Annotated in this window: 49 protein-coding genes and 2 rRNA genes (2 of these 51 only partly in view); 33 read left to right on the top strand and 18 right to left on the bottom strand. The window is 69.4% G+C overall.

The genetic code is table 11. The annotated features are described in order from the left end of the window. Positions 1–877 carry the 3' portion of an NADH-quinone oxidoreductase subunit D gene (locus tag OG266_RS19470; protein WP_371547309.1) on the top strand. Its footprint begins 275 nt before the window's first position, so the window shows 877 of its 1,152 coding nt (coding positions 276–1,152); the start codon falls outside the window, past its left edge; it ends in the stop codon at positions 875–877. Here the strand turns inward: OG266_RS19470 and OG266_RS19465 are convergent. Then, positions 842–1,867 (bottom strand): SAM-dependent methyltransferase, encoded by a 1,026-nt coding sequence (locus OG266_RS19465; RefSeq protein WP_371547308.1) that lies wholly within the window; start codon positions 1,865–1,867, stop codon positions 842–844. The genes OG266_RS19470 and OG266_RS19465 overlap by 36 nt on opposite strands. Before the next feature lie 118 nt (positions 1,868–1,985). Between OG266_RS19465 and OG266_RS19460 the strand changes: the two genes are divergently transcribed. The 3 genes from OG266_RS19460 (at position 1,986) to OG266_RS19450 (ending at position 4,619) form a co-directional block, all read left to right on the top strand. Next, on the top strand, positions 1,986–3,191 hold the full coding sequence (locus tag OG266_RS19460; protein WP_266457027.1) for a sensor histidine kinase: 1,206 nt from the start codon (positions 1,986–1,988) through the stop codon (positions 3,189–3,191). Positions 3,192–3,256: 65 nt separating this feature from the next. Continuing rightward, entirely contained in the window at positions 3,257–3,928 is a 672-nt protein-coding gene (locus OG266_RS19455) for a response regulator transcription factor (RefSeq protein ID WP_266457024.1), read from the top strand. A gap of 58 nt (positions 3,929–3,986) precedes the next feature. Continuing rightward, the gene (locus OG266_RS19450; protein WP_371547306.1) at positions 3,987–4,619 is read left to right on the top strand and encodes an AAA family ATPase; all 633 of its coding nucleotides are present in this window, start codon (positions 3,987–3,989) and stop codon (positions 4,617–4,619) included. A gap of 180 nt (positions 4,620–4,799) precedes the next feature. Here OG266_RS19450 and OG266_RS19445 read toward each other — a convergent pair whose 3' ends face one another. Then, entirely contained in the window at positions 4,800–5,906 is a 1,107-nt protein-coding gene (locus OG266_RS19445; protein ID WP_371547304.1) for a DUF5937 family protein, read from the bottom strand. Positions 5,907–6,064: 158 nt separating this feature from the next. Between OG266_RS19445 and OG266_RS19440 the strand changes: the two genes are divergently transcribed. Then, positions 6,065–6,268, top strand: coding sequence for a hypothetical protein (locus OG266_RS19440; RefSeq protein WP_266457016.1), 204 nt, complete (start codon positions 6,065–6,067; stop codon positions 6,266–6,268). Between the two features lie 19 nt (positions 6,269–6,287). Here OG266_RS19440 and OG266_RS19435 read toward each other — a convergent pair whose 3' ends face one another. After that, entirely contained in the window at positions 6,288–7,463 is a 1,176-nt protein-coding gene (locus OG266_RS19435) for a low specificity L-threonine aldolase (RefSeq protein WP_371547302.1), read from the bottom strand. 184 nt (positions 7,464–7,647) lie between these two features. On the opposite strand from OG266_RS19435, the gene OG266_RS19430 reads away from it, so the two are divergent. The 10 genes from OG266_RS19430 to OG266_RS19385 all read left to right on the top strand — a co-directional run bounded on the left by OG266_RS19430 (position 7,648) and on the right by OG266_RS19385 (position 15,943). Beyond that, complete coding sequence (locus tag OG266_RS19430; protein ID WP_326721509.1) at positions 7,648–8,577, top strand: DUF2520 domain-containing protein; 930 nt, start codon at positions 7,648–7,650, stop codon at positions 8,575–8,577. After that, positions 8,574–9,566: a pantoate--beta-alanine ligase gene (gene panC, locus OG266_RS19425; protein ID WP_371547299.1), complete on the top strand. Its 993-nt coding sequence runs from the start codon at positions 8,574–8,576 to the stop codon at positions 9,564–9,566. Before OG266_RS19430 ends, panC begins: the two co-directional genes overlap by 4 nt. Beyond that, complete coding sequence (locus tag OG266_RS19420; RefSeq protein ID WP_266457002.1) at positions 9,563–11,341, top strand: L-aspartate oxidase; 1,779 nt, start codon at positions 9,563–9,565, stop codon at positions 11,339–11,341. The genes panC and OG266_RS19420 overlap by 4 nt, the downstream gene beginning before the upstream one ends. A gap of 5 nt (positions 11,342–11,346) precedes the next feature. After that, positions 11,347–12,339, top strand: coding sequence for a carboxylating nicotinate-nucleotide diphosphorylase (nadC, locus tag OG266_RS19415; RefSeq protein WP_266463908.1), 993 nt, complete (start codon positions 11,347–11,349; stop codon positions 12,337–12,339). Between the two features lie 5 nt (positions 12,340–12,344). After that, a complete protein-coding gene (locus tag OG266_RS19410; RefSeq protein WP_266456992.1) occupies positions 12,345–13,142 on the top strand; it encodes a type III pantothenate kinase in 798 nt (265 codons plus the stop codon). Between the two features lie 335 nt (positions 13,143–13,477). Then, entirely contained in the window at positions 13,478–14,077 is a 600-nt protein-coding gene (locus OG266_RS19405; protein ID WP_371552869.1) for a hypothetical protein, read from the top strand. A gap of 14 nt (positions 14,078–14,091) precedes the next feature. Beyond that, the gene (locus tag OG266_RS19400; RefSeq protein WP_266456989.1) at positions 14,092–14,271 is read left to right on the top strand and encodes a hypothetical protein; all 180 of its coding nucleotides are present in this window, start codon (positions 14,092–14,094) and stop codon (positions 14,269–14,271) included. Positions 14,272–14,407: 136 nt separating this feature from the next. Then, positions 14,408–14,800, top strand: a complete 393-nt coding sequence (locus tag OG266_RS19395) for a BlaI/MecI/CopY family transcriptional regulator (protein ID WP_266456986.1) — start codon at positions 14,408–14,410, stop codon at positions 14,798–14,800. Between the two features lie 9 nt (positions 14,801–14,809). Beyond that, the gene (locus OG266_RS19390) at positions 14,810–15,379 is read left to right on the top strand and encodes an amino-acid N-acetyltransferase (protein ID WP_266456983.1); all 570 of its coding nucleotides are present in this window, start codon (positions 14,810–14,812) and stop codon (positions 15,377–15,379) included. Positions 15,380–15,607: 228 nt separating this feature from the next. Then, positions 15,608–15,943, top strand: coding sequence for an Lsr2 family protein (locus tag OG266_RS19385; protein ID WP_266456980.1), 336 nt, complete (start codon positions 15,608–15,610; stop codon positions 15,941–15,943). Here OG266_RS19385 and OG266_RS19380 read toward each other — a convergent pair. Beyond that, positions 15,922–16,650, bottom strand: coding sequence for an SCO3374 family protein (locus tag OG266_RS19380; protein WP_371547296.1), 729 nt, complete (start codon positions 16,648–16,650; stop codon positions 15,922–15,924). The two genes, OG266_RS19385 and OG266_RS19380, sit on opposite strands and share 22 nt — an antisense overlap. Before the next feature lie 430 nt (positions 16,651–17,080). Between OG266_RS19380 and OG266_RS19375 the strand changes: the two genes are divergently transcribed. Next, positions 17,081–19,609 carry an ATP-dependent Clp protease ATP-binding subunit gene (locus tag OG266_RS19375; RefSeq protein ID WP_266456974.1) on the top strand — a complete coding sequence of 843 codons (2,529 nt, stop codon included), beginning with the start codon at positions 17,081–17,083 and terminating at the stop codon, positions 19,607–19,609. A 74-nt stretch (positions 19,610–19,683) separates the two neighbouring features. Here the strand turns inward: OG266_RS19375 and OG266_RS19370 are convergent, their stop codons facing one another. Continuing rightward, positions 19,684–22,965 (bottom strand): NACHT domain-containing protein, encoded by a 3,282-nt coding sequence (locus OG266_RS19370; RefSeq protein WP_371547293.1) that lies wholly within the window; start codon positions 22,963–22,965, stop codon positions 19,684–19,686. Next, the gene (locus OG266_RS19365; RefSeq protein WP_371547292.1) at positions 22,962–23,336 is read right to left on the bottom strand and encodes a trypco2 family protein; all 375 of its coding nucleotides are present in this window, start codon (positions 23,334–23,336) and stop codon (positions 22,962–22,964) included. The genes OG266_RS19370 and OG266_RS19365 overlap by 4 nt, the downstream gene beginning before the upstream one ends. A gap of 553 nt (positions 23,337–23,889) precedes the next feature. Between OG266_RS19365 and OG266_RS19360 the strand changes: the two genes are divergently transcribed. Then, positions 23,890–24,495: a M23 family metallopeptidase gene (locus OG266_RS19360; RefSeq protein WP_371547290.1), complete on the top strand. Its 606-nt coding sequence runs from the start codon at positions 23,890–23,892 to the stop codon at positions 24,493–24,495. Between the two features lie 7 nt (positions 24,496–24,502). On the opposite strand, the gene OG266_RS19355 is transcribed toward OG266_RS19360, so the two are convergent. Continuing rightward, entirely contained in the window at positions 24,503–25,099 is a 597-nt protein-coding gene (locus OG266_RS19355) for a helix-turn-helix domain-containing protein (RefSeq protein WP_326721499.1), read from the bottom strand. A gap of 184 nt (positions 25,100–25,283) precedes the next feature. Between OG266_RS19355 and OG266_RS19350 the strand changes: the two genes are divergently transcribed. Next, positions 25,284–26,873, top strand: coding sequence for an MDR family MFS transporter (locus OG266_RS19350; protein WP_371547287.1), 1,590 nt, complete (start codon positions 25,284–25,286; stop codon positions 26,871–26,873). Between the two features lie 407 nt (positions 26,874–27,280). On the opposite strand, the gene cseC is transcribed toward OG266_RS19350, so the two are convergent. The 5 genes from cseC to OG266_RS19325 form a co-directional block, all read right to left on the bottom strand. Next, the gene (gene cseC / locus OG266_RS19345; RefSeq protein ID WP_371547284.1) at positions 27,281–28,708 is read right to left on the bottom strand and encodes a two-component system sensor histidine kinase CseC; all 1,428 of its coding nucleotides are present in this window, start codon (positions 28,706–28,708) and stop codon (positions 27,281–27,283) included. An 8-nt stretch (positions 28,709–28,716) separates the two neighbouring features. Further along, positions 28,717–29,433, bottom strand: coding sequence for a two-component system response regulator CseB (cseB, locus tag OG266_RS19340; RefSeq protein WP_329546256.1), 717 nt, complete (start codon positions 29,431–29,433; stop codon positions 28,717–28,719). A gap of 24 nt (positions 29,434–29,457) precedes the next feature. After that, positions 29,458–30,096 (bottom strand): hypothetical protein, encoded by a 639-nt coding sequence (locus OG266_RS19335; protein ID WP_371552867.1) that lies wholly within the window; start codon positions 30,094–30,096, stop codon positions 29,458–29,460. Between the two features lie 92 nt (positions 30,097–30,188). After that, positions 30,189–30,740, bottom strand: coding sequence for a SigE family RNA polymerase sigma factor (locus tag OG266_RS19330; protein WP_266456951.1), 552 nt, complete (start codon positions 30,738–30,740; stop codon positions 30,189–30,191). A 288-nt stretch (positions 30,741–31,028) separates the two neighbouring features. Next, positions 31,029–31,943, bottom strand: a complete 915-nt coding sequence (locus OG266_RS19325; RefSeq protein ID WP_371547281.1) for an A/G-specific adenine glycosylase — start codon at positions 31,941–31,943, stop codon at positions 31,029–31,031. 401 nt (positions 31,944–32,344) lie between these two features. Between OG266_RS19325 and OG266_RS19320 the strand changes: the two genes are divergently transcribed. After that, positions 32,345–33,172 (top strand): hypothetical protein, encoded by an 828-nt coding sequence (locus tag OG266_RS19320; protein ID WP_329546254.1) that lies wholly within the window; start codon positions 32,345–32,347, stop codon positions 33,170–33,172. 95 nt (positions 33,173–33,267) lie between these two features. Here the strand turns inward: OG266_RS19320 and disA are convergent, their stop codons facing one another. Together disA and radA are read right to left on the bottom strand one after the other, a co-directional pair. Beyond that, a complete protein-coding gene (gene disA, locus OG266_RS19315; RefSeq protein ID WP_266830670.1) occupies positions 33,268–34,392 on the bottom strand; it encodes a DNA integrity scanning diadenylate cyclase DisA in 1,125 nt (374 codons plus the stop codon). 71 nt (positions 34,393–34,463) lie between these two features. Next, positions 34,464–35,873, bottom strand: a complete 1,410-nt coding sequence (radA, locus tag OG266_RS19310; protein WP_371547279.1) for a DNA repair protein RadA — start codon at positions 35,871–35,873, stop codon at positions 34,464–34,466. Between the two features lie 207 nt (positions 35,874–36,080). Here radA and OG266_RS19305 point away from each other — a divergent pair, with 207 nt between their 5' ends. Beyond that, entirely contained in the window at positions 36,081–37,952 is a 1,872-nt protein-coding gene (locus tag OG266_RS19305) for a hypothetical protein (RefSeq protein ID WP_371547276.1), read from the top strand. Positions 37,953–37,985: 33 nt separating this feature from the next. On the opposite strand, the gene OG266_RS19300 is transcribed toward OG266_RS19305, so the two are convergent. After that, positions 37,986–38,825 (bottom strand): hypothetical protein, encoded by an 840-nt coding sequence (locus OG266_RS19300; RefSeq protein WP_371547273.1) that lies wholly within the window; start codon positions 38,823–38,825, stop codon positions 37,986–37,988. Positions 38,826–38,896: 71 nt separating this feature from the next. Between OG266_RS19300 and OG266_RS19295 the strand changes: the two genes are divergently transcribed. The 4 genes from OG266_RS19295 to ilvD all read left to right on the top strand — a co-directional run bounded on the left by OG266_RS19295 (position 38,897) and on the right by ilvD (position 43,580). Then, on the top strand, positions 38,897–39,829 hold the full coding sequence (locus tag OG266_RS19295; protein WP_266456935.1) for a Ppx/GppA phosphatase family protein: 933 nt from the start codon (positions 38,897–38,899) through the stop codon (positions 39,827–39,829). A gap of 197 nt (positions 39,830–40,026) precedes the next feature. Further along, positions 40,027–40,851, top strand: a complete 825-nt coding sequence (locus OG266_RS19290; protein WP_266456932.1) for a sugar phosphate isomerase/epimerase — start codon at positions 40,027–40,029, stop codon at positions 40,849–40,851. Further along, entirely contained in the window at positions 40,848–41,480 is a 633-nt protein-coding gene (locus OG266_RS19285; protein WP_371547268.1) for a TetR family transcriptional regulator, read from the top strand. The genes OG266_RS19290 and OG266_RS19285 overlap by 4 nt, the downstream gene beginning before the upstream one ends. A 246-nt stretch (positions 41,481–41,726) precedes the next feature. After that, a complete protein-coding gene (ilvD, locus tag OG266_RS19280; RefSeq protein ID WP_266456925.1) occupies positions 41,727–43,580 on the top strand; it encodes a dihydroxy-acid dehydratase in 1,854 nt (617 codons plus the stop codon). A 46-nt stretch (positions 43,581–43,626) separates the two neighbouring features. Here the strand turns inward: ilvD and OG266_RS19275 are convergent, their stop codons facing one another. Continuing rightward, positions 43,627–45,729 carry a PQQ-binding-like beta-propeller repeat protein gene (locus OG266_RS19275; protein ID WP_371547265.1) on the bottom strand — a complete coding sequence of 701 codons (2,103 nt, stop codon included), beginning with the start codon at positions 45,727–45,729 and terminating at the stop codon, positions 43,627–43,629. Positions 45,730–45,909: 180 nt separating this feature from the next. Here OG266_RS19275 and OG266_RS19270 point away from each other — a divergent pair, with 180 nt between their 5' ends. The 4 genes from OG266_RS19270 to OG266_RS19255 all read left to right on the top strand — a co-directional run bounded on the left by OG266_RS19270 (position 45,910) and on the right by OG266_RS19255 (position 48,132). Beyond that, positions 45,910–46,248, top strand: coding sequence for an SH3 domain-containing protein (locus OG266_RS19270; RefSeq protein ID WP_266456920.1), 339 nt, complete (start codon positions 45,910–45,912; stop codon positions 46,246–46,248). A 90-nt stretch (positions 46,249–46,338) separates the two neighbouring features. Further along, the gene (locus OG266_RS19265; protein WP_266463893.1) at positions 46,339–46,620 is read left to right on the top strand and encodes a peptidase; all 282 of its coding nucleotides are present in this window, start codon (positions 46,339–46,341) and stop codon (positions 46,618–46,620) included. A gap of 48 nt (positions 46,621–46,668) precedes the next feature. Then, complete coding sequence (locus tag OG266_RS19260; protein ID WP_371547263.1) at positions 46,669–47,157, top strand: EamA/RhaT family transporter; 489 nt, start codon at positions 46,669–46,671, stop codon at positions 47,155–47,157. 192 nt (positions 47,158–47,349) lie between these two features. After that, a complete protein-coding gene (locus OG266_RS19255) occupies positions 47,350–48,132 on the top strand; it encodes a class I SAM-dependent methyltransferase (protein ID WP_371547260.1) in 783 nt (260 codons plus the stop codon). Here OG266_RS19255 and OG266_RS19250 read toward each other — a convergent pair. Then, entirely contained in the window at positions 48,096–49,517 is a 1,422-nt protein-coding gene (locus tag OG266_RS19250) for a SulP family inorganic anion transporter (protein WP_371547258.1), read from the bottom strand. The two genes, OG266_RS19255 and OG266_RS19250, sit on opposite strands and share 37 nt — an antisense overlap. Positions 49,518–49,785: 268 nt before the next feature. On the opposite strand from OG266_RS19250, the gene OG266_RS19245 reads away from it, so the two are divergent. From OG266_RS19245 to proC, 3 genes are all read left to right on the top strand, one after another. Further along, positions 49,786–50,676, top strand: coding sequence for an ABC transporter ATP-binding protein (locus tag OG266_RS19245; RefSeq protein ID WP_371547255.1), 891 nt, complete (start codon positions 49,786–49,788; stop codon positions 50,674–50,676). Then, positions 50,673–51,482, top strand: coding sequence for an ABC transporter permease (locus OG266_RS19240; RefSeq protein ID WP_371547252.1), 810 nt, complete (start codon positions 50,673–50,675; stop codon positions 51,480–51,482). Before OG266_RS19245 ends, OG266_RS19240 begins: the two co-directional genes overlap by 4 nt. Positions 51,483–51,592: 110 nt before the next feature. Continuing rightward, the gene (gene proC, locus OG266_RS19235; protein ID WP_266456901.1) at positions 51,593–52,402 is read left to right on the top strand and encodes a pyrroline-5-carboxylate reductase; all 810 of its coding nucleotides are present in this window, start codon (positions 51,593–51,595) and stop codon (positions 52,400–52,402) included. A gap of 92 nt (positions 52,403–52,494) precedes the next feature. Here the strand turns inward: proC and trpS are convergent, their stop codons facing one another. Further along, the gene (gene trpS, locus OG266_RS19230) at positions 52,495–53,493 is read right to left on the bottom strand and encodes a tryptophan--tRNA ligase (protein ID WP_371547249.1); all 999 of its coding nucleotides are present in this window, start codon (positions 53,491–53,493) and stop codon (positions 52,495–52,497) included. Between the two features lie 829 nt (positions 53,494–54,322). Between trpS and OG266_RS19225 the strand changes: the two genes are divergently transcribed. Together OG266_RS19225 and OG266_RS19220 are read left to right on the top strand one after the other, a co-directional pair. Next, positions 54,323–55,850, top strand: a 16S ribosomal RNA gene (locus tag OG266_RS19225). A gap of 314 nt (positions 55,851–56,164) precedes the next feature. After that, positions 56,165–57,671, top strand: a 23S ribosomal RNA gene (locus OG266_RS19220) (it continues 1,619 nt past the right edge of the window). Together the 16S and 23S rRNA genes form the textbook arrangement of a ribosomal RNA operon.

Raw genomic sequence — 57,671 nt, 5'->3', positions numbered from 1 at the left:
CCTCGCCGTGGAGCGGATGCTCGGCATGGAGGTCCCCGAGCGCGCGGTCTGGACGCGCACGCTGCTCGCTGAGCTGAACCGGGTCCTGAACCACCTGATGTTCCTGGGTTCCTACCCCCTGGAGCTGGGCGGGATCACCCCGATCTTCTACGCCTTCACGGAGCGCGAGGAGCTCCAGCACGTCATGGAGGAGGTCTCCGGCGGGCGCATGCACTACATGTTCAACCGGGTCGGCGGCCTCAAGGAGGACCTTCCGGCCGGATGGACCACACGCGCGCGTGCCTCCGTCGCGGCCCTGCGCTCCCGTATGGACCGGTTCGACGACCTGGTGCTCGGCAACGAGATCTTCAGGGGGCGCACGCGGGGTGTGGGGGCGCTCGCGCCGGAGGCCGTGCACGCGTACGGCGTGAGCGGGCCGATCGCGCGCGCCTCCGGGGTCGACTTCGACCTGCGCCGGGACGAGCCGTATCTCGCGTACGGGGAGCTCCAGGACACCCTGAAGGTCGTCACCCGCCAGGAGGGCGACTGCCTGGCCCGCTTCGAGTGCCTCCTCGGGCAGACCCACAACGCGCTCGACCTCGCGGACGCCTGCCTCGACAGGCTCGCGGACCTTCCGCCCGGCCCGATCAACCAGCGGCTGCCCAAGGTCCTGAAGGCGCCCGAGGGCCACACGTACGCCTGGACCGAGAACCCCCTCGGCATCAACGGCTACTACCTGGTCAGCAAGGGCGAGAAGACCCCGTACCGGCTGAAGCTGCGCTCGGCCTCGTTCAACAACATCCAGGCGCTCACCGAACTGCTGCCGGGCACGCTGGTCGCGGACATGGTGGCGATCCTGGGGTCACTGTTCTTCGTGGTCGGGGACATCGACAAGTAGGTCGCCGGCCAGACCGTCCGGAATTCCAACCGGCTGGAGCAGCCAGCCGAAGTCGCCCAGGCCGCCGGGCGCGGTCAGTTCGGCCGCCGCGCCGGCGCTCGCAAGGGCGCGCACGTAGGCCGTGGGGTCTGTGGACGCGAGGGCGAGCGCCGGGCGTGCGCCGCTCACGCCCAGCGCGCGCAGCGCGTTCCGCTGGGTCTCCACGCGCCCCCCGGGCAGCGCGCACGCGTCGAGCGCCACGTGCGCGGTGATGTCGCACGAGCCGTCCGGGACGGGCACCGTCTCCCGGCCCTCCCGGAAGCCGGTGAGCGTCCCGAACGGGGGCCGCGCACCGGCGACGTGCGCGTAGTCGACGGCCACGGCGAGACCGCGTCCGAGCGAGGCGACCGCGGAGGCCCAGGCGGCATCCCTGGGGAGCCCGATTTCCGCACGGTCCCCTTCGGAGGACAGCGGCCACCACTTCCGCAGCCACTCCGCTTCCGCACCCGCGACGGGCTCCCCGAGGCGTTCGGTGCCGTCCCGTCGTACGAGAACTACGCGCGCCACACCCGCCGAGTCCACCTCGGCGACCTCCAGCGGCACGTTGTCCAGCCACTCGTTGGCGAACAGCAGCCCGGTGACGCCCTTCGGGGGCTCCGCGAGCCACTCGATCCGGTGATCAAGACCGGCGGGGCGGGTGGCACGCTCGACGGCGTACCCGCGCGCGCGGGAGGCCACTTCGGCGGGGAGTGCGGCGAGGACCGCGGTCACCAGTTCGCCGCGGCCCGCCGCCATGTCGACGAAGGCGAGCGGGGCCGGGCGGTCGAGGGCCGCGTCGACGCGGCACAGCAGCCGGGCCACGGCATGCGCGAAGAGCGGGGAGGCGTGCACCGAGGTACGGAAGTGACCCGCGGGCCCCTCGGGCCTGCGATAGAAGCCGCGGGGCCCGTACAGCGACTCCTCCGTCGCCTCGCGCCAACCCCGGAACCCGTCCGTTTCCTCGTCTCTCACCGGGCCAGGCTAAGCGGCGCGGAGAAGCGGGCCTCCACCTTGGGGAGTACGCGCGGCGGCCAGGGATCGATCCTCCGGTTGACCCCTGCACACTGCACGCTTCCCTACGCTGGGTTACGTGCAGCGCCTCTATGACTTTCTCCGCAGGCACCCGACATGGGTCGACAGCTTCTGGGCCGTCGTCCTGCTCGGGATCACCGGCGTGAGTCTCAGCAGTGTCACCGGGGGCCAGGAGAACCACGGGTCGTCCGCCGTGGCTCTCCCGATCGCCGTCGTCCTGTGCCTGGTCGTCGCGCTGCGCCGCCGGATGCCCGAGAAGATGCTGCTGCTGGCCGGCCTGATGGGCGTCGTGCAGCTGATCGTCGACGTCGAGGTGATTCCCGCCGACTTCGCGATGATGGTGATCATCTACACCGTCGCCGCGGACGGCGCCCGCTGGGCCTCCCGCCTGGGGCTGATCGGCGGCCTGTGCGCGGGAACCCTCTCGCAGATCCGCTGGCCCCAGACGGAGACGAGCGCACTGGGCGTCGTCCTGATAGCCGTCTTCCAGACGGTGCCTTTCGCGCTCGCCTGGGTGCTCGGCGACTCCATCCGCACCCGTCGCGCCTACCTCGCCCAGCTCGAGGAGCGCGCCGCCCGGCTGGAGAAGGAGCGCGAGGCGCAGTCCAAGGTCGCCGTCGCCGCCGAGCGCGCCCGGATCGCCCGCGAACTGCACGACGTCGTCGCGCACAACGTCTCGGTGATGGTGGTCCAGGCCGACGGCGCCGCCTACGTCATGGACACCGCCCCCGAGCAGGCCAGGAAGGCCCTGGAGACCATCTCGGGAACCGGCCGCCAGGCCCTCGCCGAGATGCGCCGCCTGCTCGGCGTACTGCGCACCGGCGAGCACCAGGAGGTCGGCGAGTACGTGCCGCAGCCCGACGTGGAGCAGCTCGCCGACCTCATCGAGCAGTGCCGCACCTCGGGCCTCCCCGTCGACTTCAAGGTGGAGGGCACCCCGCGCCCCCTCCCCAGCGGCGTGGAACTCACGGCCTACCGCATCGTGCAGGAGGCGCTCACCAACACGCGCAAGCACGGGGGCCCGAACACGGGCGCCAGCGTGCGCCTGGTCTACTTCGACGACGGCCTCGGACTCCTCGTCGAGGACGACGGCAAGGGCGCGCCCCACGAGCTGTACGAGGAGGGGGGCGCCGACGGACAGGGACACGGTCTGATCGGTATGCGCGAGCGCGTTGGCATGGTGGGCGGCACCCTGGACGCGGGGCCGCGTCCGGGCGGAGGCTTCCGCATCAGCGCCCTGCTCCCGCTCAAGCCCGCTCACTGACACCTGTCACGCTCCCCTTAGCGACCCCCTTTTTTTGACTCAGACGGAAACGGAAGAGGCCCCCGATGGCGATCCGCGTGATGCTCGTCGACGACCAGGTGCTGCTGCGCACCGGTTTCCGGATGGTGCTCGACGCCCAGCCGGACATGGAGGTCGTGGCCGAGGCGGGCGACGGCGTGGAGGCCCTCCAGGTGCTGCGTGCGACCGAGGTCGACGTCGTGCTGATGGACGTACGCATGCCGAAGCTGGACGGCGTCGAGACGACCCGCCGCATCTGCTCGGACCCCAACCCGCCCAAGGTGCTGATCCTCACCACCTTCGACCTCGACGAGTACGCCTTCTCCGGGCTGAAGGCCGGCGCCTCCGGCTTCATGCTCAAGGACGTGCCGCCCGCCGAACTCCTCACGGCCATCCGCTCCGTGCACAGCGGCGACGCCGTGGTCGCGCCGTCCACCACCCGGCGCCTGCTCGACCGGTTCGCGCCGCTGCTGCCGCACGCCGGCCAGGAGCCCCAGCACAAGGAGCTGGAGCGGCTCACCGGCCGCGAGCGCGAGGTCATGATCCTGGTCGCGCAGGGCCTTTCCAACGGGGAGATCGCGGCCCGCCTCGTGCTCTCCGAGGCGACCGTGAAGACGCATGTGGGCCGCATCCTGACGAAGCTGGGGCTGCGCGACCGGGTCCAGGTGGTCGTCCTCGCGTACGAGACGGGGCTGGTGCGGGCGGGCGGGCACGGCTGACGGTGCGGCCGCCGGGGGGCGTGACCGGCGCGTGACCGGCGCCCACTAGGGTCTGCGCATGCTCCTGTGGATCAACGGCCCCTTCGGGGGCGGCAAGACACAGACCGCACACGAGATCCAGCGACGGCTGCCCGGCAGCGTCGTCTGCGACCCGGAACACGCCGGTTTCGGTCTGCGCCGGATGCTGCCGCCCGAACTGCGCGGTGACTTCCAGGACTTGAGGTCCTGGCGGCAGGGCGTGGTCGAGGTGCTCGACCTCGCCCTCAGCAAGCAGGACGGTGTCGTGATCGCCCCCATGACGGTCACGAACCCCCTCTACTTCGAGGAGACCGTCGGGCGGCTGCGCGAACTGGGCCACGACGTACGCCACTTCGCGCTCCTCGCCGAACGCGAGACCGTACTGAAGCGGCTGCGCGAGCGCGGCTTCGGGCACCTCCTCCAGTACGTCGCCGGCAAGGACGCCCCGCTGCGCCGCGAGAGTTGGGCCGTGCAGCAGCTCGACCACTGCCTGGAGCGGCTGCGCGAGCCGGAGTTCGCCGAACACCTGTGGACCGACCACACGACGGTCGCCAAGACGGCGGACCGGATCGCGGTCCTGGCGGGCCTCACCCTCACACCGAACCGGGACGGGGTGCTGCGGGGGCGGCTGCGCCGGGCGTGGACGAGCGCGCGGCACATCAGGTTCGACTGAGGGGCAGTGACTGGCGGTGCGACAGTGCCCGCCGCGTGCGCTGAGCGGGTCTGGCGAAGTCCGGTGCGGTTCGGCAGCGCCCCAAAGGGGCGCGGGGCTGTGACATATGCGGCTCCGCCGCGTGGGCGCGACCAGCCACGACGGACCCGCAGACGACGCACCGGAATTCCAGCGAAGCGCTCAGCGCAGGATCCCCTCCAAGAAGTCGCTCCCCAGCCGGGCCACCACAGTGACGTCCAGTTGGTGCAGTACATACCGGCCCCGGCGCCGCGTGGTGATCAAGCCCGCCTTCTTGAGCACGCTCAGGTGCCGGGATATCTCGGGAGCGCTCATCCCGTGCACCTGCGCCAGCTCGCCCGTGGTGTACGCACTGCGGGCCAGGTGGCGGCAGATCCGCATCCGGACCGGGTGGGAGAGCGCGGTCATCCGCAGGGTCAGCTGCTCGACCGAGGGCGGGGCGGCGAGCTCGGGCGAGCTGATCGGGTAGTGCAGCACCGGCTGCCATCGGTATCGGTGCAGCACCAGCAGATGCGGCCAGCCGAGACTGGTGGGCACGAGCAGGAGGCCGCCGTCCGCGGTGACCGTGCGGCCCTCGGACAGTTTGTCGACGGTGAGCCGCCCGGCCGCCTCGTCCAGCGCCAGCGCGGGGGACACGGAGGCCAGCGCCGCGGCCAGGTTCTTGTGCCGGAGCAGGTCCGTCTTGTGTCGGCCGTCCGCCGCGAGCTGGTGGCGCAGGCGGGACCAGGCCTCGGCGAAGAAGGCCTCGTCACAGTCCTCCAGGAACCGCCTCAGCCAGGCCCTGACGCTCGGTGGATCGTCGAGCAGCCGCATGGTGAACTGCACCTGCTGCGGCCCGCGCGAGGCGGCCAGGTCCACCGCGCGGCGGCGCACCTCCGGGTCGGAGAGCGCGTCGGGTCCGTGCGAGTCGTACGCCAGCGCACATGTGAACTCCAGGGCGGCGTCCACGAACTGCTCGTCCGTCAGCTTGTCCAGCAGATCCAGGTCCTCGGCGAGCGTCGCGCCCGGCAGCGTGGTCCCGCCCGGAATCCCCGCGGCGGGCAGGAACAGGTCCGAGAACGTCGTCCGCCACAGGAATTCCGCCTCGCACATCCGGTCCGCGAGATCGGGCTCGAGCCGTGCGGTCACCCCCGTCGCCCAGCCCTGCAGCCCGGGATGGTGCCCCGGCTCGGACAGGGCGTGCAGCGCCATCCCGAGCTCGGCCAGCGGCGACGGCACGACGGCGATGTCCTCCCGCCGCAGCCCGGTGATGTCGATGTGCACGCTCATGACCTCATGGTGCACCCGGCCACTGACAACGCCGTCGTCGATTGACCACGCCCGTCAATCGAGGCGACGTACGGCGTGAGCAGGCGCAGGCTGGGATGACCGGGGCACACCGCGCGGGGCCTACGGATCCCATTCCCCGTCCCGAGAGGCGATCCGCCATGAGCATCACCCAGCAGTACCTCCTCGACACCTACCGGGCCCGGCAGCATGGCGAGCCCGCCCCTCCGGCACCGGGCACGCACGACTGGCAGGCCGTACGCGAACTGCGCGACTACCGGCGGTTCCGCGCGGTCGTGGCGGAGCGCCCGGCCCACGGCCGGATACGGGAAGCCCTGGGCCGGTGGCTGCACGCCGGCTGCTGACCCGCGGCGGGGGAGGCGGTCAGTGGGGCAACCGCTCCACGAAGTCCCGTACGGCCGCCTTGACGTCCTCCGCCGTCCACTCCAGGCCGGGCCCCGCCACCGTGACCTCGGTGTACGCCAGTCCCGGGCCGCCACGCACCCAGCCCTGCGCGAACAGGCCGGTCTTCGTCTCCTCGGTCTGCCGCAGCCCGGTGTCCCCGAGGACGTCGGGGTCGTACGGCAGCCAGATCTGGAACTGGTGGGTGTGCGGTACCTCGGGGTGGACGCGTACCCAGGGGACCCCGGCCTCCGTGAACCCCTCGTGCAGGGCGGCGGCGACCACGCGCGCGTGGGCCACGTATTCCGGCAGCCGGGGCAGCTCCCGCTCCAGACCGATCAGCGCCGCCAGGACGGTCGGGAACTGCTGGAGGACCATGCCGCCGTACCGGTGCCGCCAGGTCTTCGCCTCGTCGATCAGTGTCTGCGGGCCCGCGACCGCCGCTCCGCCGAACCCGCCGAGCGACTTGTAGAACGACACGTAGACGCTGTCTGCGAGGCCCGCGATCTCGTCCAGGGGGCGGCCGAAGTGCGTGGTGCACTCCCAGAGCCGGGCCCCGTCGAAGTGCACCACCGCGTCACGTTCCCGCGCGGCTTCGACGGACTCGGAAAGCTCCTCCCAGGAGGGCAGCAGGAAACCGGCGTCCCTGAGCGGCAGTTCGAGCATCAGCGCGCCGAAGGGCTCCGGGAGGTCGCTTATCTCCTCGGCGGTCGGCAGCCGGGGTTCGTCCGTCACATGGACCGGGCGCAGGCCGCTGACCTGGCTGAACGCATGCCGCTCATGGACCTCTGGATGGCCGAGCGGATGCATCGCGACGGTCGGGTTCCCGGTGCGGCCCGCCCAGCAGCGCAGGGCGATCTGCTGGGCCATGGTGCCGGTGGGGAAGAAGACGGCGGCCTCCTTGCCGAGCAGGCCCGCGACCCGCTCCTCCAGGGTCTCCACCAGCCGGTCGCCGTACATGTCGACCGGCTGGTCGAGGTCGTACACGCCCTCGGCCCCGTCGTTCAGCCACGCCAGCCGGTCGCGGACCGTGTTCTGGTAGCTGGGGCGCCACAACACCCTCCGCGCGGCCCGCCAGGCGGCAACGCGCCGCTCCCGCTTCCGCTCGGCCGTCTCCTCCGGGGCCTGCCCGGCCGCCTCTTCCGCCGTATCGCTCATCCCTGGATGATGCCGCGTGCCCGTTCGCTGTGGCACCCCGGTTTCCGCGCCCCGCGACCTGCGGAAACCCACAGCCTGTGGACAACGAAAACGGCCCTGGAACCAATCGCGTTAACATGACGAGAAATCGTTCGGTACATCGTCCGGTACCCAGAGCGGACTGGAACGGGAAGGCCGCCGTCGAGTGAGTACATTCCAACAGCCGGATCCCAGGGACCGCCCCGCGCGGCTCACCGTCGGCGTCGTCGGCGCGGGCCGGGTGGGCCCTGCCCTCGCCGCGGCTCTCCAGCTCGCCGGGCACCGGCCGGTGGCCGTCTCCGGCGTCTCCGACGCCTCCGTACGGCGGGCCGCGCAGCTGCTGCCCGACGTGCCGCTGGTGACCCCGGCCCAGGTCATGGAGCGCTCGGATCTGGTGCTGCTGACCGTCCCGGACGACGCCCTGCCGGGCCTCGTGGAGGGGCTCGCCGAGACCGGGGCCGTGCGCCCCGGGCAGCTGCTCGTGCACACCTCGGGACGGTACGGCGCGCGCGTGCTCGACCCGGCGCTCAGGGCGGGCGCGCTGCCGCTCGCGCTGCACCCCGCGATGACGTTCACCGGCACCGCCGTGGACGTACAGCGGCTCGTCGGCTGCTCCTTCGGAGTCACCGCGCCCCAGGAGCTGCGGCTCGCCGCCGAGGCCCTGGTCATCGAGATGGGCGGCGAACCCGAGTGGATCGCCGAGGAGAACCGGCCGCTCTACCACGCGGCCCTCGCGCTCGGCGCCAACCACCTGGTGACCCTGGTCGCCGAGTCCATGGAACTGCTGCGCGCCGCGGGCGTGGAGGCCCCCGACCGGATGCTGGGTCCGCTCCTCGGCGCCGCCCTGGACAACGCCCTCAGGTCGGGCGACGCGGCCCTCACCGGGCCCGTCGCGCGCGGGGACGCGGGCACGGTCGCCGCGCACGTCGCGGAGCTGCGCAAACACGCCCCGGGGACCGTCGCCGGCTACCTCGCGATGGCCCGCGCGACCGCCGACCGCGCGCTCGCGCACGGGCTGCTCAAGCCGGAACTCGCCGAGGACCTCCTGGGCGTACTCGCCAACGGCGCGATGCCGGACGACGGGAGCGACCGATGACCACCGCCCTCCTGCGCACCGCCGACGAGCTGCACGCGCGCGTACGGAACGGCCTTCGAGCCGTCGTCATGACCATGGGCGCCCTGCACGAGGGCCACGCCACGCTGATCCGCACCGCCCGCGAGATCGCCGGCGCGGAGGGCGAAGTGGTCGTCACCGTCTTTGTGAACCCCCTCCAGTTCGGCAAGGGCGAGGACCTCGACCGCTATCCGCGCACCCTCGACGCCGACCTCAAGATCGCCGAAGAGGCGGGCGCGGACGCCGTGTTCGCCCCCTCCGTGGACGAGGTCTACCCGGGCGGCGAACCCCAGGTCCGCATCAGCGCGGGCCCCATGGGCGGGCGCCTCGAAGGAGCCACCCGCCCCGGGCACTTCGACGGCATGCTCACCGTCGTCGCCAAGCTGCTGCACCTCACCCGGCCCGACGTGGCGCTGTTCGGGCAGAAGGATGCCCAGCAGCTGGCGCTGATCCGGCGCATGGCGCGCGACCTGAACTTCGGCGTGGAGATCGTCGGCGTACCCACCGTCCGCGAGGAGGACGGGCTCGCCCTCTCCAGCCGCAACCGCTACCTCTCGCCCCAGGAGCGGCGCACCGCGCTCGCGCTCTCGGGGGCGCTGTTCGCCGGCCGCGACCGGCACGCCGCCCAGGAGGCCCTGCGCGCCCGTGCCCGCGAAGTACCCGCCACGCGTGCGCGTGCCGAGGCCCTCAGCGCGATCGGCGAGTCCCGCGCGGCGGCCGACGCGCACGCGGTCGCGAAGTCCGTCCCCGGCGGTCCCGCCGGCGTCCGCGCCGCAGCCCGGCTCGTCCTCGACGAGGCGGCGCGCCTGCAGCCGCCGCTGGCCCTGGACTACCTGGCACTGGTCGATCCGTCCGACTTCACCGAGGTCGGCGAGGACTTCACCGGCGAGGCGGTCCTCGCCGTCGCCGCCCGGGTCGGGACGACCCGCCTGATCGACAACATCCCCCTCATCTTCGGAGCCGCCCCGTGACCGGCAAAGGCACAGGTACGGGTACAGGTGCAGGTACGAGCACCGGTACCGGCATACGACTGCACGCCCCGGCCCCCGGCTGGGCCCTCACCGCCGACGTCGTGGTCGTCGGCTCCGGCGTCGCGGGCCTGACCGCCGCGCTCCGCTGCGAAGCGGCAGGGCTGCGGACCGTCGTCGTCACCAAGGCCCGCCTGGACGACGGCTCCACGCGCTGGGCGCAGGGCGGCATCGCCGCGGCCCTCGGCGAGGGCGACACCCCCGAGCAGCACCTCGACGACACCCTGGTGGCGGGCGCGGGCCTGTGCGACGAGGAGGCCGTACGCATCCTCGTCACCGAGGGCCCCGACGCCGTACGCCGCCTCATCGCGACCGGCGCCCACTTCGACGAGTCCGCCGCGGGCGACCTGGAGCTCACCCGCGAGGGCGGTCACCACCGCCGCCGTATCGCGCACGCCGGCGGCGACGCGACCGGCGCCGAAATCTCCCGGGCGCTCGTCGAGGCGGTACGCGCGCGTGGCCTGCGTACGGTCGAGAACGCGCTCGTCCTGGACCTCCTCACGGACGCCGACGGCCGCACCGCGGGCGTGACCCTGCACGTCATGGGAGAGGGCCAGCACGACGGCGTGGGCGCCGTGCACGCCCCCACCGTGGTCCTCGCGACCGGCGGCATGGGCCAGGTCTTCTCGGCGACCACCAACCCGTCCGTGTCGACGGGGGACGGCGTGGCGCTGGCCCTGCGCGCCGGTGCCGAAGTCTCCGACCTCGAATTCGTGCAGTTCCACCCGACGGTGCTCTTCCTGGGCGCGGACGCGGAGGGCCAGCAGCCGCTCGTCTCCGAGGCGGTACGCGGCGAGGGCGCCCACCTGGTCGACGCGGACGGCGTGCGCTTCATGGTGGGCCAGCACGAACTGGCCGAGCTGGCGCCCCGGGACATCGTCGCCAAGGGCATCATGCGCCGCATGCAGGAGCAGGACGCCGAGCACATGTTCCTCGACGCCCGGCACTTCGGCACCGACATGTGGGAGCACCGCTTCCCGACGATCCTGGCCGCCTGCCGCGCCCACGGCATCGACCCGGTGACCGAGCCCGTGCCGGTGGCCCCGGCCGCCCACTACGCCTCCGGAGGCGTCCGCACGGACGCCCGGGGCCGCACCACGGTGCCGGGCCTCTACGCGTGCGGCGAGGTCGCCTGCACCGGCGTGCACGGCGCGAACCGGCTCGCCTCCAACTCCCTCCTGGAGGGCCTGGTCTACGCCGAGCGCATCGCGGCGGACATAGCGAGCCGCCACGAGGAGAACCGCCTCCACGCGCGCGTGCCCGAACCGGTCCCGCACCCCGAGAAGCCCGCCCACCCGCTGCTCGCCCCGGAGGCCCGGTTCGCGATCCAGCGGATCATGACGGACGGCGCGGGCGTCCTGCGCTCGGCCGCGTCCCTCGCCACCGCTGCCGAGCGGCTCCAGCGGCTGCACACCGACGCCCGCGACGCCCTCGACGAGAACGGCAAGACCGCCGAGCCCGGCGTCGACACCTGGGAGGCCACCAACCTCCTGTGCGTGGCCCGGGTCCTCGTCACCGCCGCCCATCTCCGCGAGGAGACCCGCGGCTGCCACTGGCGCGAGGACCACGCCGACCGGGACGACACGGACTGGCGCCGCCACATCGTCGTACGGCTGAATCCCGACCGGACGCTCGCCGTACACACCACAGACACCGCAGACTTCCCCCCGACCCGGCAGAACCGCCAGGACCGTCAGCCCCGTCCCCAGGAGCAGTGACCGAAGTGAGCACCCCCGACCTTCCCCTCGTCCAGAGCGGCGGCTGCGGCGACGGCTGCGGCTGCGGCGCCGACGCGGACGAGACCTACCTGGAGTGCGGCCTCGACCCCGCGCTCGCCCAGCTCCTCGCCGAGTCGGGACTCGACCCCCTGGAGGTCGAGGACATCGCGAACGTGGCCATCCAGGAGGACCTCGACCACGGCGTGGACGTGACGACCGTGGCGACCGTCCCCGAGGACGCCGTCTCCAGCGCCGACTTCACCGCCCGCGACGCCGGTGTGGTCGCGGGCCTGCGGGTGGCCGAGGCGGTCATCTCCGTGGTCTGCACGGACGAGTTCTCGGTCGAGCGGCACGTCGAGGACGGCGACCGGGTGGAGGCGGGCCAGAAGCTCCTGACCGTCACCACGCTCACCCGTGACCTCCTGACGGCCGAGCGCAGCGCGTTGAACCTCCTGTGCCGCCTGTCCGGCATCGCGACCGCCACGCGCGCGTGGGCGGACGCTCTGGAGGGCACCAAGGCCCGCGTGCGGGACACCCGCAAGACGACGCCGGGCCTGCGCTCCCTGGAGAAGTTCGCGGTGCGCTGCGGCGGTGGCGTCAACCACCGCATGTCCCTCTCGGACGCGGCACTCGTCAAGGACAACCACGTGGTCGCGGCGGGCGGCGTCGCACAGGCCTTCAAGGCCGTACGCGAGGCCTTCCCGGACGTGCCGATCGAGGTCGAGGTCGACACCCTGCACCAGCTCCGCGAGGTCCTGGACTCGGGCGCCGACCTGATCCTTCTGGACAACTTCACCCCCGTCGAGTGCGAGGAGGCCGTCGCGCTCGTCGGCGGTCGCGCGCTCCTGGAGGCCTCCGGCCGCCTCACCCTGGGCAACGCCGAGGCGTATGCCAAGACCGGCGTCGACTTCCTGGCGGTGGGCGCACTCACGCACTCCTCGCCGATCCTGGACATCGGCCTGGACCTGCGCGAGGCCTCGACGGACGAGGCGGCGTAGGACCCATGCTGCTCACGATCGACGTCGGCAACACACACACCGTCCTCGGCCTCTTCGACGGGGAGGAGATCGTCGAGCACTGGCGCATCTCCACGGACGCCCGCCGCACCGCCGACGAGCTCGCCGTGCTCCTCCAGGGCCTGATGGGCATGCACCCGCTGCTCGGCGAGGAACTCGGCGACGGCATCGACGGCATCGCCATCTGTTCCACGGTCCCGTCCGTCCTGCACGAGCTGCGCGAGGTGACGCGCCGCTACTACGGAGACGTGCCCGCCGTGCTGGTCGAACCCGGCATCAAGACCGGCGTCCCGATCCTGATGGACAACCCCAAGGAGGTCGGCGCCGACCGCATCATCAACGCGGTGGCGGCGGTCGAGCTCTACGGGGGCCCGGCGATCGTCGTGGACTTCGGTACGGCGACGACGTTCGACGCGGTGTCCGCGCGCGGCGAGTATGCGGGTGGTGTGATCGCTCCGGGCATCGAGATCTCGGTCGAGGCCCTCGGCGTCAAGGGCGCTCAGCTCCGCAAGATCGAGATCGCCCGCCCGCGGACCGTCATCGGCAAGAACACCGTCGAGGCCATGCAGTCGGGCATCATCTACGGCTTCGCCGGCCAGGTCGACGGTGTCGTCAACCGCATGGCCCGCGAACTCGCCGACGATCCCGACGACGTCACCGTCATCGCCACGGGCGGCCTGGCGCCGATGGTGCTCGGCGAGGCGTCGGTCATCGACGAGCACGAGCCGTGGCTGACGCTGATCGGGCTGCGGCTGGTGTACGAGCGGAACGTGTCGCGTACGTAGTGCCTGCGGCTGAGCCGCTGTCGGGTTTTTCGCCCCCTCCGCCCCTGCCCGTCCCGTTCCTGGGGGCTGCCGCCCCCAGACCCCCGCATCGCGCTGACGCGCTCGTCCTCAAACGCCGGACGGGCTGAAACGGCCGCCCCCGCGGGTGGGTGGGGGATCGGGATGGGCGCCGCCTCGTCCTCAAACGCCGGACGGGCGGAAAGATTTCCCCCGGCCCGGGCTGAAGACTGCAGCCCCGGCCAGGGGAGGCGCGCCGCACCCACGCCTTATGCGCGTTTTGTCTGATTAGCGCGTATCGTCGCCGCATGCCCACGCCATACGGATCCCGCGGCGGCATGGCGTTCGGTGCGGAGGAGCTGCGTGTGCTCCGTCGCGCTCTCGCCCTCGCCCTTCACCCCAGCCCCGTCTCGGCCGAGGACCTCCAGGACTGCCTCCGACTCGCAGAGTCCGTCGACGAGGCGGCCCGCGAGGGAGTCAGGCTCCGGGCCTTCCTGGTGGCCGACCTCGCCCGCTACCGGGCCGCGCTGCCCGGCACAGCGGCCGGCTACCTCCTGCTCCTGGAGGAGGCGCTCGGCAACGGCTACCGCCCGAACCCCGACGATCTCGCCGCGCTCCGGGCCCTGCGCGGCAACCCCGCCGCGGCCACCCTCCTGGACCGCTGCCGCACGCTGGCCGAGCAGGATGTACGCGCCCGCCTGTCCGTCCGCGCCGTCCCGCCGTCCCGCACCCGCCTCCTCGCCCTCCCCGGCGGCCTGGCCTCGGAGGAGGGCGCCAAGAAGCCCGCGGACAAACCGGCCGCCCAGCCACAGCCACGGCCCCCGGCCAAGACCCCGCACCCGGAGCGCCCCATCCCCACCCCGGGCGAGGTCTTCCCCCCGAAGCGCAAACCCGCACCACCACCGGCGAACCCCCCTCAACAGCTCGCGGCCGGGTAGCTACTCTGGGGGGCATGGACTATGTCTCCGCGCTCGTGCCCCCCGTAGTGATGGCCGCGTTCTTCATCGGGCTGATCGTGACGATCGTGAAGAGCCAGGGCGGGGCCAACAAGGCCAAGGAGGACGGGGTCGTCGACGCCGCCCTCGCGCGTGCGGAGAGCGCCCGCCAGACCTCCCGGGACACCGAGAACTGAGCACCCGGCCCACACCGGGACAACTCATCGGCGTACGACTCATACGTTTTTCGAGTCGTACGCCCTTTTTGTTGCCGATCTCCCACTATTGTTCTGAGCTGTGCCTCGCCCATTGGGAGAACTCGAAGACTCGGTCATGACGCGGGTGTGGAAGTGGAACCGCCCGGTGACCGTTCGAGAAGTCCTGGAAGACCTTCAGCAGGAACGGTCCATCGCCTACACCACGGTGATGACCGTTTTGGACAATCTCCATCAGAAGGGCTGGGTGCGCCGCGAAGCCGAAGGCCGGGCCTATCGATATGAGGCGGTCTCCACACGTGCCGCCTACGCGGCCGCGTTGATGAACGACGCCTGGTCGCAGAGCGACAACCCGGCGGCCGCTCTCGTCGCGTTCTTCGGCATGATGAGCGAGGAACAGCGACATGCGCTGCGCGACGCCGTACGTATGGTGCAAGGACCGGAAACGCCGGAGGCGGAGAAGTCGCCCGGCGAGAACCCCGGCTCCGAGCGGGACGACAGCGGGCGATAGCGTCCGCTCATGCCAGCAGAGCATCCCGCGGAGCTTCCGGCGAAGCCTCCGTCAGAACATCCCGTAGCCGCCTCAAAAGCCATCACCGTCCGGCGGGCCAGGACCAGCGATGTCGCGGCCGTGCGCCGGCTCCTTGACGCGAACGTCCGGCGCCGCATCCTGCTCGACAAAGCGACGGTGACGCTTTACGAGGACATCCAGGAGTTCTGGGTCGCGGAACGGGACGACAACGCCGAGGTCGTCGGCTGCGGTGCGCTGCACGTGATGTGGGAAGACCTCGCGGAAGTCCGCACTCTCGCCGTGAACCCCGCGGTCAAGGGCGCCGGTGTCGGTCATCAGTTGCTGGAGAAGTTGCTGCAGACCGCCCGCTGGCTCGGCGTTCGTCGCGTTTTCTGTCTGACCTTCGAAGTGGACTTCTTCGCGAAGCACGGCTTCGTGGAGATCGGCGAGACACCCGTTGACACCGATGTCTACGCCGAGCTACTGCGTTCCTATGACGAGGGCGTGGCGGAGTTCCTCGGTCTCGAACGAGTGAAACCGAACACCTTGGGCAACAGTCGGATGCTTCTGCATCTGTGATCGCCGACAACTATTCCGGTTTGAACGCCCTGCCCAGGTTCCCTATGTCCGAAACGCGCACGTTTCCGGTCTACCACTGCCCTGTCGGTCTCCTCCAGGGGTTTGTGTTTTTCCAGCAAAAGCGGTTTGCTTTCCGACGTACTGCAGTACTGCATATAACAGGGGCCGTGAAACAGCGGCAGACGCTGTAGTCCCTCGGCCCTGAAGTTATCGATGAAAGGAAATCCGGTGGCACAGAAGGTTCAGGTCCTTCTTGTCGACGACCTCGACGGTGGCGAGGCCGACGAGACCGTGACGTTCGCGTTGGACGGCAAGACGTACGAAATCGATCTCACGACCGCCAATGCGGACAAGCTCCGTGGCCTTCTCGACCCCTACGTGAAGGGTGGCCGCCGTACCGGAGGCCGCGCTTCGGGGGCACGCGGAAAGGCCCGCGTCGCTTCCGGTGGCAGCCAGGACACCGCGCAGATCCGCGCGTGGGCGAAGGAGAACGGCTTCGAGGTCAATGACCGTGGCCGAGTTCCCGCGACCATTCGTGAGGCCTACGAGAAGGCCAACGGCTGAGCGCACGCGCGCCGAAGCCGTACCCGGTGGCATTGCGTCGCCAACGTGTCGACGAGTCGTACGAGGTCGGGGGCGCCCCCAACGCCCCCCACGGCCGGCCATGCCGGCAGCGCCGAAAATGCCGACAGTGTCGGCAGCGAGGGTTCGACCTCGCAGCCAGGCTCGGGGGGCCGCAGCCAGACAGCGGCCCCCTGTGGACTGGCCTCTTGTGTGCCGGGCCCCCGTGGACCGGCCTCTTTCATGCCCGGCCCCCATGAATCGGCCTTTTGCGCACCGGGCCTCTGTGAACAACCCGGATCCGGTGAATCCCCCGGCATTCCCGGCGGTCGAACAGCAGGTGGCGGTGGAGCCTCGATGCTCCCGCCCGCGCCGATCGCCCTGAGATCCAGCGTGAGGGCCCCCCACTCCAGCCAGTCGAGCAGCCCCGGCAGCTCGTCCGCGCTCCCCGCGGCCACCAGGAACCGCATCCGCTCCCCACGCGTGCGGCGCCCTCCGTGCAGTGCCACCGGAGACCCGGGGCCCAGGTGCCGCAGCGCCGTGTACCCCGCCTCCGCCGGCACGTCCAGGACGTCGAAGCGCAGGCCGGTGGCGAGCCGTACCGGCGCCCCGGGCACTGTTGCCCAGCCCAGTTCGTTCTCGTACCACTGCTGCACCGCATCGCTCGGATCGTCGAGCGGCCGACGGGGGAGGGGGACGGTGTGAACCATGCCAGGAGCAACCGCCGGAAAGGCTCCGGAGTTACGCTGGGTGTTCCGGTGAACGCACAGAGTGCGGGAAAAAGGGGCGTGCGGGGGTGATCGACGGCGCGAGGGTGTTCGCCCGTAGCGGAGGGAACCGGCGTGCGCGGCATGGAGTGTCAGTGCGTACGGGTAAGACATCCCTAGTGGGAGGGGCGACACGCATGGCTCGGGCATCTCACGTTCGCCATCGGCGTACAGCTGGAGAGGGTATCTGCCTGGCCTGCGGGAACATCGTCTCGCACCATCAGGTTGGAGCAGATGTCGGCGTTCGGGGTCAGGAGGCCAAGGACGGTGTCGGCAGTTGGAATGAGCGGTCCCCGCTTGCGGGACTAAGCTGCGGAAGGACAGGGAGGGGAGCGTCCCCTTACTGCCTGACCGCTCTGAGGAGCGATTAACGATGTTCGAGAGGTTCACCGACCGCGCGCGGCGGGTTGTCGTCCTGGCTCAGGAAGAAGCCCGGATGCTCAACCACAACTACATCGGCACCGAGCACATCCTCCTGGGCCTGATCCACGAGGGTGAGGGTGTCGCCGCTAAGGCCCTGGAGAGCCTCGGGATTTCGCTCGAGGCGGTCCGCCAGCAGGTGGAGGAGATCATCGGGCAGGGTCAGCAGGCCCCGTCCGGGCACATCCCCTTCACCCCCCGTGCCAAGAAGGTCCTGGAGCTCTCGCTCCGCGAGGCCCTTCAGCTGGGCCACAACTACATCGGCACGGAGCACATCCTGCTCGGCCTGATCCGTGAGGGCGAGGGCGTCGCCGCCCAGGTCCTGGTCAAGCTGGGCGCAGACCTCAACCGGGTGCGGCAGCAGGTCATCCAGCTGCTCTCCGGCTACCAGGGCAAGGAGACCGCCGGCGCCAGTGGCGGTCCTGCCGAGGGCACTCCCTCGACGTCCCTGGTCCTCGACCAGTTCGGCCGGAACCTCACCCAGGCCGCTCGTGAGTCCAAGCTCGACCCGGTCATCGGGCGCGAGAAGGAGATCGAGCGGGTCATGCAGGTGCTGTCCCGCCGCACCAAGAACAACCCGGTCCTGATCGGTGAGCCCGGCGTCGGCAAGACCGCCGTCGTCGAGGGCCTCGCCCAGGCCATCGTCAAGGGCGAGGTGCCCGAGACCCTCAAGGACAAGCACCTCTACACCCTGGACCTCGGCGCGCTGGTCGCCGGCTCCCGCTACCGCGGTGACTTCGAGGAGCGCCTGAAGAAGGTGCTCAAGGAGATCCGCACCCGCGGCGACATCATCCTGTTCATCGACGAGCTGCACACGCTGGTCGGCGCGGGTGCCGCCGAGGGCGCCATCGACGCGGCTTCGATCCTGAAGCCGATGCTGGCCCGCGGCGAGCTGCAGACCATCGGTGCGACGACTCTGGACGAGTACCGCAAGCACCTCGAGAAGGACGCGGCCCTCGAGCGCCGCTTCCAGCCGATCCAGGTGGCGGAGCCTTCCCTCCCCCACACGATCGAGATCCTCAAGGGACTGCGGGACCGCTACGAGGCCCACCACCGCGTCTCCATCACGGACGAGGCCCTGGTGCAGGCCGCGACGCTCGCGGACCGCTACATCTCCGACCGGTTCCTCCCCGACAAGGCGATCGACCTGATCGACGAGGCGGGCTCCCGGATGCGTATCCGCCGGATGACCGCTCCGCCGGACCTCCGCGAGTTCGACGAGAAGATCGCGGGCGTGCGCCGCGACAAGGAGTCCGCGATCGATTCGCAGGACTTCGAGAAGGCCGCCTCGCTGCGCGACAAGGAGAAGCAGCTCCTGGCCGCCAAGGCCAAGCGGGAGAAGGAGTGGAAGGCCGGCGACATGGACGTCGTCGCCGAGGTCGACGGCGAGCTGATCGCCGAGGTCCTCGCGACCGCCACCGGCATCCCGGTCTTCAAGCTGACCGAGGAGGAGTCCTCGCGTCTGCTGCGCATGGAGGACGAGCTCCACAAGCGGGTCATCGGCCAGAAGGACGCCATCAAGGCGCTCTCGCAGGCGATCCGTCGTACGCGAGCGGGTCTGAAGGACCCGAAGCGTCCCGGTGGTTCGTTCATCTTCGCGGGCCCGTCGGGTGTCGGTAAGACGGAACTCTCCAAGACCCTGGCCGAGTTCCTCTTCGGTGACGAGGACGCGCTGATCTCCCTCGACATGTCGGAGTTCAGCGAGAAGCACACGGTGTCGCGTCTCTTCGGTTCGCCCCCCGGTTACGTGGGCTACGAAGAGGGTGGCCAGCTGACGGAGAAGGTGCGTCGGAAGCCGTTCTCGGTGGTTCTCTTCGACGAGGTCGAAAAGGCTCACCCGGACATCTTCAACTCGCTTCTCCAGATCCTGGAGGACGGTCGCCTGACCGACTCCCAGGGCCGGGTCGTGGACTTCAAGAACACGGTCATCATCATGACGACCAACCTCGGCACCCGGGACATCTCCAAGGGCTTCAACCTCGGCTTCGCTGCCGTGGGTGACGTCAAGTCCAACTACGACCGGATGAAGGCCAAGGTCAACGAGGAGCTGAAGCAGCACTTCCGCCCCGAGTTCCTGAACCGTGTCGACGACACGGTGGTCTTCCACCAGCTCACCGAGGAAGACATCATCCAGATCGTCGACCTCATGGTCGCCAAGGTGGACGAGCGGCTGAAGGACCGGGACATGGGCCTCGAGCTCAGCCCGACCGCCAAGTCGCTCCTCGCGAAGAAGGGTTACGACCCCGTCATGGGCGCCCGGCCGCTGCGCCGGACGATCCAGCGCGAGATCGAGGACCTGCTCTCCGAGAAGATCCTCTTCGGCGAACTGCGTCCCGGCCAGATCGTGGTCGTCGACACGGAGGGCGAGGGTGACGCGAAGAAGTTCACCTTCCGGGGCGAGGAGAAGTCCGCGCTCCCCGACGTCCCGCCGATCGAGCAGGCGGCCGGCGGCGCCGGCCCGAACCTGAGCAAGGAGGCGTAGGCGCTACGGCGCTCGCCTGAACGGAGGGGCTGCCCTGGGACTTCGGTCCTGGGGCGGCCCCTTTTTTTCGTGTGTCAGCACCCAGTGACGCCGGCCGCGATGCCGAAGCGTTCGCCTCCGATGGCGCGCACGGGGGAGGCCTTTGAGAGGGACAGCTGGAGGTCCGGCAGCGAGTGCAGTGGACGTAGATCCACTACCTCACCGCGCCCCTTCGGAAGAAGGCCGAGCAACAGGGAGGAGAGTGCCGGGAACAGCGAGGGCAGGACGGCGGTGTCGCTCCAGTCCACGATCCCCGTGAGCGAAACGTTTGTGACTCGGGGCAGCGGGCGCAAATGGCGCAGGTCGGACAGAGAGTGAACCGATGTGCTGACGTGGGTGATCCGGTCCATCTCGCGTACGCAGTCCCAGAACCTGGTGAGGTACAGCGGGAAGGGCAGGGTGATGTCGGTCAGCGACTCCCATGCCTCAAGGCCTGTCGTGTCCACCAGTCGTTCGACGTGGAGTTCGAGACGGGTGACGGTCGGGTGGACGGGGATGGAGTCGACCGCGGTGAGGTGGGCGGCGGTGAACGTCAGAGACCTGAGACCAGGGACGGCTTGTACGTACTCCAGTGCCTGGGCGGGGAGGTGCTGGAGCTGGAGATCGATGGAGCTCAGAGCAGACATCCGAGCCAGCAGCGAGATGTCCGTGAGCGATGGGCAGGAAGACAGGCTCAGCATCCTGAGGGACTCTGTCTGATCGCCGAGGAAGGCCAGGTCTTCCAGGACCGGCATTCTGAGCAGGGTCAGCATCTGGATCTCCGGGAGCCGCGCTGCCTGGATCTCCTTGGAGGAGAAGGGGCCGGTGAGCCGGAGGTTGTTGGCGCCGGGCAACAGGTGCAGCAAGGACAGCTGCTCTTTGGTGGTCACGGGCAAGGGGCGAGCGGGCAGCCGATGTACGTGTGCGAGCACCTCGCGCGCGTACTCCTCGGCCGGGAAGTTGTCCCACATGCCGTTGAGCCGGTAGATCGCCGCAGGGCTCGTTTGCGGATTGGCGGCGAAGTGACGCGCATAGGGAATGGCCTCGGATCCCCCGATTCTGCCCACAAGGTTTGCGACCGCGTATTGCTGAGCGGCCTCCATTTCCTCGGCCGGGGGCAGGAGCGGCAGGATGTAGGGCCCCAGCCGGACCAGTTGGCCGCCCTCCACCCCAGCGCTGCCGGAGGTGTAGGACGAGAAGAGGTCGGTGATGTGGTCGCGGATGCGGTCGTGCAGATCCGTCTCCAGCCATGCCGCGTGCTCGGAACAGAGGGCGGAGAGTACGAGGAGCTGGGTGCGCAGGCGATCGGAAGAGGCCAGGGCTTCCGCCTTGGCGAGGAGTCCGGTGAGCAACTCCCGGATTTCGCGGCGGCAATGGCCCGACGCCATGAGGATGACGTCCTGCCAGAGTTCGTCGTCGGCATTGCGGACGAGTTCTCTCAGGGAGCCGCTCTCGACGAGTTCCTTTGCGGCGAGGTAGTCCTGGAAGGTGCGGTGGATGAACTGGTAGGAGTTCTCGGCACGTTCCTGGAGCAGACCCGAGCGGTTGAGGAGGTGCGTGAAGATCGCCTCAACGGTGCCCTGGCCACGTACGCGTTCCATGCCCGCCAGGGCGGCTTCCAGCTGGGGGCGGGCCTGGGCGCGGGTGAACTCGGACTGGCCGCAGCGGACCAGCCATACCGCGATGCGCTGGAGGATCTGGTGATGTTCCTCGACTGACATGGTGATGCCGTCCGGTGCTTCCACCCGGCGGCGCTTGTCGCGGTTGCCGAGGAGCATCTCCAGGGCCGACTGGTACAGCTTGAAGCGGGTTTCCGGCAGAAAGCCTTGGAGACGGCGGTGGAGCGCGCAGATCACCGCGCACAGGAGCGGGGTGCGGGCCAGGTCGCTGAGGGCGGCGTTGTGGCGGAACTGCTGGGACAGGTCCTTCTCCAGCTCGCGCAGCAGCTCGTGGTCGTCCTCGTTCAGGCGGGCGGCGCGGTGCCAGGCCTTGATGAACGTCTGGATGTCGTCGTCGCGCATCGGCAGGAGGCGCAACTCCTCGAACTGCTCCGACTCCAGCCAGTCGGGCTCGACGGCGTGCGGTCGTACGGTGGCGACGCAGCGCGTGCCCGGGTAGCGCCGCAGCAGGCTGGACAGCCAGAGGTGGGCTTCGTCGCGGTCGGCCTGCGGGACCTCGTCGAGTCCGTCGACGAGCAGCAGAGCGCGTCCCGCGTGCAGGACTCGGCCCGCCCATCCGTCCGGCGGCTTGTCGATCACCAGCCGTGCGGCGTGCGGGAGTTGGGACGGGGACGGGAAGTCGGCGCGATGGGCGCGCAGGGTCCGCAGGGGGATGACGAGGGGTACCAGGCCGTTGAGCCCGGCCAGGCTGGGGCCGTGGGTGCCCGCGGCGGCGTGGGCGGCCAGCCACCAGACCAGGGTGGTCTTGCCGGCGCCCGCGTCACCGCGCAGCAGGACGCGGGGGCGGGTGGACAGAAGTGTGTCGACGCGCTGCGGGGTGCGGTCCGTCCGGGACGACCGCTGCCGTGTCGTCGTGGTGCTCAGGTTGCGTGCTTCGGCCTCGGAGATGCGGGTCGCCGCCTCCAGGCTCAGATACGCGGTGTCCAGGTCCCATTCGGATTCGCGGCGAGTGAGATCGTCGAGGCCGAAGATCTTGGTGTTGCGGTAGGCGGCGCCGACGGCCTGCGCGTACTCCGTCTCGTACTGGCGGTCCAGCGGATGGTGGTGACTGATCAGCTCGCTTTCCGGCAGGTCGTACGGCATCCGTGGCAGGTCGCTGATCAGGGTGCCCTCGGCGCGCAGGTGGGCACGGCCCCGGGGGATCGACGTGATGATGCCGAGCAGGACGTCGCCCGCGAAGACGGGCGCCCCGGACAGGCCCGCCAACGGGGAAGGGCCGTCGGGGAGTTCGGCGGCGGGCGGCTGGTCGAAGGCGAAGGTGAGGACGGAGCGGGGGCGGGCCGCGGCCGGCAGCACCGTGCCCGCGTACTGATCCGAGGCGAGGTGACCTTCCTGGCCCCGGCGCTGGATGTCCGGGTAGCCGATGATCTCGCACTGCGGGAGCGGTCGGGTGGTGTCCAGGTGGCCGATGCGGACGTGGGAGGTCCAGGGAAGGTCTGCGTCCGCGCGCAGCAGGGCCGCGTCCAGCCCGGGGTGGTGCCAGATGACGTTGGCGGTGATCCGCTCCGGGCTGCCCGGGTGGGCGATCTCAACGGTGGTGCTGCCGCCGATGACGTGGGCGCAGGTGAGGACCAGGCGGCCGTTGAGCGCGACTCCGGTGCCCTGCGTCTCCCCCAGTACGACCACCGCCCGGTCGGCCGGACCGGAGGCCGGATTCATCGGGCCGTGGGCGGGTTGGGCACCTGGCCGAATGCGGAGGTGCTGCCCTGCCGCTCGTTGCCGACCTGCCACGGGGCGTTGGTGCGCGCGTCTCGTGGTGTGAGGGTGAAGGCGACCCGGTGTGTTCGCCCCGTCGCGCGTGAGGTGTCGGCTCCCGCCTCGACGACCCAGGCTTTGACCTTGCCGCCGCCCGTCGACTCCTTGCGCAGTTCGAGGGTGAACTCCATCTCGATGGGGCCGACTTCGAAGGACACGGGCTGGCCCGATGCCCGTGTCGCGGCTTCCATGAGCTGGTCGCGGACGGAGGCGATGGCGTCGGCGAGTTCGATGCCGTCAAGGTCGTTGGTGGTGCGCGGCGCAGTGGCGGTCATGATCCCCCCGGACCTCTCAGGCATGGCGCAAGTAGACCGATTTTACGGGGTGTTGGGCGAGGGGTGAGTGGCTTTTGGGGGGAGTGGGCGAACCGGTCGAGGTTTCATGGCTGAGCGTCGATGACCCCGTGCCGCGTGGCCCCCATCACATTTCCGTGGTCCCGGATTGCGGCACCCGGTGACATGACCCACAGGCGATTTGTCCGTTACTAAGGTGAATAGTGGAGAGGGCTGGGCGGACAAAACGGACCTTTGGGTTAGGGGTCGGGTGGGGCTTCCAAGGCCCCGGGTGGGAGTCGGCGCCCGTGGCCGTTCCCGTGGAGTGCGACCGCTCCAAGTGGGGTTAAACCACCCTTCTGGGAAAAAATGCGGAAGATTCATTACGGGATGGTGCGTCTGTCAAGAACATGGAAGTTTCAGTGTCAAGTACGACCTTCCATCGTAGATCGGCTGTTTGGGGGTCGGTGGGGGCGCGGGTTACCAAGGTGAGGTCCATCCGGTGGGTGTCTGTGCCTCGGGTGGGCTTTCTGTCCCCGTCCCCCGTGAGGTCCTCATGTCGAAGCGCGCTACGTCCCGTCAGTCCCGTACGTCCCTGATCCGCTCGCGGGCGGCCGTCCTGGCCGTCGGTCTCGGCGCCTCGGTCGTGCTGGGCGCCGGGGTCGCGGCCGCCGCGAGCAGCAGCGCCGCCACGGCGGCGAGTGTCACGCAGGTGAAGACCGCTGCCGCCAAGGCCACGGCCGCCACCTGGGTCGACCCGGTGAAGAAGTACACCCTGTCCGCCAGCTTCAACCAGGCCGGCAACATGTGGTCGTCCACCCACTCCGGGCAGGACTTCGCCGTGGCCAGCGGTACCAAGGTTGTCGCCGCGCACGGCGGTACCGTCGTCAAGGCCGGTGCCAACGGCGCCGGTGACGGATCCGCGTACGGCAACGCCATCGTGATCAAGCACGGCAACGGGACCTACTCGCAGTACGCCCACCTGTCGAAGATCAACGTGAAGATCGGCCAGGTCGTAGCCACCGGTCAGCGCATCGCGCTCTCCGGCAACACCGGCAACTCCAGCGGACCCCACCTGCACTTCGAGATCCGTACGACCGCCAACTACGGCTCCGCCGTCGACCCCGTCGCCTTCCTGCGCGCCAAGGGCGTGACCGTCTAAGACGGGGCTACGAAGCGGCAGCGTCTCCGTGCGCCCGCGTCACCAGATCGATCGCGACCTCCAGGACCGCCTTGCGCTTGTCCTCGGGGTCGCCTTCGACGTCCTTGAGGACGAACATCCCGGCGTGCATCGTGAAGAGCGCGCTGACGCAGCGGACCTGGTCGGTCAGCGGTGACTCCGGCTCCCTGATGATGTCGAGCATGCTGTGCATACGGTCCTTGAACGTCTCGCCGATGCTGAGCTCTCGTACCGTCGCCTGGTTCTCCTGCATGAAGCGGAAGAGTGGGGCGGCGCCGGTGAGGGCCTCGCTGTAGCGGCGCAGGACCTCTGTCTTGGTCTCCAGGGTGTGCGGCTGCTGCGCGCCCCACTCGATCAGCTCGTCGAGCGGTCGCGTCAGGTCCTGGAAGAGGCTGATGAGGATCTCTTCCTTGGTCTTGAAGTGGTAGTAGAGCGCCGCCTTCGTGACGTCGAGGTGCTCGGCGATCTCGCGCAGCGAGGTCTTCTCGTAGCCCTGCTCGGAGAAGAGTTCGAGGGCCACGTCCTGGATGCGCTGGCGGGTGTCCCCGCGGCGCTGTCGCTTGATGCCGTCCATGGTGCCGCCCATTCTCGTGGTCCTCGCGCTCCCTGAAAACTTACCGGTCGACCGGCTGGTAAAGCCCAGCAAAACTTACTTGACGACCGGCTAGTTGCGAGGCTACTTTCCCAGTGTAGTCAACTTGCCGGGCGGCAAGTAAGTAGTCGGCGGAGGCAGCTGCATCTGGCGCGGCTGTACCAGGGGAGTGGGAACGATGGCGGACAAGACCGAAGTGGCAGTGGAACCCGAGAAACAACCTCGCAGCGTGCGCGTCGTCCTGTTCGCGCTCATGGTCGCGATGATGCTGGCGATGCTCGACAACATGATCGTGGGCACCGCGATGCCGACGATCGTCGGCGAACTGGGGGGACTTGAACACCTGTCGTGGGTGGTGACGGCGTACACCCTCGCGACCGCGGCCTCCACCCCCATCTGGGGCAAGCTCGGCGACATGTACGGGCGCAAGGGCGCCTTCATGACCTCGATCGTGATCTTCCTGATCGGGTCCGCGCTGAGCGGTATGGCCCAGGACATGGGGCAGTTGATCGGGTTCCGTGCGATTCAGGGCCTCGGCGCCGGCGGTCTGATGGTCGGCGTCATGGCGATCATCGGGGACCTCATTCCGCCGCGGGAGCGCGGTAAGTACCAGGGCATGATGGCCGGCGTGATGGCGCTCGCCATGATCGCCGGACCGCTCGTCGGCGGCACCATCACCGACCACTGGGGCTGGCGCTGGTCCTTCTACATCAACCTGCCGCTCGGCGTCGTCGCGCTCCTCGCGATCAGCGCCGTACTGCACCTGCCGAAGAAGCGGGTCGAGGGGCGGATCGACTATCTGGGCGCGGGGCTGCTGACCGTCGGCATCACGTCCATCGTGCTCGTCACCACCTGGGGCGGCAGCGAGTACGCCTGGGGCTCCGCCCGGATCATGGAGCTCATCGGCATCGGTGTCGCCGCGCTCGTCGGGTTCGTGTTCGTGCAGACCAAGGCCGCCGCGCCGGTCGTACCGCTGCACATCTTCCGCAGCCGCAACTTCACCCTCATGTCGATCATCGCCTTCATCACCGGCTTCGTGATGTTCGGAGCGACGCTCTTCCTCCCGCTCTACCAGCAGTCGGTGCAGGGCGCGTCCGCGACCAACTCCGGTCTGCTGCTGCTCCCGATGCTCGGCGCGATGCTCGTCACCTCGATGGTGGCCGGGCGGGTCACCACCAACTCCGGTCGGTACAAGGTCTTTCCGCTCGTCGGCAGTGTGCTGATGGCGGTGGGTCTCTTCCTGCTCTCGCAGATGGACACCGACACGACCCGACTGACGTCCGGGCTGTACATGGCCGTTCTCGGCGCAGGCATGGGATGCCTGATGCAGATCACCATGCTGGTCGCGCAGAACAGCGTCGAGATGAAGGACATGGGCGTCGCGTCCTCCACGAGCACGCTCGCCCGTACGCTCGGCTCCTCGTTCGGCGTCGCGATCATGGGTGCGCTGTTCAACAACCGGGTGCAGCACGAGATGGCCGAGCGGGCCGGGGCGATCGGGTCCAAGGTGACCGAGCAGTCCGCGCAGCTCGACGCGGCGAGCCTGGCGAAGCTGCCGGCTCCGGCGCGGGAGGCGTATCAGTTCGCGGTGTCCTCCGGGACGCACTCCGCGTTCCTGCTGGGGGCGGTGGTGGCTGTGGTCGCGCTCGCCGCCGCCGTGTTCGTGAAGGAGGTTCCGCTGAAGGGGGCGGGGGCCTCGAAGCCGGCCGAGGAGGGTGCGGCTGGGGACGCCGCGGGGGCGCAGCGGGCGGTTGCAGAGGCCGTCTGAGCCGCGTCCTGGTCCTCCTTGGTCCGAAGGCCCCCGGTGTTGTCCGCCTCGGGGGCCTTCGCCTTTGCGTGTACGGGGGTGGGTGCGGGGTTTCTTCGCCCCCTCCGCCCCTTCCCGTCCCGTTTCTGGGGGCTGCCGCCCCCAGGCCCCCGCATCGCGCTGACGCGCTCGTCCTCAAACGCCGGACGGGCTGAAAGATCTCTCCCCGGCCGGGCTGAAGAGTGCGGCTCCCACGGGTGGGTGGGGGATCGGGATGGTGCTGCCTCGTCGTCGAACGCCGGACGGGCTGAAAGATGTTCCCCGGCTTGGGGTTGAAGAGCGTAGCCCCCACGGGTGGGTGGGGGATCGGGATGGCACTGCCTCGTCCTCAAAGGTCGGACGGGCTGGACGGGTTGAAGGAAGGCTTCCTACGGCAGCATCGGGTAGCTGCCCGTATTCGTCGGTGCGTGTTCCGGTAGCCACAGGACTGCGACTGCGCCCTCGGCGGGGACTTCGTCCGGGGCGCCGGGGGGGCGGATGTTGCGGAAGGTCAGGCGGGCGCCGAGTACTCGGGCCTGGCCTGCTGCGATGGTGAGGCCGAGGCCGTGGCCGTGGCCTGCGCGGTCGGTGCTGCCTGTGCGGAAGCGGCTCGGGCCGTCGGCGAGGAGGGCCGCGGGGAAGCCGGGGCCGTGGTCGCGGACGCGGATGACGCGGCCCTCGACGGTGACCTCGATGGGCGGCTTGCCGTGCCGGGACGCGTTGGCCAGGAGGTTGAACAGGACGCGTTCCAGGCGGCGCGGGTCCGTCGTGACCTCCGACTCGTGCACGACGCGTACCTCGACGCCCGCGTCCTTGGCCGCCACGCGCCGCGACACGAACTCGCCGAGCATGATGTCCTGCAACTCGGCCCGCTCGGAGGCGCCGTCGAGCCGCGCGACCTCCAGGACGTCCTCGACGAGGGTGCGCATGGCCTGGGCGCGGTCGCGGACGAGCTCGGTCGGGCGGCCGGGGGGAAGGAGCTCCGCCGCCGTCAGCAGCCCCGTCACCGGCGTACGCAGCTCGTGCGCGATGTCGGCGGTCACCCGGCGCTCGGCCTCGATGCGCTGCTGGAGCGCGTCCGCCATCGCGTCCACCGCCCGCGCGAGATCGTCGGTCTCGTCGCGTACGACCCCGCTGATGGCGTTACCCACACGTACGTCGGTGTCGCCCTTGGCGACCTGGTTCGCCGCCGCCGCGGCCTTCCGCAGCCGGCGCGACAACTGGCCGCCGATGAGCACGCCGAGCGCGCTGCCGCCGAAGACGACCGCGATCGAACCGATGATCAGCGCCTGGTCGAGGTCGGTCATGACGTCGGTGTTGCGGTCCGTGAAACCGGTGTGGAGCGAGAGGACGCGGCCGTCCTTGAGCGGTACGGCGGCCCAGATGTCGGCCACCCCGCTCGCGTTGTCCGACACGTACGTGGCCCGCCGCCCCTGCGCGACCTTCGCCAGCAGGTCCTTCGGGATGGCCGGGTCGTCGACCTCGACCCCGAAGGCCTGCGTCCGCCCCGACTCGTACATGCGCTGCGCGACCTGGATGCGCTCGTCCGCCAGATCGCGCGAGTTGTCGAGCATCGACACCCGCGCCGCGTTGTGCACGACCAGGCTCAGCGCGATCGCCACCAGCGCACCGACGAACGCGATTGCGGCGCTGAGCTTCCACCGGATGCCCGTACGAATGCCCCCGGCCCTCGCCGTGCCCCCGGCCCTTGCCGTGGCACCACTGGTCCTCGCCGTGCCACCCGCCCTCGCCGTATCGCCGGCCGCGCCCGTTCCTCTGGCGCCGCCCGGTCCCCGGCGTCGAAATATCCCCCGCATACCCCTGCTCAGGCCTTCAACTTGTAGCCGAAGCCGCGGACCGTCTCGATCCGGTCCTGGCCGATCTTCGTACGCAGCCGCTGCACATGGACGTCGACGACGCGGGTGTCACCGCCCCAGCCGTAGTCCCACACGCGTTCGAGCAGCTTGTCACGGCTCAGCACCGTGCCGGGAGCCGACGAGAACTCAAGGAGCAGCCGCATCTCGGTGGGCGTCAGCGCCACCGGCGTACCGCCTCTGCGGACCTCCATGCCTTCGGTGTCGATCTCCAGGTCGCCGTCGCCGAAGACGAGCACGCCGCCGGCTACCGGGGCCTGCCCCTCCGCGGCCGCGCCGTTGGCCGAGCCGCTCGCGTGTCCGAAGCGGCGCAGTACCGCGCGGATACGGGCGACCAGGACGGCGCCGTCGAAGGGTTTGGTCACGTAGTCGTCGGCGCCCGCCTCCAGGCCCAGGACGACGTCGATCGAGTCGGCGCGCGCGGACAGCATGATCACGGGGACGGTCGACTCGTCGCGGATACGGCGGCACAGGCTGACGCCGTCCAGGCCGGGCACCATGACGTCCAGGAGCGCGATGTCGGGGCGGTTCGCGCGGAACGACTCCAGGCCCGACAGGCCGTCGGGCATCGCGGTGACCGCGAAGCCGTCGCGCTCCAGCGCGAGTTGGGTGGCCTCGCGGATGACGTCGTCGTCCTCGACGAACAGGACGTGGGTCTGTTCTGCCATCCGCTGCTCTGCCATCCCTTGCTCTCAGCTCTGGGCCGGGGTGGGCACGTCCGCGCCGCCCACCGCTTTGCTGTAGTCGTTGTGGGTCCGGGACTCCTCGGTGAAGTGGGTCGCGGACCAGGCGTAGGTGATCACTTCTTCGCTGGAGGGATACGACACCGGGTCGCCCTTCGCGTACAGCTGCTGGGTGACCACCAAGTCCCCCCGGTCGATCTCGGCGTAGACCGGAGGCTCCTCGGCCTTGAAGACGTTCTCGAACCTGCCGTCCTTCTCGCGGTACACGTACGAACCGACTCCGACGGCATCGGCACAGGTCATCACGTTGACCACGACGTCGTTCGCGGATCCCCCGGTCAGATTCCCGTAGGACACGTCGACCGGGTACTCGTCGGCGACGCAGGGCTTGAGGGCACTCTTGACCGCGGGACTGACCTCCGGGTCGTCCTGGACGAGCTTGACGGCGTCGACGCGTTGGGGCGCCTTGGTCGCGGAGGCAGCGGCGGAGGCGGCGGAGGAGGTCTGCACCTTGCCGGCCACGGCGTCGCTGCCCGCCGGGCCCTCGTCGCGGGCGCCCGTGCCGCCCGTCGCGCAGGCGGTCAGGAAAAGCCCGAGGGCGGCGAGCGCGGCAACCGCCGCACTCCCCGCCTTGAGGACCTGCTTCAGAACCTGCCCGGTCGTTCTGGCCTGTCCGGTCGTTCTGGGCTGTCCCGCCGTTCTGGGCTGTCCGGCCGACCCAGCCCTCCTGGCCCGATTTTCTAGGCCGCGCAACGCTCCCGCTCCTCACTCGGTTCGAGCGCGCGTGCGCCGCGCTCTTCGTAGTCGCGGTTCTCCAGCTCCTCGCGGAGCCGGGCCAGCGCCCGGTGCAGCGTGCTCTTGACCGTCCCGGCCGACATACCGAGGGCGGCAGCCGTCTCCTCCGTGGACATCTGCTCCCAGTGTCGCAGCACCACGACGCTGCGCTGCTTCGGAGCCAGCACCTTCATGATGTCCATCAGCAGCGCGCGGTCCGCGTGCTGCTCGGTGGAGTCGTCGACGGAGGCGTCCGGCAGCTGCTCGGTCGGCACCTCTTCGAGCTTCCGGGCCCGCCACCACTCGGTCCGCGTGTTGATCATCACGCGCCGCAGGTAGGCATCGGCCAGCCGCTTGTCCGCGATGCCGTCCCAGCGGCCGTACGTCCGTACCAGCGCGGTCTGCAGCAGGTCCTGGGCGTCGACGGGGTCGGGGACCAGGCGGCGGGCACTGCGCAGCAGCGCGTCCTGCCGAGTGCGGACGTACTCCTCGAATTCGAGCACCTCGCCGTGCGCCATGATCAACCGCCTCCATCCCCGTGTCCGACCTGCCTGCTGTCGCCTGCCGCCGGTGGTCCGTTGCCTGAGATGAAGCTACGGAGGGGTTGTCACGGGGTTGTCCGAGACAGCATGCGGGGAACGCTCGGCTGTCCGTCGGTTGTGTAACGGATGTAGGAGGTGGGTAAGACGAGGTGCTGTTATGTCCCGGTTGAAATTGTTTTGCCGTGCCGGTTACGTCAGTTACGTCAACCGGCCACGGCTGTCACGTCAATCGGTCACGGCCGTCGCGTCAACGAGTCACGTCGGTTACGTCAAGGGGAGTCGATACAAACCGCCCGGGAGCGGCTCCACGAGCCCGTCGGCGACGAGGCCGTCCAGCGCGCGGGCCCGCTGAACCGGCTCGTCCCATACGCGGTCCAGGACGGACTGCGGGACCGGGGCTACGGCCTCCCTGAGTACGGCGAGGAGCTTGCCGCGGACCTGGCGGTCCGTACCGGCGTACGTCTGGCCGCGGCGGGGCGGACCCTCGTGCTCGGGCTTGCCCGCCAGCCGCCATGCGCACTGCGCCGCGATCGGACAGCGGTCACAGTTCTCGTTCTTCGCCGTGCAGACGAGTGCGCCCAGCTCCATGGAGGCGGCGGCCCAGCGGGACGCCGTCCGCTCGCTGTCGGGCAGCAGCGCACGGGCGAGCTTGCGCTCCGCCGCGGTCGTCGCGTTCGGGGGGTACCGCACGCCGGTGACCGCGCGGGCGAACACCCGTCGTACGTTCGTGTCCAGTACGGGGTGGCGCTGGCCGTACGCGAACGAGGTCACCGCCGCCGCCGTGTACTCGCCGATGCCGGGCAGCGCCAGGAGCTGTGCGTGCTCCGCGGGTACATCGCCGGCGTGCCGTTCCGTTATGGCCACCGCGGCGCCGTGCAGGCGCAGTGCGCGGCGGGGGTAGCCGAGGCGGCCCCAGGCGCGGACCGCTTCGCCCGGTGCCTCCTTGGCCAGGTCGGCGGGGCGGGGCCAGCGGGCCAGCCACTGCTCGTACACGGGCAGCACGCGGTTCACCGGCGTCTGCTGCAGCATGAACTCGCTGACCATCACGCCCCAGGGGCCGGCGTCCGGGCGGCGCCACGGGAGGTCGCGGGCGTGCGAGTCGAACCAGGCGATGACGGGGGTGTGGAGGGGCTCGCCGGGGGCGGTGGACTGGGCGGTGGGCTTCGTGGGTGCAGTCATGACGGGGTCGATCCTGCCATGTTGGGGGTGTCTGGGGGCGCTTGCCGGTGCCGGGTGGATGGGGTTGGGGTGGGTTTTTTCGCCCCCTCCGCCCCTACCCGTCCCTTGTTCCTGGGGCTCCGCCCCAGACCCCGCTCCTCAAACGCCGGAGGGGCTGGATTGTGCCGGGCGGGGCTAGAAGTTTTTAGCCCGTCCGGCGTTTGAGGACGAGCGCGTCAGCGCGATGCGGGGGTCTGGGGGCGGCAGCCCCCAGGAAGCAAGGGACGGGTAGGGGCGGAGGGGGCGAAAAACCCAACCCCACTGCCGCGTAAGCGCGTCGGCCAGGATGATGATCCGGAAAAGTTGACCCGGGGCGGCGGGTGGGGCAAGCACCGCGACGGATCTCTCGTACAGTTTGCGCCGTGGGATCTATGCGCAATCCGGTCGGGCCGCTCCCCTCCACGATCTACTGGCGTCGGAGGGCCGTTCTGCTGTCTCTGGTCGCTGTGTTGGCGCTGCTCATCGTGTGGGTGGTCGGCACCGGCGGCGGAGGCGGGACGAACAACGGAGACGGGTCCAATGGGAAGAACCCCGTGTCCACGATCACGCCGGGGCCTTCCGGCTCCGGCCCGGCGATCAGCCAAAACCCGGGCGGGCGCGACGAGTCGACCGCCGGCACGGGCGACAGCGGCTCCGGCGACGGATCCGACGGCGGCTCCGGCGATGGTTCCGGTTCCGGGTCCACTTCCGGTTCCGGCGACTCCGGTACGAGCAGCGGCACCGGCTCCGACGACGGTTCCAACGGCGCCGGAGGGTCGGCGGACCAGATCCCGGCCGGATCCACCCTCCCCAACTGCACCGCGAGCGCCGTCAAGTTGACGCTGCGCAGCGTGCGCAACACCTACGCGCCCGGCGAGAAGCCCACGATCGAGTTCACCGCCAAGAACTCCTCCGGCAGCGACTGCAAGGTCGACCTCGGCCCGAAGAACACCGTCCTGACGATCACTCAGGCCGGCAGCGACGACGACATCTGGTCCTCCGACGACTGCCCGACGGGTTCCGGTAGTCTCCTCTACCGCGTCGCGGCCAACGGGCAGGTGACCCACACGGTGGAGTGGGACCGCAAGGCCAGCGCCCCCGAGTGCGCCACACCGCCCGCGCTTTCGGCAACCGCGGGCACGTACCTGGTGGAAGCACAGGCGCCCGGCCTGACGAAGGCACAGACGTCGTTCGTACTGTCCAAGGACTGAGCTCAAGGGCTGAACTCTCCAAGAACCGAACGGCACCAAGCGCGGGCCGAACGGCACTGAGCGCGGGCCGAACGGCAGCAAGCGCGCGCCGTACGTCAGACGTACCGCTCCAGGATCGACGACTCCGCCAGCCGCGACAGACCCTCACGGACGCTGCGCGCCCGCGCCTCGCCCACGCCGTCGACCGTCTGGAGGTCGTCGACGCTGGCGGCGAGGAGCTTCTGCAGGCCCCCGAAGTGCTCCACGAGGCGGTCGATGATCGCGCCGGGCAGGCGGGGCACCTTGGCGAGGAGGCGGTAGCCGCGCGGGGAGACGGCGGAGTCCAGCGCCTCGGGGGAGCCGGTGTAGCCCAACGCCCGTGCCACCGTGGGGAGTTCGAGCAGCTCGGCGTGGGTGAGCGCGTGGAGCTCGGAGAGCGCCTCGTCGACCGTGCGGGAGCGCTTGGCGGTCGGCTCGGGCACGTAGTCCCGTACGACGAGTTCACGCTCGGGTTCGACGCCGGCGATCAACTCGTCGAGCTGGAGCGCGAGAAGGCGCCCGTCGGTGCCGAGCTCCACCACGTACTCGGCGATCTCGGTGGCGATCCGGCGCACCATCTCCAGCCGCTGGGCCACCGCCGAGACATCGCGGACCGTGACCAGGTCCTCGATCTCGAGGGCCGACAGGGTGCCCGCGACCTCGTCGAGGCGGAGTTTGTAGCGCTCCAGGGTCGCCAGGGCCTGGTTGGCGCGGGAGAGGATCGCGGCGGAGTCTTCGAGGACGCGGCGCTGGCCGTCCACGTAGAGGGCGATCAGGCGCATCGACTGGGAGACCGAGACGACCGTGAAGTCGACCTGCTTGCTCACCCGGTCCGCGGTGCGGTGCCGGGTGCCGGTCTCCTCCGTCGGGATGGTCGGGTCGGGCACCAGCTGCACGCCCGCCCGCAGGATCTTGGTGATGTCCTTGTCGATCACGATGCCGCCGTCGAGCTTGCACAGCTCGCGCAGCCGTGTCGCGGTGAACTCGACGTCCAGCACGAAGCCGCCGGTACACATCGCCTCGACGGTCTTGTCGGACCCGAGCACGATGAGTCCTCCGGTGTTGCCGCGGAGGATCCGCTCGAGCCCGTCGCGCAGGGCCGTGCCGGGTGCCACGGCGCTCAGTGCGGCGCGCATCAGGCCATCGGCACCGGAGCTCCCACCGGACTTTCCGGGAGCTGCTGCCCGGTCGTTGGCTGCCACTGCACTCCTCGGGTCGCGGGGGGTTTCCGGCCGCCCTTGGTTCGTACGGATGGGCGAGACCAGGGCAAAGTCTACCGGCGCTCTTCCTCCTCCCGTGGGGCCTCTCGACGACGCGACCTCGGCAGGACGCTCAGCGCGGCTCCCATGTCGGCGACTTCCAGGACCTTCATGCCGGGAGGGATCTTGCCGGGATCGCTCGGGACGAGGGCGTGGGTGAAGCCGAGCCGGTGGGCTTCGGCGAGCCGGCGCTGAACGCCCGTGACCCGTCTGACCTCCCCGGCGAGCCCCACTTCGCCGATCGCCACGAGGTTCTTCGGCAGCGGGGTGTCGCTCGCGGCGGAGGCGAGGGCGAGCGCGATCGCAAGGTCCGCGGCGGGCTCGGAGAGCTTCACTCCGCCGACCGTGGCCGAGTAGATGTCCCGCTTTCCCAGGGCGGTGATCCGGCCGCGCTGCTCCAGGACGGCGAGCATCATCGAGACGCGGGAGGTCTCCAGACCGGAGGTCGTACGCCGCGGGGAGGGGATCTGCGAGTCGACCGTGAGCGCCTGCACTTCGGCGACCAGGGGGCGGCGGCCCTCCAGAGTGACCGTCAGACAGGTGCCGGGGACCGCCTCCGCGCGGCGGGTCAGGAACAGGCCCGAGGGGTCGGCCAGTCCCGTGATGCCCTCGTCGTGCAGCTCGAAGCAGCCGACCTCGTCCGTCGTCCCGTAACGGTTCTTGACCCCTCGTACGAGCCTGAGGCGCGCGTGCCGGTCGCCCTCGAAGCTCAGGACGACGTCCACGAGGTGTTCGAGGAGGCGGGGGCCCGCGATCGCGCCGTCCTTGGTGACATGGCCGACGAGGAGGGTGGACATGCCGCGCTCCTTGGAAGCGCGGATGAGCGCACCGGCGACCTCCCGGACCTGGGCCATGCCGCCCGGCGCACCGTCGATCTCCGGGGAGGCGACGGTCTGTACGGAGTCCACGATGAGCAGGGACGGTTTCACCGCGTCCAAGTGACCGAGAACGGCGGCCAGATCGGTCTCGGCGGCGAGATAGAGATGGTCGTCGATGGCCTTGATGCGGTCGGCGCGGAGCCGCACCTGACTGGCCGACTCCTCCCCGGTCACGTACAACGTGCGGTGCTCGTCGCTCGCCGCCTTGGCCGCCACGTCAAGGAGCAGGGTGGACTTGCCGACGCCGGGCTCGCCCGCGAGCAGGACGACCGCGCCGGGTACGAGACCGCCGCCGAGGACGCGGTCCAGCTCGGGCACTCCGGTGGAGCGCGCGGTGGCCTGGCGGCCGTCGACCTGCCCGATGGGGACCGCGGACGTGGTGACCCGGCCCGGTGCCGTCGTACGGACAGCGGGCACGCCGTACTCCTCGACCGTCCCCCACGCCTGGCACTCGGAGCAACGGCCGAGCCACTTGGCCGTCTGCCAGCCGCACTCGGTGCAGCGGTAGGACGGTCGGTCCTTCGCGGATTTCGTACGGACAGCCATGAACCGAACCGTAGCCGAGGCCACTGACAGCGCTGTCGGCGCTGTGCGCGAGGGGCGCCCGGCATGGCATTGCCATCGCCGCCCGTGCAGGCCCAGGCCATGGAATGGGAGGTTCCTGTCCCCTTTTGAGGGATCGTTTCACCCGTACGGATTAAATGTACTCAAGGGGGAGGAAGGGGCCACCGATTGGCGCCTACGGTCGCACGGGTGATGAGCAGTAGTCCGGAGACCTCCACGCACACCACCGGCGCACACCGGGCGCACGGAGACGCGCGCAAGCGGGCGGCCGCGCCCCGTGGCGCGTCGACCCGCACCACCATGGCTCAGCGCCCACCCGCGCGCTACGAGCCCTATCTGGACGGCCTGTTCACCTACTGCCTGTCTGTCCTGTGCGACCACGACGCGGCGACCGCCGCCCTCGGGGACGTACTCGCGCTGGCCGAGCGCCGGGGCGCGCGCGCCCCGGAGGCCGCGGGCGACCGCAGGGCCTGGCTGTACGCACTGGCCCGCTGGGCCTGTCTGCGCAGGCTCGCCGAGACAAGGCGCAGGCGCCAGGGAGCCCACGCCTCCGTCCGGGGGCGCGCGAGCCACAAAGGCGCCTCCGGGAGCGACCCCACGCCCGCGCGCAAGACCAAGCCGACGGGCAGGACGCGGCACAAGGCGGCGGACAAGGCAGCGGACAAGGACGCCGCCGACCGGCGCGCGGCCGAGGCGCTGAGCGCCCCCGTCTCCGAAGAGGCCCAGGCGCAGCGCCGGAGCGAACTCGCCCTGCTGGCCTGGCCGGAGGCCGCCGGCACCACCCCTGAGCAGCGTGAGGCGCTCGAACTCGCCGTGCGCCACCAGCTCGCCGCCCACGAGGTGGCCGCCGTCCTCGGCATGGACCTCGCCTCCGCGCGCGAGCTGCTCGGCTCCGCCGCCTGCGAGGTCGAACGCACCCGCGCCGCGCTCGCCGTCGTGGAGACCGGCACCTGCCCGAGCGTCGCCCGCCTCACCGGCGACAACCAGCTCGTGCTCGGCACCGCCCTGCGCCGGGAGCTCGTCCGGCATGTCGACGACTGCCCGCGCTGCCGCCGTACCGCCGAGCGCGCGGTCCCCGGCTCCTGGCCCGGCACCAGCGTCACGCCCGCCGCGCTCCCCGTCCTGGAAGCCCCCCGCGCCGCCCTGCACGTCGCGATGGCGCACGTCCCACGCGCGCGGGGCAGCGCTCCGCGCTTCGACCGGCGCGGTTTCCCGATGGACCCCAAGGACCGCGCCGCCCGAAGGGACCGGCTACGCGCGCGTGCCGTCACGACCACCGTCGTCGCCACCGTCGTCGCCGCCCCCGTACTCGCCCTCTGGGCGGCCTACCGGGGCGGGCCCCTCACCGGCGAGGGCACGGACGGCCGCTCGGTCACCGCGAGCGAGGCGCAGGACGCCGACGGGATCGACGGCATCGACGGCGAGGGGGCGGGCGGCTACCAGAACGCGGGCAACGCCAGCACCGACCCCGACGCCCGATTCACCAAGGGCAGCCGCTCGCCCGACGTCTCCGTGGAGGTCATCAGCGCCCCCGGAAGCAGCCAGGCACCCGGCGCGGGACAGCTCTCCGTACTGGCCGGCAACAGCGGCGACACGACCCTCATCACGCTGACAGCGTCCGGGAGTTCACCGGTTCACTGGGCCGCGCACACCGGCGCCCACTGGCTCTACCTGAGCCAGTCCTCGGGAACCCTCGCCCCGGGCGAATCGTTGACGATCAAGGTGTACGTCGACCATCTTCGCGAGCCGGTGGGCCCCTGGAGCGCGCGGGTGTCGATCGCACCGGCGGGCTCCATGGTCACGATCGAGGGTTACGGGACCGCACGCCCGACCAACCCCGGCGGGCCCGGAAACCACCACCCCGGCCCCCGCCCCACCACCCCGACCCCGTCCGACCCCGACCCCACGCCGAGCGACCCGACTCCGTCCGACCCGGATCCCACGCCCAGCGACCCGACCCCTTCCGACCCCGAGCCCACGCCCACCGACTCGGCGCCCTCCGACCCCGGGGGCTCGACCCCGCCGCCCGGCGACAGCGGCGACCCGAGCCCGTCCTCGTAACCCCGGCGTCCGCCGGACCTCAGTGCCGGTGCCTCAGTGGACCGGGTCGGCCGGATGCGGCGCCAGCAGGGGCAGCTGCGAGGACAGCCGCTCCTCGCAGAGCTCGACCAGCCGGTCGTACCCCGCCTTGCCCATCAGCTCGACCAGCTCCGGCCGGTACGAGACGTACACCGGATCGCCCGCGCCGTGCGCCGAGGTCGCCGACGTGCACCACCAGTGCAGGTCGTGGCCGCCAGGACCCCAGCCGCGGCGGTCGTACTCACCGATGGACACCTGGAGCACGCGGGTGTCGTCGGGCCGGTCGATCCACTCGTACGTCCGTCGCACGGGCAGCTGCCAGCAGACGTCCGGCTTGGTCTCCAGCGGCTCGCGGCCCTCCTTCACGGCGAGGATGTGCAGCGAGCAGCCGGCGCCACCCGCGAAGCCGGGCCGGTTCTGGAAGATGCAGGACCCCGTGTACGGACGGGTCTGCCGGTCGCCGTCCTCGTCCTCCGAGACCCAGCCGGTCTTGGTGCCCACGTCATGGTGCTGCCAGACATCCGGCGTGAGCCTCGCCACATGGCCGGCCACCCGCTTCTCGTCGTCCTCGTCCGAGAAATGGGCTCCGAGCGTGCAGCAGCCGTCGTCGGCGCGACCCGCCTGGATGCCCTGGCAGCCGCTTCCGAAGATGCAGTTCCAGCGAGAGGTCAGCCATGTCAGATCGCACCGGAAGAGCTGCTCGTCGTCGGCGGGATCCGGAAACTCCACCCATGCGCGAGCGAAGTCGAGCCCCTTCTCGTCGCTCTTGTCCGGAGACTTCGTGGACTTGGTGGCCTTCGCCTGCGAAGAACCCTTGGCCGATTTGTCGGGCTTCGCCTTTTTCGTCTTTGGCACTTGTCCAGGGTAAGTCGCTCAAGGCCGCTCCGGGGACGGCCGGGGGTCGAACGCGCAGTAGCGTTCCGTATATGAGACTCGGTGTCCTCGACGTGGGTTCGAACACGGTGCATCTGCTGGTGGTGGACGCGCACCCCGGTGCACGACCGCTGCCCGCGCACTCGCACAAGGCCGATTTGCGGCTTGCCCAACTGCTCGACGCGAGCGGGGCGATCGACCCCGAAGGCGTCGACAAACTGATCGAGACGGTCCAGGTCGCCCTGGAAGCCGCCGAGGACAAGGGCGTCGAGGCCCTGTTGCCCTTCGCGACCTCCGCCGTGCGCGAGGCCAGCAACGCCGACGACGTACTCGCCCGCGTCAAGGCCGAGACCGGCGTCGAGCTCCAGGTCCTCACCGGCGCCGAGGAGGCCCGGCTCACCTTCCTCGCCGTCCGCCGCTGGTTCGGCTGGTCGGCGGGCAAGCTGCTCGTCCTCGACATCGGCGGCGGGTCCCTGGAGATCGCGTACGGCATCGACGAGGAGCCGGACGCCGTCGCGTCGCTGCCGCTCGGCGCGGGCCGGCTGACCGCGGGCTGGCTGCCGAACGACCCCGCCGATCCCGCCGACATCAGAGCGCTGCGCCGCCATGTCCGGGCCCAGATCGCCCGTACGGTCGGGGAGTTCAGCCGCTTCGGGGCACCCGACCATGTGGTCGCCACCTCCAAGACCTTCCGCCAGCTCGCCCGCATCGCCGGCGCCGCCCGCTCCGCCGACGGCCTCTACGTGCAGCGCGAGCTCAAGCGCCGCTCCCTCCAGGACTGGGTCCCCCGCCTCGCCGCGATGACCGCCGACGAGCGCGGCGAACTCCCCGGAGTCTCCGAGGGCCGCGCCGGCCAGCTCCTCGCGGGCGCCCTGGTGGCCGAGGGCGCGATGGACCTCTTCGGCGTGGAAACCCTGGAGATCTGCCCCTGGGCACTCCGCGAGGGCGTGATCCTCAGACGCCTGGACCAGATGGCAACGACGTAGGCGGGCCATCGGGGCATCGGGGCCGCGCCCCGATAGGGGCGCGGGGAACTGCGCGACCAGCCACACACGACCGTCAGCCGCGTACAGAGAGCCCCCGCAGCGGCGAACAGGCGGCCAAGGCCGGGGGCTCCAGCGGCCCCCGGCCAAAGCCCACCACCCCCGCCAAACCGCCGGAGGCAACCCGTACGCTGTCCCTCGTGGCAGAACCAGTTGTGCGCATCCCGGATGCGAAGGTCGCGCTGTCCACGGCGTCCGTGTATCCGGAGTCGACGGCGACGGCCTTCGAGATCGCCGCGCGCCTCGGGTACGACGGCGTCGAGGTCATGGTGTGGACCGACCCCGTCAGCCAGGACATCGAGGCGCTGCGCAGACTCAGCGACTACCACCAGGTTCCGATCCTCGCCGTCCACGCTCCCTGCCTGCTGATCACCCAGCGCGTGTGGTCCACCGACCCGTGGATCAAACTCCAGCGCGCACAGGCGGCGGCCGAGAAGCTCGGCGCAAGCACGGTCGTCGTACATCCGCCCTTCCGCTGGCAGCGCCAGTACGCCCGTGACTTCGTCACCGGGATCTGGCGGATGGCCGACGAGACGGATGTACGGTTCGCTGTCGAAAACATGTACCCCTGGCGCTATCGCGACCGCGAGATGCTCGCGTACGCACCCGACTGGGACGTGACGAAGGAGGACTACCGTCACTTCACGATCGACCTCAGTCACACGGCGACGGCCCGCTCCGACGCCATGCACATGATCGACCGCATGGGCGACCGCCTCGGCCACGTCCACCTCGCCGACGGCAACGGCTCCAACAAGGACGAGCACCTGGTGCCCGGCCGCGGCACCCAGCCCTGCGCCGAACTGCTGGAGCGCCTCGCGCTCACCGGCTTCGACGGCCATGTCGTCATCGAGGTCAACACCCGCCGCGCGATGTCCAGCGCCGAACGCGAGGCCGACCTGGCGGAGGCCCTGGCCTTCACCCGGCTCCACCTCGCCTCCGCGGTGAAGGTGCCACGCCGGTGACGGCCGCCGGCCCGCAGGACGCCGCCGCCCCCCGACGCAGGGGACGCCCTTCCCGTACGGAGACGGAGGCGGCCCCCGCCACCCGTGACCGCATCCTCGACGCGGCCCGCGAGGAGTTCTCCGAGCGGGGGTACGAGAAGACGTCGGTGCGCGGCATCGCCAAGGCCGCGGGTGTGGACTCGGCGCTCGTGCACCACTACTTCGGCACCAAGGAGCAGGTCTTCGAGGCGGCCATCGAGATCGCCGTCGCGCCCGCCCTGGCCGCGTCGACGGCGGTGGGGGACGGCCCGCTGGACGGTGTGGGCGAGCGCCTGACCCGCTTCATGTTCGGGGTCTGGGAGAACCCGACGACCCGTACGCCGTTGCTCGCGATCGTCCGCTCCGCCTTCAACAACGAGGCCGCGGCCGCCGTCTTCCGCCGCCTCCTCGTCGCCCAGCTGATGCGCCGCGTCGCGCAGCAGCTCGACTTCCCCGACGCGGAACTGCGCGCCGAGCTTGCGGCGGCCCAGCTGGTGGGGATCGCGATGCTGCGGTACGTGATCAAGCTGGAGCCGCTGGCCTCGGCGGACGTGGAGCGGATCATCGAGCGGGTGGCGCCGGTGGTGCAGGGGCATCTCACGGCGCCGTGACGGCACCGCAAGCGCCCACGTAAACGCTTACGTAAGCGTTTACGTGACCGCTTGGGCGACCGCTCGCCCGACCGCCTGTTCGCCCGACCGACTACCTGGGCGTGCCCGCCGACCGAGACACCCGTCCCGAATACCGGACACCCTGTCCGGCCCTTGGAGCACCGGCGTACGCTCGAATCAGTCACGACCAGCAGTCACGACTGCCGGCCCGTACGAGCCGGTTTCCCTCCGAAGGAGCGAGCGACGATGCCCGAGCTGAGGTCCCGCACAGTCACCCACGGCCGCAACATGGCGGGCGCACGCGCCCTTATGCGCGCCTCCGGTGTACCGGGCGCGGACATCGGCCGCAAGCCGATCATCGCGGTCGCCAACTCCTTCACGGAGTTCGTGCCGGGTCACACCCACCTCCAGCCGGTCGGCCGGATCGTGAGCGAGGCCATCACCGCCGCCGGAGGCATCGCGCGCGAGTTCAACACCATCGCGGTCGACGACGGCATCGCGATGGGCCACGGCGGAATGCTGTACTCGCTGCCCTCCCGCGACCTGATCGCGGACAGCGTCGAGTACATGGTGGAGGCCCACTGCGCCGACGCCCTGATCTGCATCTCGAACTGCGACAAGATCACCCCCGGCATGCTGATGGCGGCCCTGCGCCTGAACATCCCGACGGTCTTCGTCTCCGGCGGCCCCATGGAGTCCGGCCGCGCGACGCTGGTCGACGGCACGGTCCGTACGCTCGACCTGGTCGACGCGATCTCCGACGCCGTGAACGACAAGATCTCGGACGAGGACATCCTCCGTATCGAGGAGAACGCCTGTCCGACCTGCGGCTCCTGCTCCGGCATGTTCACGGCCAACTCCATGAACTGCCTGACCGAGGCGATCGGCCTGTCCCTCCCCGGCAACGGCTCGGTCCTCGCCACCCACACGGCTCGCAAGGGCCTGTACGAGGACGCGGCCCGCACGGTCGTGGACATCACGCGCCGCTACTACGACCAGGACGACGAGTCGGTCCTGCCCCGCAACATCGCCACCATCGCGGCCTTCGAGAACGCCATGGCCCTGGACATCGCGATGGGCGGCTCCACCAACACGATCCTGCACCTGCTGGCCGCCGCCCAGGAGGCGGGCGTCCCCTTCGGCCTGGACGAGATCAACGAGGTCTCGCGCCGCGTGCCCTGCCTCGCCAAGGTCGCGCCGAACGTCGCCAAGGACCGCACGTACTACATGGAGGACGTGCACCGCGCGGGCGGCATCCCGGCCCTCCTTGGCGAGCTGCACCGCGGCGGCCACCTGAACGAGGACGTCCACTCGGTCCACAGCCCGTCTCTCTCCGACTGGCTGAAGACCTGGGACGTGCGAGCCGGCTCCCCGTCCCCCGAGGCCCTCGAACTCTGGTACGCGGCCCCCGGCGGCGTCCGCTCCTCCGAGGCCTTCTCCCAGTCCGAGCGCTGGGAGGCCCTCGACGAGGACGCGGAGGGCGGCTGCATCCGCTCCGCCGAGCACGCGTACTCCAAGGACGGCGGCCTGGCCGTCCTCAAGGGCAACCTGGCCGTCGACGGCTGCGTCGTGAAGACGGCCGGTGTCGACGAGTCCATCTGGACCTTTGAGGGCCCCGCGGTCGTCTGCGAGTCCCAGGACGAGGCCGTCGACAAGATCCTCCGCAAGGAGATCACCCACGGCGACGTCGTCGTCATCCGCTACGAAGGCCCCAAGGGCGGCCCCGGCATGCAGGAGATGCTCTACCCGACCTCCTTCCTCAAGGGCCGGGGCCTCGGCAAGACCTGCGCCCTCGTCACCGACGGCCGCTTCTCCGGCGGCACCTCCGGCCTGTCCATCGGCCACGCCTCCCCGGAGGCCGCTTCGGGCGGCACGATCGCCCTGGTCAAGGATGGCGACCGCATCCGCATCGACATCCCGAACCGTACGATCGAGCTCCTCGTCTCCGACGACGAACTGGCCTCGCGTCGCGACGCCCTGAACGGCGTCTACGCGCCCGCGAACCGCGACCGCAAGGTCTCCGCCGCGCTCCGTGCGTACGCGGCGATGGCGACCAGTGCGGACAAGGGTGCGGTGCGGGACGTTTCGCTGCTGGGCTGAGGTTTGTGTGCGGGGGCCGCTCCTTCTGGGGCGGCCTCTTCGCTTGTCACCAGGCTGACGGGTTGCGTCCGTCTACTGCGAAGACGGTTCCGTCCGGGGCGGCGGCGTGGACGTGATCGTCGATGATCATGGGCGGGGGCAATTCGGCCACCACGCGATCGGAGTCCGCCCCGAGTCGTGCAGGCGTCTGCCCGACGAGTTTTCCATTGGAGGCGTCCACCGCCAGCAGTCGGCCGTCGGGGGCAGTGAAGTACACGTGTTTGTCGTCGGCGACGGGCGCGGAACCTCGGCTGACGGATGTCTCAAGCCGCCATTTCTCCGCCCGGTCCTCCATGTCCATGGCCACCAGGCCGCCGCCGGCGGCCAGAAGGTAGACGACGCCTTCGTGCGAGGTGGCTACGGCCTGGGGGAGGGCCGTAGCGAGCGCCACGCGCTGCGTCACAGTGCTCTCGGGGTCGTACTGGACCAGCGCGTCAGTCTTGCTGTAGACGTCGACCGATGTGAAGAAGAGTGTGCCGCCGTTCTCGCCGACCGGCTCCAGCAGGCCCTTCAGCTGGGCGTCCCACCGCACGTCACCGGTTTGCGGGTCCACCGCACTCACCCGTGTATGCGAGTCGTCCTCAGTCTTACTCGTGGCGTAGGTCAGTCCGTCCGCGCCGAACGAGGAAAATTTCGGTGCGCTCTGGCCGGCGATCCGATGGCTCCAGACCTGCTTACCCGACGCGCCGTCCACCCCGGTGGCTGTTCCGTCGGTGCGGGTGAGCAGCACCATGCCGCCCGCGTACTGAACTCGCCCGTACGCGGAGATGTCCAGCGTCCAGCGCGTCGCGCCCGAGGCGGGGTCGAGAGCTATCAGCTCCTTTCCCTCGTTCGTCAGAGCGTGCACCAACCCGCCCGCCGCGACCGGCGGGCCGTCCGGAGCATCTCGACCGGCAAGGGTGCGTCGCCACAACACCGTGCCGTCGGCCGGGTCCAGAGCGGAGAGCAGCCCCACCTGGGCGCAGAGCAACTTCCCTCCACCGTACGAGCATTGGGGCATGCCCTGGCTGCCGGAACCGGGCGTGGCGTCCCAGGCGTCGAACCCTGCCGGTGCGGACCGCGTGCTGCTGTCCTCGGGTACGCCGCCGCTGCCGTCGAGCTGTTGAACCGAGGCGAAAGCCGCGCCCGCGGTGAGGAGGAGTGCTCCGGCCGCGAGGACCCCCCGCTTACGGAGGCGGCTCATGGCTCTCGCGGGACGCGGACCGGCTGACCGGGCGCCGCCGCCCGGCTTCGGATCACCAATGGTCCGCTGGGCCGGAATGAACGCCTGGGTGTCGTACGAGGCCGCCACCGACCGCAGTTCCCGCATCAACTCGTCAGGAGTGGGACGGTCGTCGGGCTCCTTGGCGAGACAACGCAGCACCAGTGGCGCGAGATTCTCCGGTACGCCGGTCAAGTCCGGCTCGTCGTGCACGACTTGATAAGCGACGACGTACGGGCTGTCGGAGTCGAACGGCCCGCGCCCGGTGGCGGCGTGCACCATCACCGAACCGAGCGCGAAGATGTCGGCGGCGGGTCCCACCTCGCGCGGCCGGCGGAACTGCTCGGGCGCCATGAACGGCGGCGTACCGATCAATTTGCCTGTCTCGGTGCGCAGTTCGCTGTCTTTTGGCCGGGAAATGCCGAAGTCGATGACCTTCGGGCCGTCCTCGGCGAGCAGGACGTTGCTCGGCTTCAGATCCCGGTGCACGACTCCCACGCGATGTATGTCGCGCAGTGCTTCGGCGAGCCCGGCCATCAGGCGACGCAACTCGCCAGTGGGCATGGCCCCGTTCCGCTTCACCTGGTCGGCGAGAGTTGGTCCCGGAATGAACAACGTCGCCATCCAAGGGCGTTCTGCCTCGGGATCGGCGTCGACGACGGACGCCGTGAAGGCACCGCTCACTCGTCGAGCCGCCGCCACTTCCTGCCGGAAACGGCCCCTGAACTCGGGGTCCCTGGCGTACTGGGCGTGCACGACCTTCACGGCCACCCGCATCCCCGACGTACCCCGGGCAAGATGGACGACGCCCATACCGCCGGAGCCCAGGCATGACTCCAGCCGGTAGTGACCGGCGTACTCGGGAAGTTCCGCTTCCGCGCCCGCTCCGTTGTTCCGCTGTGGCGCCATGGGAACCCCCGTGCTGTTCGTCCGCCGCGCGCGACGCACGGAGCCTAGTCGATGACTCGTACGAGACGGAGGCGGCTTGCTAGCCTCCGAGTGCGAGTTACGTACATGTGTGCGTGGCGCGTTTCAGGGGAATCAAAGGGGCCCCATGGCAGTCATGGGGTTCAACGGGGGAGGCTTTTCATGTCTGTTGACCGAACTGAGGAAGTCGAGAGCAGCGACGAGGAAACCGTCGCAGCGAAGGCGGCTGTGAGCGCAACTGCGACGGCGGCCCAGACCTATTACCCGGTCGCACCCGGCGTCAACTTGAATGTCCGCAGCGGCCCCGGCACCGGCTACCGCATCGTCCGTGTCCTGCCCAAGGGCGCCTTCGTCCCGATCTTCTGCCAGAAGCCGGGGGAGTCGGTCAGCGGCCCATACGGCACGTCGAACATCTGGGACAACATCGGCGTCGGCGAGTACGTCTCGGACGCCTATGTGAAGACGGGCAGCGACGGTTACGTCGCGCCGCGCTGTGCCTGACCCTGCACACGTACTGCTACCGAGAGGACAGAAATGACACTCCGGAGACGCAGATCGATCCTGTTCGCCGGCGCCACAGCAGCCCTTCTCATGGTGATGAGCTCGCCTTCGGCCGAGGCGGCTGTCCGCTACTACCCAGTCGCACCGGGTGTCAGTCTCAACGTCCGCAGCGGCCCGAGCACCACCTACCGCATCGTCCGCGTCCTGCCGGAAGGCTCCCACGTCCCGATCTTCTGCCAGAAGGCGGGCCAGTCGGTCACCGGCCCGTACGGCACGTCGAACATCTGGGACGGCATCGCCAACGGCGAGTACGTCTCAGACGCCTACGTAAACACAGGCAGCGACGGCTACGTAGCCCCGCTCTGCGCCTGACCGACCACCGACAGGGCCCCCGCGCCACCCCAGAGCGATAATCAACCCGTGAGCGACGAAACCACCGGCACCCCCGCGGGGCCCCAGCCCGAACCCATCCGTTTCTTCGGCACGTCCTGGTTGGAACACACCGACGGCTACGCGGCCCGCCGAGCCGCCGTGGCCGTCGGTTCGCTGGCCGCCGCGGTGGCCGCCTGCTTCGTCCTCCGCTTCGCCTACGAGGGCCTGGAGGTCGCAGACGTGGGCGGGCCGGTGACCCTCATGGTCGTCGTGATGTTCGCGGTGTGCAGCGCCCTCGCGTTCCGCCACACCTCGGGCGCGTTCACCAAGCGCCCCGACCCCGACCGGCAGGCCTCCCTCCGCGGCCTCCTCGCGATCGGCTTCATCGGCTCCCTCCTCGCCTACTTCTTCCGCGCCCTGGTCGAGGCCCCGGGCGAGAAGCTGAACCGCGAGGAGTACGAGGCGGCTCGCGAACAGTACGAGCGCCGCAGCAAGCGCCGTACGGGCAACCCTTCGAAGAAGCGCCGCAACTCTTAGACCAGCGGGGATCTTTCAGCCCGTCCGGCGTTTGAGGACGAGGCCGTTCAGGCCGATGCGGGGGTCTGGGGGCGGCAGCCCCCAGGAACAAGGGACGGGTAGGGGCGGAGGGGGCGAAACCCTTTCGGTCACCCACCCCAACCTCTCACCAAACCACCCGCCCCCAGCCCCCACCCCCGCCACCATGACCGTATGGCGCCCCACTCCCACACCACCCGAGCCCACTCCTTCAACACCGCCGCAGCCCAGTACGCCGCGAACCGCCCCTCCTACCCCTCCACCCTCTTCGACGCGATCGAAACCCTCGCCCGCCGCCCCCTCACCGGCGCAAGGGTCGTCGACGTAGGCGCCGGAACCGGCATCGCGACCGCCCTCCTCAAGGCAAGGGGCGCGAACGTGCTGGCCATCGAACCCGGCGACGGCATGACGGCCGAGTTCCGCCGCACACTCCCCGACACCCCCGTCGTCCGAGGCAACGGCAACGCCCTCCCCCTGGCCACCGCCTCCGCCGACTTCCTCACCTACGCCCAGTCCTGGCACTGGACCGACCCGGCCCACTCCATCCCGGAGGCGTTCCGCGTGCTGCGCCCCGACGCCGGCGCACTCGCCCTCTGGTGGAACACCGAAGCCCTGGACATCCCCTGGATCGCGGCGGCAGCCGACCGGGTCGAACGCTTTCTCGGCCTCGACGCGGTCGTAGCGAAGAACGGCAGCGGCGCCAGTGCCGCAGCAACCCTCTCCACCACCCCGGCCGGCCCCCTGCACGTCGACCGCGACCAGGTCCGCTGGAGCCGCCGCGTCCCCGTCGACACCCACCTCGCCAACCTCGGAAGCCACTCGGCCTTCCTGGTCCTCGGTGAGGAGGGCGCGAAGGCCTTCCTCGCCGAGGAGCGCGCGCATCTGCTCGGCGCCTTCCCGGACGGTGTGGTCGAGGAGGTCTACGACGTCGAACTGATCGTCGCCACGCGTTCGTGATCCCGCCCGGCGGCCCACCCCTCAAGGGCCGCCGCACACGCGTGATCCAGGTGCCGCAAGCCACCCAACTCCAGCCGTACGTCCCGGTCGTGAGGCAAGGCCTCCAAGGCGTCCAGCAACTTCGGCAGCCGTAGGAACGTCGCATGCCCGACGACCCGTACGACCATCCCCGCTTCCCCCTGGTCCTCAGTCTCCACATGCACATGACTGATGTCCCACGCGGTCTTGGCGACGGCAAGCGCCAGCCCCACCAGCACCCCCTCGAACAGATTCCCGACCACGATCGCGATCGCCGTCACGACGAGCACCACCAGCTCCCCGCGATGCTCCCGCCAGAGCGGCCCCAACTCCCGTACGGGCACGAGCTTGCAGCCCGCGTGCACCAGCAGCCCGGCCAGCGCGGCCACCGGAATCACCCCGAGCACCCCGGGCAGCAACGCGGTGAAGACCAGCAACCACACCCCGTGCAGCACCCGGGACACCTTCGTACGCGCCCCCGCCTGCACATTTGCCGCACTCCGCACGATCACCGCGGTCATCGGCAGCGCACCCAGCACTCCGCACACGGCATTCCCGGCGCCCTGCGCGATCAACTCCCGGTCGTAGTCGGTACGCCGCCCCCGATGCAGCCGGTCCACCGCCGCCGCGCTGAAGAGCGACTCGGCCGAGGCGATCAGCGCGAACGCCAACACCGTCCCGATCACGCCCACTTCCGTGAGCCGCCCGAAATCCTCCAACCCCGGCGGCCGTACGGCATCCAGCAGCCCGCGCACCTCGACCCGCCGCACGGACAGATCGAACACCCCGGTCACGACCGATGTGAGCCCCACCGCCAGCAGTGGCGCGGGCACCAGCCGCGCCCCCCGCCGCCAACGCGGCCACAGCAGGAGTACGACCACGGTGGCGCCCCCGATCACCAGGGCCACCGGGTCGGCGTCCCCCACCAGAGAGCCGAGCCCGGCGACCTTCCCGACCCCGCTCGCGGGCGCGGCCGCGTCCCCCATCGCGTACACCTGCCCCGCGATCAGCACGAGCCCGATCCCGGCCAGCATCCCCTGCACCACGGCCACGGACACGGCCCGGAACCACCGCCCGAGCCGCAGTGCCCCGAGCGCGAGCTGCACCAGCCCGGCCCCGAGCACCAGCACACCCAGCGCCTGCACCCCGTACGACTGCACCGCCTCGTACACCAGCACCGTCAGCCCCGCCGCGGGCCCGCTCACCTGCAGGCTGCTGCCGGGCATCACTCCAGCCACCAGACCGCCGACGATCCCGGTCACCAACCCCAGCTCGGCGGGCACCCCGGAGGCTATGGCGACCCCCACGCACAGGGGCAGCGCGACGAGAAACACGACGAAGGACGCGAGCAGATCGGCTTTACGCATGACAACAGCACCTCCGGTGACAAGCGGGAGATGCGTGGGCGCCGAGCCGGGGGAGGGCACGGCGGACCAACTGGCGCGGCATATGACCGTGCACTGAAATCCATTGTCAGGAAGGAGAGTTGGACACGCACCCCTTTCGCGTAACCACCACGTGAACGCGGAAGCGCGCAGCCCCGGACCGCACCCCTCCGATCACGCCGCCGCGCGCCTGCGCCCCCGGATGCGACGGGACTTGACGAGTCCACCCCGCGGTAGCAATATTCATCACATGATGAATATTGCTCCCGGCTCACCCGCAGCCGCAGAACCTCCCGGCGCCACGGAGCGGCCCGACTCCACAAGTCAGCCCGCCATCCGGGCCGAAGGCCTCACCGTCGTACGCGGCACCCGCACCGTCCTGCGCGGACTCGACTTCGCCGTACCGCGCGGCCAGATCACCGGGCTGCTCGGCCCCTCCGGCTGCGGCAAGTCGACCCTGATGCGCTCGATCGTCGGCACCCAGGCCAAAGTGACCGGCACGCTCGAAGTCCTCGGCCGCCCCGCCAGCGACGCCGCACTCCGCTCCCGCATCGGCTACGTCACCCAAGCCCCCTCCGTCTACGACGACCTGACCGTCCGCCAGAACCTCGACTACTTCGCCGCGATCCTCGACCCCGGCCACGCCTCCTCCGACCGCCGCCACGCCAACGTCACCCAGGCCATCACCGACGTCGACCTCACCTCCCACGCCGACTCCCTCGCCGGCAACCTCTCCGGCGGCCAGCGCAGCCGCGTCTCCCTCGCCGTCGCCCTCCTCGGCACCCCGGAACTCCTCGTCCTCGACGAACCGACCGTCGGCCTGGACCCGGTCTTGCGCCGCGACCTCTGGAACCTCTTCCACGCCGTCGCCGCCGAACGCGAGGCCACCCTCCTGGTCTCCTCCCACGTCATGGACGAGGCCGAGCGCTGCCACCGCCTCCTCCTGATGCGCGAGGGCGAGATCCTCGCCGACGACACCCCCGACGCCCTGCGCGAACGCACCGACTCCGAAACCGTCGAGGCCGCCTTCCTCCACCTGGTCGACGAGGCGATCGCCGCGCACAACCGTTCCGCGACGGGCGAACCGGCCCACAACGAGTCCCCGTCCGGCGACCAGCCCCGCAAGGAGACCGTCCGATGAGCACGACGACCACACCCACCACCGCACCCCGGCCCACCAGCACCCACACGGGCCCACGCCCGAGCGCGATCAACTTCTCCCGCACCACCGCCACCGCCGCCCGCGTACTGCGCCAGCTCCGCCACGACCCGCGCTCCATCGCGCTGATGATCCTCATCCCGTGCGTGATGCTCGTACTGCTCCGCTACGTCTTCGACGGCAGCCCGCGCACCTTCGACTCCATCGGCGCCTCCCTCCTCGGGATCTTCCCGCTCATCACGATGTTCCTGGTCACCTCCATCGCCACCCTCCGCGAACGCACGTCCGGCACCCTGGAACGCCTCCTCGCCATGCCCCTGGGCAAGGGCGACCTCATCGCCGGCTACGCCCTGGCCTTCGGAGCCCTGGCCATCATCCAGTCGGCCCTGGCCACAGGCCTGGCGATCTGGTTCCTGGGCCTCGACGTCACCGGCTCCCCCTGGCTCCTCCTCCTCGTCGCCCTCCTGGACGCCCTCCTGGGCACAGCCCTCGGCCTCTTCGTCTCGGCCTTCGCGTCCTCGGAATTCCAGGCGGTCCAGTTCATGCCGGCCGTGATCTTCCCCCAACTCCTCCTCTGCGGCCTCTTCACCCCCCGCTCCAACATGCACCCGGTCCTCGAAGCGATCTCCAACGTCCTCCCCATGTCCTACGCGGTCGACGGCATGAACGAAGTCCTCAAACACACCGACATGACAGCCACCTTCGTCCGCGACGCCCTGATCGTCGCGGGCTGCGCACTGCTGGTCCTGACCCTCGGCGCGGCGACCCTGAGGCGCAGGACGGCGTAGAACCTCCGTACCCCTGGGCAGCGTCCCGCCCAACGGACAGCCCGCCCCATCCCGCACCCCCGGTGCGAGGATGGACACCGGACGACGCAACCCCCGGAGGGCACCGCACCATGACCCAGAAAGTCGCAGTCCTCGGCACCGGCAAGATCGGCGAAGCCCTGCTCAGCGGAGTGATCAGGGCAGGCTGGCCACTCGCCGACCTGCTGGTCACCGCCCGCCGCCCCGAACGCGCCAAGGAACTCCAGGAGCGCCACGGAGTCACGGCGGTCACCAACGCCGAGGCCGCCAAGACCGCCGACACCCTGATCCTCACGGTCAAGCCGCAGGACATGGGCACCCTCCTCGACGAACTCGCCCCGCACATCCCCGCCGACCGCCTGGTCATCAGCGGCGCGGCAGGCATCCCCACCTCCTTCATCGAGGAGCGCCTGGCCGCAGGCACCCCCGTCGTCCGTGTCATGACGAACACCCCCGCCCTCGTCGACGAGGCCATGTCCGTCATCTCCGCCGGCAGCCACGCCACCGCCGAGCACCTCGCCCACGCCGAGGAGATCTTCGGCGCCGTCGGCAAGACGCTCCGCGTCCCTGAGTCCCAGCAGGACGCCTGCACCGCCCTCTCCGGCTCGGGACCGGCGTACTTCTTCTACCTCGTAGAGGCCATGACGGACGCGGGCATCCTCCTTGGCCTGCCCCGCGACAAGGCCCACGACCTCATCGTCCAGTCCGCGATCGGCGCCGCAGTGATGCTCCGCGACAGCGGCGAGCACCCCGTGAAGCTCCGCGAGAACGTCACGTCCCCCGCGGGCACCACGATCAATGCCATCCGCGAACTGGAGAACCACGGCGTGCGCGCCGCACTGATCGCCGCACTGGAAGCGGCCCGCGACCGCAGCCGCGAACTCGCCTCCGGCAACAGCTAGAAGAACAGGGGCCGGGCCCGCCCCCGGCCCCACCGTTCGTCAGCCGTCAGCCGTCAGCCGTCAGCCGTCAGCCGTCAGCCGTCAGCCCTGCCTCAGCCCGCGGCCAGCAAACCGATCGCCCGATACGCCGCGTCCACCCTCGGCCGCGCCATCCCTTTGGCCTTCTCCGCACCGTCCCGCAACACCCCCTCCACGTACGCAGGATCCGCGCACAACTCCTTGTGCCTCTCCTGTACGGGCCTGAGGAGCTCGACCACGGCCTCGGCGGTGTCCTTCTTCAAAGCTCCGTACGACTCATATACACCGCCCAAGGCCTCGGGGTTCCCACCCTCGCAAGCCGCGAGAATCTCCAGCAGATTCGAGATCCCCGGCCGGGCCTCCTGGTCGTACACGACGTCCTGCCCGCTGTCGGTCACAGCCCGCATGATCTTCTTCCGCACGACATCCGGCTCGTCGAGCAGATAGACGACCCCGGGCCCGACGTCATCGCTCTTCCCCATCTTCGACGTCGGCTCCTGCAGATTCATGACCCGCGCGGCGACCTCCGGACGCGTGGCCCGAGGCACCATGAACGTGTGCCCGTACCGCTGGTTGAACCGCGTGGCCAGATCCCGAGTCAGCTCCACATGCTGTGTCTGGTCATCACCCACCGGCACCTCATCGGTCCCGTACGCCAGGATGTCCGCCGCCATCAGCACGGGATACGTCAGCAACGACAGCCGAACACTCCCGCCCCGCTCCCGCTCCCGCACGGACTTCTCCTTGTACTGGATCATCCGCCGCATCTCCCCGTCGGTCGCGACGCACTCCAGCAGATACGACAGCCGCGCGTGCTCGTCCACATGACTCTGTACGAACACGGTGCACAACTCCGGATCGAGCCCCGACGCGAGCAACAACGTCGCCGCCTGCCGAGTGAGCCTGCGCACGCGCCCCGGATCGTGGTCCACGGTCAGCGCATGCAGATCGACGATGCAGAACAGGGCATCGGCCCGGTGCTGATCGACATCGGCCCACCGCCGTACGGCCCCCAGATAGTTGCCCAGCGTCAGATGCCCGGTCGGCTTGACCCCACTGAAGATCCGCGTCATCTCTCAACCTCCTGGTCGAGGCCGCCGCACCCGCCGGCCGGCTCTCCAGGAGGGAGATACAGAAACGGCCGCCGAGGGCGGCGGCCGTTGAGTACATACGTATGTACGGCCGCCGTCAGGCGGCCCACCACTGCTGGGTGCACGTATGCGTAGTCACGGCTCCAAGGTACGCCTCCGAGGCGCCTCCTGGAGCGGAGTTGACACACCTCGACCTCGTACGTAATGTTCTCCGAGCTGTCCGACGTGAGTGCCGACTCCGGTCGGTCCCCGGACAGCCATTCCGCAACAAGCACTCAACGAACGACGACCTGTCGTCGGCTCGTTTTCCTGCGCGTTTGTGAAATGAGGAATCCGCGTTCGAAAGGACGCCACCCCGATTAGCTCGGGAGCCGAGATTCCGCTAAAGTCTCACTCGTCGGAACGGCCCAACAGCCGCGAAGACAAGCCCCACTGACTGGGAATCAGGACCGAAAGGATCTGATAGAGTCGGAACCGCCGGAAAGGGAAACGCGAAAGCGGAAACCTGGAAAGCACCGAGGAAATCGGATCGGGAAACGGTCTGATAGAGTCGGAAACGCAAGACCGAAGGGAAACTGCCCGGAGGAAAGCCTGAGAGTCTCTCGGGTGAGTACAAAGGAAGCGTCCGTTCCTTGAGAACTCAACAGCGTGCCAAAAATCAACGCCAAGTTTGTTGATACCCCGTCTCCGGTCATCATGGCTGGGACGAGGTTCCTTTGAAGTAAAACATCAGCGAGGACGCTGTGGACCGTGGGGATTATTCCTCTCCTCGGTTCCGCTCTCGTGGTGTCGTCCCGATTACGGGAAAACATTCACGGAGAGTTTGATCCTGGCTCAGGACGAACGCTGGCGGCGTGCTTAACACATGCAAGTCGAACGATGAAGCCTTTCGGGGTGGATTAGTGGCGAACGGGTGAGTAACACGTGGGCAATCTGCCCTTCACTCTGGGACAAGCCCTGGAAACGGGGTCTAATACCGGATAACACTCCTGCCCGCATGGGTGGGGGTTAAAAGCTCCGGCGGTGAAGGATGAGCCCGCGGCCTATCAGCTTGTTGGTGAGGTAGTGGCTCACCAAGGCGACGACGGGTAGCCGGCCTGAGAGGGCGACCGGCCACACTGGGACTGAGACACGGCCCAGACTCCTACGGGAGGCAGCAGTGGGGAATATTGCACAATGGGCGAAAGCCTGATGCAGCGACGCCGCGTGAGGGATGACGGCCTTCGGGTTGTAAACCTCTTTCAGCAGGGAAGAAGCGAAAGTGACGGTACCTGCAGAAGAAGCGCCGGCTAACTACGTGCCAGCAGCCGCGGTAATACGTAGGGCGCAAGCGTTGTCCGGAATTATTGGGCGTAAAGAGCTCGTAGGCGGCTTGTCGCGTCGGTTGTGAAAGCCCGGGGCTTAACCCCGGGTCTGCAGTCGATACGGGCAGGCTAGAGTGTGGTAGGGGAGATCGGAATTCCTGGTGTAGCGGTGAAATGCGCAGATATCAGGAGGAACACCGGTGGCGAAGGCGGATCTCTGGGCCATTACTGACGCTGAGGAGCGAAAGCGTGGGGAGCGAACAGGATTAGATACCCTGGTAGTCCACGCCGTAAACGGTGGGAACTAGGTGTTGGCGACATTCCACGTCGTCGGTGCCGCAGCTAACGCATTAAGTTCCCCGCCTGGGGAGTACGGCCGCAAGGCTAAAACTCAAAGGAATTGACGGGGGCCCGCACAAGCAGCGGAGCATGTGGCTTAATTCGACGCAACGCGAAGAACCTTACCAAGGCTTGACATACGCCGGAAAGCATCAGAGATGGTGCCCCCCTTGTGGTCGGTGTACAGGTGGTGCATGGCTGTCGTCAGCTCGTGTCGTGAGATGTTGGGTTAAGTCCCGCAACGAGCGCAACCCTTGTTCTGTGTTGCCAGCATGCCCTTCGGGGTGATGGGGACTCACAGGAGACTGCCGGGGTCAACTCGGAGGAAGGTGGGGACGACGTCAAGTCATCATGCCCCTTATGTCTTGGGCTGCACACGTGCTACAATGGCAGGTACAATGAGCTGCGATGCCGCGAGGCGGAGCGAATCTCAAAAAGCCTGTCTCAGTTCGGATTGGGGTCTGCAACTCGACCCCATGAAGTCGGAGTTGCTAGTAATCGCAGATCAGCATTGCTGCGGTGAATACGTTCCCGGGCCTTGTACACACCGCCCGTCACGTCACGAAAGTCGGTAACACCCGAAGCCGGTGGCCCAACCCCCTTGTGGGGAGGGAGCTGTCGAAGGTGGGACTGGCGATTGGGACGAAGTCGTAACAAGGTAGCCGTACCGGAAGGTGCGGCTGGATCACCTCCTTTCTAAGGAGCACTTCTTACCGATCCCTCCGGGGTGAGGTCAGAGGCCAGTACATCGGCGTACGTCCGGTGCTGGTTGCTCATGGGTGGAACGTTGATTATTCGGCCCTCTCAGTCATCTCGGGCTGCAAGTACTGTCCTTCGGGGCGTGGAAAGCTGATCATGAGTGGCGAGGGTGCCGGGCACGCTGTTGGGTGTCTGAAGGCACGGCCGTGAGGTCGTTCTTCAGTGCCGGCCCCAGTGAACTCGCCCGTGAGGGTGGGGTGGTGGGTGGTTGGTCGTTGTTTGAGAACTGCACAGTGGACGCGAGCATCTGTGGCCAAGTTTTTAAGGGCGCACGGTGGATGCCTTGGCACCAGGAACCGATGAAGGACGTGGGAGGCCACGATAGTCCCCGGGGAGCCGTCAACCAGGCTTTGATCCGGGGGTTTCCGAATGGGGAAACCCGGCAGTCGTCATGGGCTGTCACCCATACCTGAACACATAGGGTATGTGGAGGGAACGCGGGGAAGTGAAACATCTCAGTACCCGCAGGAAGAGAAAACAACCGTGATTCCGGGAGTAGTGGCGAGCGAAACTGGATGAGGCTAAACCATATGCGTGTGAGACCCGGCAGGGGTTGCGTATATGGGGTTGTGGGATTTCTCTTTCACGGTCTGCCGATCGTGAGACGAGTCAGAAACCGTTGATGTAGGCGAAGGACATGCGAAAGGTCCGGCGTAGAGGGTAAGACCCCCGTAGTCGAAACGTCAACGGCTCGTTTGAGAAACACCCAAGTAGCACGGGGCCCGAGAAATCCCGTGTGAATCTGGCGGGACCACCCGCTAAGCCTAAATATTCCCTGGTGACCGATAGCGGATAGTACCGTGAGGGAATGGTGAAAAGTACCGCGGGAGCGGAGTGAAATAGTACCTGAAACCGTGTGCCTACAAGCCGTGGGAGCGTCGGAGTGCATGCTTGCATGCACTCTCGTGACTGCGTGCCTTTTGAAGAATGAGCCTGCGAGTTTGCGGTGTGTTGCGAGGTTAACCCGTGTGGGGAAGCCGTAGCGAAAGCGAGTCCGAATAGGGCGATTTAGTAGCGCGCTCAAGACCCGAAGCGGAGTGATCTAGCCATGGGCAGGTTGAAGCGGCTGTAAGAGGTCGTGGAGGACCGAACCCACCAGGGTTGAAAACCTGGGGGATGACCTGTGGTTAGGGGTGAAAGGCCAATCAAACTCCGTGATAGCTGGTTCTCCCCGAAATGCATTTAGGTGCAGCGTCGTGTGTTTCTTGCCGGAGGTAGAGCACTGGATAGGCGATGGGCCCTACCGGGTTACTGACCTTAGCCAAACTCCGAATGCCGGTAAGTGAGAGCACGGCAGTGAGACTGTGGGGGATAAGCTCCATGGTCGAGAGGGAAACAGCCCAGAGCATCGACTAAGGCCCCTAAGCGTACGCTAAGTGGGAAAGGATGTGGAGTCGCACAGACAACCAGGAGGTTGGCTTAGAAGCAGCCACCCTTGAAAGAGTGCGTAATAGCTCACTGGTCTAGTGATTCCGCGCCGACAATGTAGCGGGGCTCAAGCGTACCGCCGAAGTCGTGTCATTCCAGCACATACCCCCAACGGGGGCTGGGATGGGTAGGGGAGCGTCGTGTGCCGGGTGAAGCCGCAGCGGAAGCTAGTGGTGGACGGTTCACGAGTGAGAATGCAGGCATGAGTAGCGATACACACGTGAGAAACGTGTGCGCCGATTGACTAAGGGTTCCTGGGTCAAGCTGATCTGCCCAGGGTAAGTCGGGACCTAAGGCGAGGCCGACAGGCGTAGTCGATGGATAACCGGT

The organism is Streptomyces sp. NBC_00554 (genome assembly GCF_041431135.1).
Classification (GTDB): Bacteria; Actinomycetota; Actinomycetes; order Streptomycetales; family Streptomycetaceae; genus Streptomyces.
This window is presented reverse-complemented; position numbering and strand designations above follow the sequence as displayed.

Excerpts from the sequence above, each read along its gene's own strand:
- OG266_RS19455 (WP_266457024.1), top strand. The coding sequence starts at position 3,257 with ATGGCGATCCGCGTGATGCTCGTCGACGACCAGGTGCTGCTGCGCACC.
- OG266_RS19450 (WP_371547306.1), top strand. The coding sequence starts at position 3,987 with ATGCTCCTGTGGATCAACGGCCCCTTCGGGGGCGGCAAGACACAGACC.
- OG266_RS19445 (WP_371547304.1), bottom strand. The coding sequence starts at position 5,906 with ATGAGCGTGCACATCGACATCACCGGGCTGCGGCGGGAGGACATCGCC.
- OG266_RS19440 (WP_266457016.1), top strand. The coding sequence starts at position 6,065 with ATGAGCATCACCCAGCAGTACCTCCTCGACACCTACCGGGCCCGGCAG.
- OG266_RS19435 (WP_371547302.1), bottom strand. The coding sequence starts at position 7,463 with ATGAGCGATACGGCGGAAGAGGCGGCCGGGCAGGCCCCGGAGGAGACG.
- panC (WP_371547299.1), top strand. The coding sequence starts at position 8,574 with ATGACCACCGCCCTCCTGCGCACCGCCGACGAGCTGCACGCGCGCGTA.
- OG266_RS19410 (WP_266456992.1), top strand. The coding sequence starts at position 12,345 with ATGCTGCTCACGATCGACGTCGGCAACACACACACCGTCCTCGGCCTC.
- OG266_RS19405 (WP_371552869.1), top strand. The coding sequence starts at position 13,478 with ATGGCGTTCGGTGCGGAGGAGCTGCGTGTGCTCCGTCGCGCTCTCGCC.
- OG266_RS19400 (WP_266456989.1), top strand. The coding sequence starts at position 14,092 with ATGGACTATGTCTCCGCGCTCGTGCCCCCCGTAGTGATGGCCGCGTTC.
- OG266_RS19395 (WP_266456986.1), top strand. The coding sequence starts at position 14,408 with ATGACGCGGGTGTGGAAGTGGAACCGCCCGGTGACCGTTCGAGAAGTC.
- OG266_RS19390 (WP_266456983.1), top strand. The coding sequence starts at position 14,810 with ATGCCAGCAGAGCATCCCGCGGAGCTTCCGGCGAAGCCTCCGTCAGAA.
- OG266_RS19380 (WP_371547296.1), bottom strand. The coding sequence starts at position 16,650 with ATGGTTCACACCGTCCCCCTCCCCCGTCGGCCGCTCGACGATCCGAGC.
- OG266_RS19375 (WP_266456974.1), top strand. The coding sequence starts at position 17,081 with ATGTTCGAGAGGTTCACCGACCGCGCGCGGCGGGTTGTCGTCCTGGCT.
- OG266_RS19370 (WP_371547293.1), bottom strand. The coding sequence starts at position 22,965 with ATGAATCCGGCCTCCGGTCCGGCCGACCGGGCGGTGGTCGTACTGGGG.
- OG266_RS19365 (WP_371547292.1), bottom strand. The coding sequence starts at position 23,336 with ATGACCGCCACTGCGCCGCGCACCACCAACGACCTTGACGGCATCGAA.
- OG266_RS19360 (WP_371547290.1), top strand. The coding sequence starts at position 23,890 with ATGTCGAAGCGCGCTACGTCCCGTCAGTCCCGTACGTCCCTGATCCGC.
- OG266_RS19355 (WP_326721499.1), bottom strand. The coding sequence starts at position 25,099 with ATGGGCGGCACCATGGACGGCATCAAGCGACAGCGCCGCGGGGACACC.
- OG266_RS19350 (WP_371547287.1), top strand. The coding sequence starts at position 25,284 with ATGGCGGACAAGACCGAAGTGGCAGTGGAACCCGAGAAACAACCTCGC.
- cseC (WP_371547284.1), bottom strand. The coding sequence starts at position 28,708 with ATGCGGGGGATATTTCGACGCCGGGGACCGGGCGGCGCCAGAGGAACG.
- cseB (WP_329546256.1), bottom strand. The coding sequence starts at position 29,433 with ATGGCAGAACAGACCCACGTCCTGTTCGTCGAGGACGACGACGTCATC.
- OG266_RS19330 (WP_266456951.1), bottom strand. The coding sequence starts at position 30,740 with ATGGCGCACGGCGAGGTGCTCGAATTCGAGGAGTACGTCCGCACTCGG.
- OG266_RS19325 (WP_371547281.1), bottom strand. The coding sequence starts at position 31,943 with ATGACTGCACCCACGAAGCCCACCGCCCAGTCCACCGCCCCCGGCGAG.
- radA (WP_371547279.1), bottom strand. The coding sequence starts at position 35,873 with ATGGCTGTCCGTACGAAATCCGCGAAGGACCGACCGTCCTACCGCTGC.
- OG266_RS19295 (WP_266456935.1), top strand. The coding sequence starts at position 38,897 with ATGAGACTCGGTGTCCTCGACGTGGGTTCGAACACGGTGCATCTGCTG.
- ilvD (WP_266456925.1), top strand. The coding sequence starts at position 41,727 with ATGCCCGAGCTGAGGTCCCGCACAGTCACCCACGGCCGCAACATGGCG.
- OG266_RS19275 (WP_371547265.1), bottom strand. The coding sequence starts at position 45,729 with ATGGCGCCACAGCGGAACAACGGAGCGGGCGCGGAAGCGGAACTTCCC.
- OG266_RS19270 (WP_266456920.1), top strand. The coding sequence starts at position 45,910 with ATGTCTGTTGACCGAACTGAGGAAGTCGAGAGCAGCGACGAGGAAACC.
- OG266_RS19265 (WP_266463893.1), top strand. The coding sequence starts at position 46,339 with ATGGTGATGAGCTCGCCTTCGGCCGAGGCGGCTGTCCGCTACTACCCA.
- OG266_RS19255 (WP_371547260.1), top strand. The coding sequence starts at position 47,350 with ATGGCGCCCCACTCCCACACCACCCGAGCCCACTCCTTCAACACCGCC.
- OG266_RS19250 (WP_371547258.1), bottom strand. The coding sequence starts at position 49,517 with ATGCGTAAAGCCGATCTGCTCGCGTCCTTCGTCGTGTTTCTCGTCGCG.
- OG266_RS19245 (WP_371547255.1), top strand. The coding sequence starts at position 49,786 with ATGATGAATATTGCTCCCGGCTCACCCGCAGCCGCAGAACCTCCCGGC.
- OG266_RS19240 (WP_371547252.1), top strand. The coding sequence starts at position 50,673 with ATGAGCACGACGACCACACCCACCACCGCACCCCGGCCCACCAGCACC.
- proC (WP_266456901.1), top strand. The coding sequence starts at position 51,593 with ATGACCCAGAAAGTCGCAGTCCTCGGCACCGGCAAGATCGGCGAAGCC.
- trpS (WP_371547249.1), bottom strand. The coding sequence starts at position 53,493 with ATGACGCGGATCTTCAGTGGGGTCAAGCCGACCGGGCATCTGACGCTG.